The organism is Aestuarium zhoushanense, assembly GCF_056431045.1.
In genome coordinates this window covers 115,344-170,780 of the sequence record NZ_JBWKMA010000015.1, presented here as the reverse complement: position 1 = coordinate 170,780, position 55,437 = coordinate 115,344, and the positions used below count along the sequence as shown (strand labels likewise).

Annotated in this window: 60 protein-coding genes, 1 tRNA gene and 1 pseudogene (2 of these 62 running past the window's edge); 28 read left to right on the top strand and 34 right to left on the bottom strand. The window is 55.6% G+C overall.

Annotated features, from left to right (window positions below):
• The 3 genes in view from AC07ED_RS06665 to dusB are tightly spaced (each overlapping or abutting the next) and all read right to left on the bottom strand, a layout consistent with a single transcriptional unit that may run on beyond the window.
• Positions 1–602: the 5' portion of a response regulator gene (locus tag AC07ED_RS06665; protein WP_105235079.1), read on the bottom strand. 763 nt of this gene lie to the left of the window's left edge; 602 of the gene's 1,365 nt are visible here — the first part of the coding sequence; the start codon lies at positions 600–602; its stop codon lies off the left edge, out of view.
• Positions 602–1,684, bottom strand: a complete 1,083-nt coding sequence (locus AC07ED_RS06660) for a two-component system sensor histidine kinase NtrB (protein ID WP_105235078.1) — start codon at positions 1,682–1,684, stop codon at positions 602–604. The genes AC07ED_RS06665 and AC07ED_RS06660 overlap by 1 nt, the downstream gene beginning before the upstream one ends.
• Positions 1,681–2,643 (bottom strand): tRNA dihydrouridine synthase DusB, encoded by a 963-nt coding sequence (dusB, locus tag AC07ED_RS06655; RefSeq protein WP_478241985.1) that lies wholly within the window; start codon positions 2,641–2,643, stop codon positions 1,681–1,683. The genes AC07ED_RS06660 and dusB overlap by 4 nt, the downstream gene beginning before the upstream one ends.
• Before the next feature lie 225 nt (positions 2,644–2,868).
• Here dusB and AC07ED_RS06650 point away from each other — a divergent pair, with 225 nt between their 5' ends.
• From AC07ED_RS06650 to AC07ED_RS06635, 4 genes are all read left to right on the top strand, one after another.
• Positions 2,869–3,990: a bifunctional 2-C-methyl-D-erythritol 4-phosphate cytidylyltransferase/2-C-methyl-D-erythritol 2,4-cyclodiphosphate synthase gene (locus AC07ED_RS06650; protein WP_105235077.1), complete on the top strand. Its 1,122-nt coding sequence runs from the start codon at positions 2,869–2,871 to the stop codon at positions 3,988–3,990.
• On the top strand, positions 3,987–4,484 hold the full coding sequence (locus AC07ED_RS06645; RefSeq protein WP_105235076.1) for a phosphatidylglycerophosphatase A family protein: 498 nt from the start codon (positions 3,987–3,989) through the stop codon (positions 4,482–4,484). The genes AC07ED_RS06650 and AC07ED_RS06645 overlap by 4 nt, the downstream gene beginning before the upstream one ends.
• A complete protein-coding gene (locus AC07ED_RS06640; protein ID WP_105235075.1) occupies positions 4,481–4,960 on the top strand; it encodes a CinA family protein in 480 nt (159 codons plus the stop codon). Before AC07ED_RS06645 ends, AC07ED_RS06640 begins: the two co-directional genes overlap by 4 nt.
• Before the next feature lie 154 nt (positions 4,961–5,114).
• Positions 5,115–6,275 (top strand): ammonium transporter, encoded by a 1,161-nt coding sequence (locus AC07ED_RS06635; RefSeq protein WP_105235074.1) that lies wholly within the window; start codon positions 5,115–5,117, stop codon positions 6,273–6,275.
• A 33-nt stretch (positions 6,276–6,308) separates the two neighbouring features.
• Here the strand turns inward: AC07ED_RS06635 and hpt are convergent, their stop codons facing one another.
• The gene (hpt, locus tag AC07ED_RS06630; protein ID WP_105235073.1) at positions 6,309–6,851 is read right to left on the bottom strand and encodes a hypoxanthine phosphoribosyltransferase; all 543 of its coding nucleotides are present in this window, start codon (positions 6,849–6,851) and stop codon (positions 6,309–6,311) included.
• Between the two features lie 142 nt (positions 6,852–6,993).
• Here hpt and AC07ED_RS06625 point away from each other — a divergent pair, with 142 nt between their 5' ends.
• The gene (locus tag AC07ED_RS06625) at positions 6,994–7,437 is read left to right on the top strand and encodes a type II toxin-antitoxin system RatA family toxin (protein WP_105235072.1); all 444 of its coding nucleotides are present in this window, start codon (positions 6,994–6,996) and stop codon (positions 7,435–7,437) included.
• Between the two features lie 36 nt (positions 7,438–7,473).
• Here the strand turns inward: AC07ED_RS06625 and lipA are convergent, their stop codons facing one another.
• Positions 7,474–8,424, bottom strand: coding sequence for a lipoyl synthase (gene lipA, locus AC07ED_RS06620; RefSeq protein WP_105235071.1), 951 nt, complete (start codon positions 8,422–8,424; stop codon positions 7,474–7,476).
• Between the two features lie 172 nt (positions 8,425–8,596).
• On the opposite strand from lipA, the gene AC07ED_RS06615 reads away from it, so the two are divergent.
• Positions 8,597–9,145, top strand: a complete 549-nt coding sequence (locus AC07ED_RS06615; protein ID WP_067545071.1) for a peroxiredoxin — start codon at positions 8,597–8,599, stop codon at positions 9,143–9,145.
• Here the strand turns inward: AC07ED_RS06615 and AC07ED_RS06610 are convergent.
• Positions 9,142–10,074 carry a hydrogen peroxide-inducible genes activator gene (locus AC07ED_RS06610; RefSeq protein ID WP_105235070.1) on the bottom strand — a complete coding sequence of 311 codons (933 nt, stop codon included), beginning with the start codon at positions 10,072–10,074 and terminating at the stop codon, positions 9,142–9,144. The two genes, AC07ED_RS06615 and AC07ED_RS06610, sit on opposite strands and share 4 nt — an antisense overlap.
• 41 nt (positions 10,075–10,115) lie before the next feature.
• Positions 10,116–11,198 (bottom strand): DUF6456 domain-containing protein, encoded by a 1,083-nt coding sequence (locus AC07ED_RS06605; protein WP_105236348.1) that lies wholly within the window; start codon positions 11,196–11,198, stop codon positions 10,116–10,118.
• Between the two features lie 224 nt (positions 11,199–11,422).
• On the opposite strand from AC07ED_RS06605, the gene AC07ED_RS06600 reads away from it, so the two are divergent.
• Positions 11,423–11,722 (top strand): DUF6477 family protein, encoded by a 300-nt coding sequence (locus AC07ED_RS06600; RefSeq protein WP_105235069.1) that lies wholly within the window; start codon positions 11,423–11,425, stop codon positions 11,720–11,722.
• A 21-nt stretch (positions 11,723–11,743) separates the two neighbouring features.
• On the opposite strand, the gene AC07ED_RS06595 is transcribed toward AC07ED_RS06600, so the two are convergent.
• Positions 11,744–13,294, bottom strand: a complete 1,551-nt coding sequence (locus AC07ED_RS06595) for a trimethylamine methyltransferase family protein (protein ID WP_105235068.1) — start codon at positions 13,292–13,294, stop codon at positions 11,744–11,746.
• Between the two features lie 146 nt (positions 13,295–13,440).
• Here AC07ED_RS06595 and guaA point away from each other — a divergent pair, with 146 nt between their 5' ends.
• The 8 genes from guaA (at position 13,441) to AC07ED_RS06555 (ending at position 21,127) form a co-directional block, all read left to right on the top strand.
• Positions 13,441–15,000: a glutamine-hydrolyzing GMP synthase gene (gene guaA / locus AC07ED_RS06590; RefSeq protein WP_105235067.1), complete on the top strand. Its 1,560-nt coding sequence runs from the start codon at positions 13,441–13,443 to the stop codon at positions 14,998–15,000.
• Complete coding sequence (locus AC07ED_RS06585) at positions 14,997–15,284, top strand: putative quinol monooxygenase (protein WP_105235066.1); 288 nt, start codon at positions 14,997–14,999, stop codon at positions 15,282–15,284. The genes guaA and AC07ED_RS06585 overlap by 4 nt, the downstream gene beginning before the upstream one ends.
• 235 nt (positions 15,285–15,519) lie before the next feature.
• Entirely contained in the window at positions 15,520–16,707 is a 1,188-nt protein-coding gene (locus AC07ED_RS06580) for an OmpP1/FadL family transporter (protein WP_105235065.1), read from the top strand.
• Between the two features lie 98 nt (positions 16,708–16,805).
• Positions 16,806–17,705 carry a DMT family transporter gene (locus AC07ED_RS06575; RefSeq protein ID WP_245918151.1) on the top strand — a complete coding sequence of 300 codons (900 nt, stop codon included), beginning with the start codon at positions 16,806–16,808 and terminating at the stop codon, positions 17,703–17,705.
• 23 nt (positions 17,706–17,728) lie between these two features.
• Entirely contained in the window at positions 17,729–18,592 is an 864-nt protein-coding gene (locus AC07ED_RS06570; protein ID WP_105235063.1) for an ATPase, read from the top strand.
• Positions 18,593–18,634: 42 nt separating this feature from the next.
• A complete protein-coding gene (locus AC07ED_RS06565; RefSeq protein WP_105235062.1) occupies positions 18,635–19,558 on the top strand; it encodes a homoserine O-succinyltransferase in 924 nt (307 codons plus the stop codon).
• A gap of 89 nt (positions 19,559–19,647) precedes the next feature.
• Positions 19,648–20,517, top strand: a complete 870-nt coding sequence (gene ppk2 / locus AC07ED_RS06560) for a polyphosphate kinase 2 (protein WP_105235061.1) — start codon at positions 19,648–19,650, stop codon at positions 20,515–20,517.
• Complete coding sequence (locus AC07ED_RS06555) at positions 20,510–21,127, top strand: TetR/AcrR family transcriptional regulator (RefSeq protein ID WP_105235060.1); 618 nt, start codon at positions 20,510–20,512, stop codon at positions 21,125–21,127. The genes ppk2 and AC07ED_RS06555 overlap by 8 nt, the downstream gene beginning before the upstream one ends.
• 56 nt (positions 21,128–21,183) lie before the next feature.
• On the opposite strand, the gene rpsI is transcribed toward AC07ED_RS06555, so the two are convergent.
• The 3 genes from rpsI to AC07ED_RS06540 all read right to left on the bottom strand — a co-directional run bounded on the left by rpsI (position 21,184) and on the right by AC07ED_RS06540 (position 23,652).
• Positions 21,184–21,663, bottom strand: a complete 480-nt coding sequence (rpsI, locus tag AC07ED_RS06550) for a 30S ribosomal protein S9 (protein WP_067545105.1) — start codon at positions 21,661–21,663, stop codon at positions 21,184–21,186.
• Positions 21,664–21,666: 3 nt separating this feature from the next.
• Positions 21,667–22,125: a 50S ribosomal protein L13 gene (gene rplM, locus AC07ED_RS06545; RefSeq protein ID WP_067545108.1), complete on the bottom strand. Its 459-nt coding sequence runs from the start codon at positions 22,123–22,125 to the stop codon at positions 21,667–21,669.
• A gap of 150 nt (positions 22,126–22,275) precedes the next feature.
• Positions 22,276–23,652 carry an aminotransferase-like domain-containing protein gene (locus tag AC07ED_RS06540; RefSeq protein ID WP_245918150.1) on the bottom strand — a complete coding sequence of 459 codons (1,377 nt, stop codon included), beginning with the start codon at positions 23,650–23,652 and terminating at the stop codon, positions 22,276–22,278.
• Positions 23,653–23,742: 90 nt separating this feature from the next.
• On the opposite strand from AC07ED_RS06540, the gene AC07ED_RS06535 reads away from it, so the two are divergent.
• Entirely contained in the window at positions 23,743–23,970 is a 228-nt protein-coding gene (locus AC07ED_RS06535; protein ID WP_478241979.1) for a DUF1127 domain-containing protein, read from the top strand.
• Between the two features lie 45 nt (positions 23,971–24,015).
• On the opposite strand, the gene AC07ED_RS06530 is transcribed toward AC07ED_RS06535, so the two are convergent.
• Positions 24,016–24,435 (bottom strand): PaaI family thioesterase, encoded by a 420-nt coding sequence (locus AC07ED_RS06530; protein ID WP_105235058.1) that lies wholly within the window; start codon positions 24,433–24,435, stop codon positions 24,016–24,018.
• 57 nt (positions 24,436–24,492) lie between these two features.
• Between AC07ED_RS06530 and AC07ED_RS06525 the strand changes: the two genes are divergently transcribed.
• Positions 24,493–25,281 (top strand): enoyl-CoA hydratase, encoded by a 789-nt coding sequence (locus AC07ED_RS06525; protein WP_105235057.1) that lies wholly within the window; start codon positions 24,493–24,495, stop codon positions 25,279–25,281.
• On the opposite strand, the gene AC07ED_RS06520 is transcribed toward AC07ED_RS06525, so the two are convergent.
• From AC07ED_RS06520 to AC07ED_RS06510, 3 genes are read right to left on the bottom strand one after another with little or no spacing between them, the layout of a single operon-like run.
• The gene (locus tag AC07ED_RS06520) at positions 25,272–26,741 is read right to left on the bottom strand and encodes a carboxypeptidase M32 (RefSeq protein ID WP_105235056.1); all 1,470 of its coding nucleotides are present in this window, start codon (positions 26,739–26,741) and stop codon (positions 25,272–25,274) included. The genes AC07ED_RS06525 and AC07ED_RS06520 overlap by 10 nt on opposite strands.
• A gap of 1 nt (position 26,742) precedes the next feature.
• Complete coding sequence (gene ctaA / locus AC07ED_RS06515; protein WP_105235055.1) at positions 26,743–27,897, bottom strand: heme A synthase; 1,155 nt, start codon at positions 27,895–27,897, stop codon at positions 26,743–26,745.
• Positions 27,898–27,954: 57 nt separating this feature from the next.
• Positions 27,955–28,695 carry an RNA methyltransferase gene (locus tag AC07ED_RS06510; protein ID WP_105235054.1) on the bottom strand — a complete coding sequence of 247 codons (741 nt, stop codon included), beginning with the start codon at positions 28,693–28,695 and terminating at the stop codon, positions 27,955–27,957.
• 140 nt (positions 28,696–28,835) lie between these two features.
• On the opposite strand from AC07ED_RS06510, the gene AC07ED_RS06505 reads away from it, so the two are divergent.
• A complete protein-coding gene (locus AC07ED_RS06505) occupies positions 28,836–29,459 on the top strand; it encodes a thiamine phosphate synthase (RefSeq protein WP_105236346.1) in 624 nt (207 codons plus the stop codon).
• 1 nt (position 29,460) lies between these two features.
• Here AC07ED_RS06505 and olsA read toward each other — a convergent pair whose 3' ends face one another.
• From olsA to AC07ED_RS06490, 3 genes are all read right to left on the bottom strand, one after another.
• A complete protein-coding gene (gene olsA, locus AC07ED_RS06500) occupies positions 29,461–30,297 on the bottom strand; it encodes a lyso-ornithine lipid O-acyltransferase (protein WP_105235053.1) in 837 nt (278 codons plus the stop codon).
• On the bottom strand, positions 30,294–31,061 hold the full coding sequence (olsB, locus tag AC07ED_RS06495; RefSeq protein WP_105235052.1) for an L-ornithine N(alpha)-acyltransferase: 768 nt from the start codon (positions 31,059–31,061) through the stop codon (positions 30,294–30,296). Before olsB ends, olsA begins: the two co-directional genes overlap by 4 nt.
• 111 nt (positions 31,062–31,172) lie before the next feature.
• Positions 31,173–31,358, bottom strand: coding sequence for a DUF3553 domain-containing protein (locus AC07ED_RS06490; RefSeq protein ID WP_105235051.1), 186 nt, complete (start codon positions 31,356–31,358; stop codon positions 31,173–31,175).
• A 20-nt stretch (positions 31,359–31,378) separates the two neighbouring features.
• Here AC07ED_RS06490 and AC07ED_RS06485 point away from each other — a divergent pair, with 20 nt between their 5' ends.
• Positions 31,379–31,960: a histidine phosphotransferase family protein gene (locus AC07ED_RS06485; RefSeq protein ID WP_105235050.1), complete on the top strand. Its 582-nt coding sequence runs from the start codon at positions 31,379–31,381 to the stop codon at positions 31,958–31,960.
• Here AC07ED_RS06485 and AC07ED_RS06480 read toward each other — a convergent pair.
• The 7 genes from AC07ED_RS06480 to AC07ED_RS06450 form a co-directional block, all read right to left on the bottom strand.
• On the bottom strand, positions 31,957–33,213 hold the full coding sequence (locus AC07ED_RS06480; RefSeq protein WP_105235049.1) for a glutamate-5-semialdehyde dehydrogenase: 1,257 nt from the start codon (positions 33,211–33,213) through the stop codon (positions 31,957–31,959). The two genes, AC07ED_RS06485 and AC07ED_RS06480, sit on opposite strands and share 4 nt — an antisense overlap.
• Before the next feature lie 14 nt (positions 33,214–33,227).
• Positions 33,228–34,337 (bottom strand): glutamate 5-kinase, encoded by a 1,110-nt coding sequence (gene proB / locus AC07ED_RS06475; RefSeq protein ID WP_105235048.1) that lies wholly within the window; start codon positions 34,335–34,337, stop codon positions 33,228–33,230.
• Positions 34,325–35,362, bottom strand: a complete 1,038-nt coding sequence (obgE, locus tag AC07ED_RS06470; protein ID WP_105235047.1) for a GTPase ObgE — start codon at positions 35,360–35,362, stop codon at positions 34,325–34,327. Before obgE ends, proB begins: the two co-directional genes overlap by 13 nt.
• Positions 35,363–35,444: 82 nt before the next feature.
• Positions 35,445–35,984 (bottom strand): GNAT family N-acetyltransferase, encoded by a 540-nt coding sequence (locus AC07ED_RS06465; RefSeq protein WP_105235046.1) that lies wholly within the window; start codon positions 35,982–35,984, stop codon positions 35,445–35,447.
• Between the two features lie 139 nt (positions 35,985–36,123).
• Entirely contained in the window at positions 36,124–36,393 is a 270-nt protein-coding gene (gene rpmA / locus AC07ED_RS06460) for a 50S ribosomal protein L27 (RefSeq protein ID WP_067545143.1), read from the bottom strand.
• A gap of 20 nt (positions 36,394–36,413) precedes the next feature.
• Positions 36,414–37,001 carry a 50S ribosomal protein L21 gene (locus tag AC07ED_RS06455; protein ID WP_105235045.1) on the bottom strand — a complete coding sequence of 196 codons (588 nt, stop codon included), beginning with the start codon at positions 36,999–37,001 and terminating at the stop codon, positions 36,414–36,416.
• A 160-nt stretch (positions 37,002–37,161) separates the two neighbouring features.
• Complete coding sequence (locus AC07ED_RS06450) at positions 37,162–37,986, bottom strand: DUF2059 domain-containing protein (protein ID WP_105235044.1); 825 nt, start codon at positions 37,984–37,986, stop codon at positions 37,162–37,164.
• Positions 37,987–38,133: 147 nt separating this feature from the next.
• Here AC07ED_RS06450 and AC07ED_RS06445 point away from each other — a divergent pair.
• A tRNA-Ser gene (locus tag AC07ED_RS06445) sits at positions 38,134–38,223 on the top strand.
• A gap of 69 nt (positions 38,224–38,292) precedes the next feature.
• On the opposite strand, the gene AC07ED_RS06440 is transcribed toward AC07ED_RS06445, so the two are convergent.
• Positions 38,293–39,000, bottom strand: a complete 708-nt coding sequence (locus AC07ED_RS06440) for an SH3 domain-containing protein (protein WP_105235043.1) — start codon at positions 38,998–39,000, stop codon at positions 38,293–38,295.
• 144 nt (positions 39,001–39,144) lie between these two features.
• On the opposite strand from AC07ED_RS06440, the gene msrB reads away from it, so the two are divergent.
• Both msrB and msrA read left to right on the top strand, forming a co-directional pair.
• Positions 39,145–39,591, top strand: a complete 447-nt coding sequence (msrB, locus tag AC07ED_RS06435; RefSeq protein WP_105235042.1) for a peptide-methionine (R)-S-oxide reductase MsrB — start codon at positions 39,145–39,147, stop codon at positions 39,589–39,591.
• On the top strand, positions 39,591–40,088 hold the full coding sequence (gene msrA / locus AC07ED_RS06430; RefSeq protein WP_105235041.1) for a peptide-methionine (S)-S-oxide reductase MsrA: 498 nt from the start codon (positions 39,591–39,593) through the stop codon (positions 40,086–40,088). The genes msrB and msrA overlap by 1 nt, the downstream gene beginning before the upstream one ends.
• A gap of 25 nt (positions 40,089–40,113) precedes the next feature.
• On the opposite strand, the gene AC07ED_RS06425 is transcribed toward msrA, so the two are convergent.
• Positions 40,114–40,872 carry an RlmE family RNA methyltransferase gene (locus AC07ED_RS06425; RefSeq protein ID WP_105235040.1) on the bottom strand — a complete coding sequence of 253 codons (759 nt, stop codon included), beginning with the start codon at positions 40,870–40,872 and terminating at the stop codon, positions 40,114–40,116.
• A 37-nt stretch (positions 40,873–40,909) separates the two neighbouring features.
• Positions 40,910–42,022, bottom strand: coding sequence for a Ppx/GppA phosphatase family protein (locus tag AC07ED_RS06420; protein ID WP_105235039.1), 1,113 nt, complete (start codon positions 42,020–42,022; stop codon positions 40,910–40,912).
• A 170-nt stretch (positions 42,023–42,192) separates the two neighbouring features.
• Between AC07ED_RS06420 and AC07ED_RS06415 the strand changes: the two genes are divergently transcribed.
• The 3 genes from AC07ED_RS06415 to AC07ED_RS06405 are packed head-to-tail and all read left to right on the top strand — an operon-like array spanning position 42,193 to position 44,506.
• Positions 42,193–42,489 carry a virulence factor gene (locus AC07ED_RS06415; protein WP_105236345.1) on the top strand — a complete coding sequence of 99 codons (297 nt, stop codon included), beginning with the start codon at positions 42,193–42,195 and terminating at the stop codon, positions 42,487–42,489.
• A gap of 26 nt (positions 42,490–42,515) precedes the next feature.
• Entirely contained in the window at positions 42,516–43,442 is a 927-nt protein-coding gene (locus AC07ED_RS06410) for a methylenetetrahydrofolate reductase (protein WP_105235038.1), read from the top strand.
• Between the two features lie 11 nt (positions 43,443–43,453).
• Positions 43,454–44,506: a methyltetrahydrofolate cobalamin methyltransferase gene (locus tag AC07ED_RS06405; RefSeq protein WP_105235037.1), complete on the top strand. Its 1,053-nt coding sequence runs from the start codon at positions 43,454–43,456 to the stop codon at positions 44,504–44,506.
• Positions 44,507–44,558: 52 nt separating this feature from the next.
• Here the strand turns inward: AC07ED_RS06405 and AC07ED_RS06400 are convergent, their stop codons facing one another.
• The 5 genes from AC07ED_RS06400 to AC07ED_RS06380 form a co-directional block, all read right to left on the bottom strand.
• Positions 44,559–45,650 carry an ABC transporter ATP-binding protein gene (locus tag AC07ED_RS06400; protein ID WP_105235036.1) on the bottom strand — a complete coding sequence of 364 codons (1,092 nt, stop codon included), beginning with the start codon at positions 45,648–45,650 and terminating at the stop codon, positions 44,559–44,561.
• A 15-nt stretch (positions 45,651–45,665) separates the two neighbouring features.
• Entirely contained in the window at positions 45,666–47,309 is a 1,644-nt protein-coding gene (locus AC07ED_RS06395; RefSeq protein WP_105235035.1) for an alpha-glucosidase, read from the bottom strand.
• An 11-nt stretch (positions 47,310–47,320) separates the two neighbouring features.
• Positions 47,321–48,649: a carbohydrate ABC transporter permease gene (locus tag AC07ED_RS06390; RefSeq protein ID WP_245918148.1), complete on the bottom strand. Its 1,329-nt coding sequence runs from the start codon at positions 48,647–48,649 to the stop codon at positions 47,321–47,323.
• On the bottom strand, positions 48,649–49,893 hold the full coding sequence (locus AC07ED_RS06385; protein ID WP_105235034.1) for a carbohydrate ABC transporter permease: 1,245 nt from the start codon (positions 49,891–49,893) through the stop codon (positions 48,649–48,651). The genes AC07ED_RS06390 and AC07ED_RS06385 overlap by 1 nt, the downstream gene beginning before the upstream one ends.
• A 76-nt stretch (positions 49,894–49,969) precedes the next feature.
• A complete protein-coding gene (locus tag AC07ED_RS06380; RefSeq protein WP_105235033.1) occupies positions 49,970–51,322 on the bottom strand; it encodes an ABC transporter substrate-binding protein in 1,353 nt (450 codons plus the stop codon).
• Between the two features lie 254 nt (positions 51,323–51,576).
• Between AC07ED_RS06380 and AC07ED_RS06375 the strand changes: the two genes are divergently transcribed.
• Both AC07ED_RS06375 and AC07ED_RS06370 read left to right on the top strand, forming a co-directional pair.
• Complete coding sequence (locus AC07ED_RS06375; protein WP_105235032.1) at positions 51,577–52,608, top strand: LacI family DNA-binding transcriptional regulator; 1,032 nt, start codon at positions 51,577–51,579, stop codon at positions 52,606–52,608.
• A gap of 89 nt (positions 52,609–52,697) precedes the next feature.
• Positions 52,698–53,669, top strand: a complete 972-nt coding sequence (locus AC07ED_RS06370; protein WP_105235031.1) for a glucokinase — start codon at positions 52,698–52,700, stop codon at positions 53,667–53,669.
• Here AC07ED_RS06370 and AC07ED_RS06365 read toward each other — a convergent pair.
• Positions 53,666–55,141, bottom strand: a pseudogene (locus tag AC07ED_RS06365) (ATP-binding protein); the annotation flags it as partial. The gene AC07ED_RS06370 and the pseudogene AC07ED_RS06365 overlap by 4 nt on opposite strands.
• A gap of 190 nt (positions 55,142–55,331) precedes the next feature.
• Here AC07ED_RS06365 and AC07ED_RS06360 point away from each other — a divergent pair.
• A protein-coding gene (locus AC07ED_RS06360) for a hypothetical protein (protein WP_245918147.1) crosses the window boundary here: on the top strand, positions 55,332–55,437 show its start. The gene runs 308 nt beyond the window's last position; the window shows 106 of its 414 coding nt (coding positions 1–106); it begins with the start codon at positions 55,332–55,334; its stop codon lies beyond the right edge, outside the window.

Genomic DNA, 55,437 nt, shown 5'->3' with positions numbered 1-55,437 from the left:
TCTAGGTCAGAGGGTGCCACAACAACGAACGGCAGGCTCCGACGGTCGGATAGGTCATGGATTGCGCGGGCAATCAATGATTTACCCGTACCACTTTCGCCCGTGATCAACACAGGAAGCGGAGTGTTCATCACGCGTGCGACAAGCCGATAAAGCGCTTGCATCGCTGCTGTCCGCCCCACGAGAGGCAAATCCCCAGTCCGTTCATCGCTGTCACTACGCGGCGCAGGCGCACGGCGTTTGACTTCCAGCGCACGCGCCGAACGTTTCATCAGGTCAGGTAGGTCAAACGGTTTGGGCAAGTAGTCATAGGCATCTGCTTCGGCCGCTTGGATCGCCGTCATGATGGTGTTCTGTGCCGAAATTACTATGACAGGCAGCCCAGGTCGAAGCTCTGCGATCTTGGGCAGCTGTTCCAGACCATTGCCGTCGGGCATAATCACGTCGGAAATAACCAGATCGCCCTTCCCTTCCTCGACCCAGCGCATGAGCGTCACGATCGACGACGTGGCGTGGACCTTACAGCCAGCCCGCGTCAATGCTTGGGTCAAAACGGTGCGAATTGTGCGGTCGTCATCGGCGACGAGGACTGTGCCGTCCATTAGGTCTCTCCGTCAGTCAATTGTAGGTCTTTGGGCGCAAGAGGTAGTGAAATGCGGAACAAGGTGCGTCCAGGAACGGAGTCCACCGAAATCCACCCACCAACGTCGGCGATCAATTTCGACACCAGCGCAAGGCCAAGGCCCGTTCCGTTCTCTCGTCCAGAAACAAAGGGTTCAAATACATCTGCCGCGATTTCGGGTGGCAATCCGGGGCCATCGTCGATCACCTCGATCTGAAGCGGCAACCGTGCATGGGTTCCGTCAGGACGACGCACGCGCAACGACGGATCGTAGAAGGTCCGCAGGCGGATAGTGCCGCCCGTGCTGCCTGCCTCGGAGGCGTTTTTCAGCAGGTTCAGGAACACCTGCAGTAACTGGTCCGCGTCCGCCATTGTTTGAGGCAGCGACGGGTCATAGTCCTCGACGAACATCATATGCGCGCCAAACCCGATTGAAGCTGATTGCCGTGCGCGATCCAAGATGTCGTGAATGTTCACGGGCTTTGCGACAGGTGGGCGAAGGTTTCCGAATTGCTCGACCTGCTCCAAGAGCTTCACGATGCGGCGGCATTCATCGACGATCAGGTCGGTCATTTCCTGATCCTCAGAATTGAGGTTCATCGACAACAATTGCGCCGCTCCCGTGATCCCCGCCAGCGGGTTCTTGATCTCGTGTGCCAGCATCTCAGCCATACCAATGGCGGACTTTGCGGCCTTTCCCGACGACGTGTTGATCGTCATGCGGCTCGCGATTTCGCGCGGTGAGATCATCATCACCATCTGGTCTTCGGTGCCTTGGAGCGGAGAAAATTGGATGTTGCATTGCATCGGCGGGCGTTCACCCGATCCCACATCGATGTCGTTTACAAAGAGTGACGTTTTGTACTTCCGCGCCCGTTCAAAGGCCTCTTCCATCGGCGCGTCAATCATCACCTTTTCCCAAACATTCGCGCCCGTCAGGGCTTTGGATGAGAGATTGAGGAAACTTTCAGCAGCGGGGTTGCTGTCGAGGATCGTATCATCCCCACCCAGCAACAAGGCCGGAACAGGCAGCGAATTCCATAGGTTTTGATCATTGATCATGCTGCACGTCTTTCCATGTCACATAGCGCGTCGGGCAAAAGACGCAGAACCTGTTCTGGTGTTTTTTCTGTTAGAACCGCGCGGCGGAGCTCTGCGCTTGGTGCGGCTTGATCCATGTACCAACCCAAATGTTTCCGCGCGACACGCCCGCCAAGGTCGATCCCGTAGAATGAAAGGATCGCCTCGTAATGTTTTGAAACTAGGTCGATAAATTCCGCAACGGTTGGCGTTTCTGGAGCTTTAGCGCCAGAAAGATCGGCCGCGATTTGCGCGAGAACCCAAGGCCGCCCTTGGGCGCCTCGCCCGATCATCACGCCATCTGCCCCCGATCGATCGAGTGCCTCTCTAGCCGATTTGGTGTCTACAATGTCGCCGTTCGCAATCACGGGGATCGTCACCGCATCTTTGACCGCACGGATCGCATCCCAATCTGCTTTGCCTTTGTAGAATTGGCATCGCGTGCGGCCATGGATGGTGATCATCTTGATCCCTGCATCTTCAGCGCGTTTGGCGAGCGTTGGAGCGTTCAGTAGCGCATCGTCCCAGCCCAAACGTGTCTTGAGAGTGACAGGCACGGAAACCGCGTCCACGACCGCCTCAATTAACGTGAGTGCGTGGTCCAAATCCTTGAGCAAGGCCGAACCCGAGTAGCCGTTCGTCACCTTTTTCGCGGGGCAGCCCATGTTGATATCGATCATCCGCGCGCCGTTGGCCTCGATCAGCCGAGCAGCCTCTGCCATCCAATAGGCCTCGCGCCCTGCGATCTGAACGGCGGTATTGGCCTGATCGTATCCCAGTTCAGCCTTTTCGCGGACACCGGGTTTGGCTTGGATCATTTCCTGACTGGCAACCATTTCGGACACGACCCAACCTGCACCGAATTCACCCACCAGTTGGCGAAACGGCAGATCAGTGATCCCCGCAAGCGGAGCCAGCGCCACTGTCGGCGTTAGGGCCACATCACCAATCAATAAGGAATCGTTCCGAACCACCAATTTTGCCTATTTGTTGAGCGTTCGGTTCTGATCTAGCCATTTCGCACTCAACCCACAATAAAATCAGCGATAATATTTAGGCATTTGCGTGTTGTTGCTTAATTTTTAATCAAAACGCCCGCAAAGCTATCATGGTTTGCGTGACCCGCCTGAGGCGCTTAAGACTGAGCAAAACGAACCGAGGTTTTAATGACGACAGCAGCATTGATTGTGGCGGCGGGACGCGGTGTCAGAGCGGGTGGCGACATCCCCAAGCAATGGCGCAGCATCGCGGGCGAGATGATCCTCACGCGGTCTATTGCTCGTTTTTCTAGCTGTGATCTGGTTGTCGTTGTTCTTCATCCCGACGACATGGATCGTGCTACCGAATTGACGGGCTGCCGCTGTGTTGCCGGTGGCGTGACCCGCGCTGCCTCTGTTCGGGCGGGGCTTGAGGCGATGGTTGAAACCGCACCTGATTTCGTATTGATCCACGATGCAGCGCGTCCATTGGTGCCCCAAGCGGTTATCGATCGTGTCACTACCGCATTGGAAACCTACCCCGCCGCTGCGCCAGCCCTCGCGGTGACCGATGCCCTCTGGCGAGGGGAAGCCGGAACCGTCATTGGCACGCAGGATCGCAATGGCCTATACCGAGCACAAACGCCGCAAGGGTTTCACTATAATGCGATCCTTTCCGCCCATCGCACCCTAGTTGGCGACGCTGCTGACGATGTGGAGGTCGCTCGACGGGCTGGGCTTGACGTTGCGATCGTTGCGGGCGACGAGACGAACATTAAAATTACGGCTCCCGAAGATTTTGCGCGAGCCGAAGCAATATTGAGGGCCGACATGGATATTCGCACTGGCAACGGGTTTGACGTTCACGCTTTTGAGGACGGTGATCATGTCTGGCTCTGCGGCGTAAAAATCCCTCATGACAAGGCGCTCAAGGGTCATTCGGACGCGGACGTTGGGATGCATGCGGTGACGGATGCAATCTACGGTGCGCTTGGGATGGGCGACATCGGCCAACATTTCCCGCCCTCCGATCCGCAATGGAAGGGTGCCGCCAGCTATATTTTCCTCGAACACGCATGTGCCTTGGCGCGTGAAAACGGCTTTACCATCACTCATGTTGATTGCACGCTGATCTGCGAACGACCAAAGGTCGGCCCGCACGCGGCCGCCATGAAAGCCGAAATGGCGCGGATCATGGGGCTTGATAAGACGCGCGTGAGCGTCAAGGCAACCACATCAGAACGGCTCGGCTTTACAGGTCGCGAAGAAGGTATCGCATCTATTGCAACAGCAACATTGGTGAAACTATGAAAGAACTCGCTCGTCTCGCTGTAACCGTCTTTTACGTCGGCCTCTTGCGCCCTGCCCCCGGCACGTGGGGATCGTTGGCCGCCCTGCCCTTTGCCTGGGCGATTTATCAAATCGGTGGCGTTTGGTTCTTTGCTTTTGCGATTGTCGCTGGGTTCCTCAAGGGGCTGTATTTCACCAACATCTACATCGACGGCAAAGACGATCACGACCCGTCCGAGGTCGTTATCGACGAAGTTGTCGGCCAATGGATCGCCCTTGCGCCCGTGATCTACGGTGCATCGATGATGAACATCGACGTAACCCGCCTCTGGCCGGGTTGGGTCTGTGCATTCATCTTTTTCCGCCTGTTTGACATTACAAAGCCCGGTCCTGTCGGTTGGGCGGATCGCAAAGGTGGCGCTATGGGCGTTATGCTTGACGATGTGATTGCGGGTGTCTTTGCCGCGATTGTGACCATCGGCTTTGCTGCGCTGTTTCATCTGGTGCTGATGTGAGCCGCGCTGCCCGCCTTCTCGAAATTGCACGCGCCAAAGGCATCGTCATCGCCACAGCAGAAAGCTGCACAGGTGGGATGGTGTCTGCTGCAATCACCGATATCGCGGGAAGTTCGGCAATTTTTGATCGGGGTTTTGTCACCTACACCAATGACGCTAAAATCGCGATGTTGGGTGTGTCAGCCAAAACCTTAGATGCTTTTGGTGCAGTGAGTGAACAGGTCGCTGATGAGATGTGCCGCGGTGCGCTGGCACATTCCAACGCAACGCTTGCAGTGTCGATCACAGGGATAGCTGGCCCCGGTGGGTCCGACTTCAAACCCGAAGGTCGTGTCTGCTTTGGGATCACCAACGGCACAGCAACGCAGACCGAAACAGTCGAGTTCGGCGCCTTAGGCCGCGAAAACGTGCGGCTAGCAGCGCGGGATCATGCGCTTGATCTCTTACTTAGGGCCATAGATTCAGTGTTGCCCTGATTTTAATCTTAGGACCCTGTGACCGCCTAATATTTAATCACTTACAAAACTGCTGAATATTTTATCACGATATTCCGCGATTGCGCCTTTCCTAAGCACTTCGAATCCTGCCTTTGCCCACCATTAACGGGAAAACCCAATTCTGGAGGGGACAATGAACGGAGCGGATACCGCCTGGATTCTTGTGGCCACTGCGCTTGTGCTATTCATGACACTGCCGGGCCTTGCATTGTTTTATGGGGGCCTTGTCCGCGCCCGTAACGTATTGAGTGTGTTCATGCACTGTTTCACAGTTGCCTGTCTGATGAGCGTTCTGTGGCTTGTCGCTGGCTACTCTATTGCATTTGGCGGCGAAGGCGCATTTTGGGGCGGCCTGTCCAAGATGTTCCTCGCTGGCGTTGATGCAGATACCGTTTCGGGCACCATCCCCGAAGTGCTGTTTTTTGCCTTCCAGATGACATTCGCAATCATCACCCCTGCCCTGATCATCGGCGCATATGTCGAACGTATCGGCTTTGGGTTCGTACTGGCGTTCTCGGCTGCTTGGATGTTGCTGATCTACGCACCCGTCACCCATTGGATTTGGGGCGGTGGTTTCCTTGCACAGATGGGCACTGTCGATTTTGCGGGTGGTATCGTGGTTCACGAAACCGCTGGCCTCGCGGCGCTTTTTCTCGCGCTGGTCCTTGGTCCGCGCAAAACCAAGCACACCCCGCCGCATAATCCAGGCCTCGTGTTTATCGGCGCTGGCATGCTCTGGGTTGGCTGGTTTGGCTTTAACGGTGGCTCGGCACTGGCAGCAAACGGTTCGGCTGCAATGGCGATCACCGTGACCCACCTCTCGGCTGCGACCGCTTCGCTGTCTTGGGCGCTCTGGGAACGTATCAAATTCGGTCGCGCCTCGCTCGTGTCTATCGTGACAGGTTCGATTGCGGGTCTTGCATCGATCACCCCAGCTGCTGGCTCTGTCGGCCCTGTTGAGGCCCTGATCATCGGCGCAATCGCTGGCGTCCTCTGCCAAGAAGCCGTCGTCCTGATCCGTGACAAACTAAAGATCGACGACTCGCTCGACGTGTTTGCGGTTCACGGGATTGGCGGTATCTTCGGCACGATCATGCTCGCTGTCTTTGGCGCAGCTACATGGACGGCTCAGCTTGGCGCTCTTGCAATCGTCGGTATCTTCACCGTTGTTGGCACGCTGATCATCATCTACGTGGTCAAACTGATCTTTCCGATCCGCGTTGATCTAGAGACCGAAACAAACGGCCTCGACCTATCGGTTCACGGCGAACGCGCCTACGAACTGAACTCCTAAAACGATCAGGGGGCCGATTGGCCCCCTTTTCAATTAATCCTGTACGAATTTCACCGAGCCAATAAACGGCAAATTTCGGTTCCGCTGGGCAAAGTCGATACCGTAGCCCACGACGAATTCATCAGGGATTTCAAAGCCAGTCCAATCCGCCTTAAACGGCACCTCGCGACGCGCCGGTTTATCCAACAGCGCAATCGTGCGTAACCGCGCGGGTTTGCGGGTTTTGAGATACTCAGTCACCTTAGATAGCGTGTGACCTGTGTCGATAATATCCTCGACTACCAGAACATCGCGACCTTCGATCTGACCGCGTAGGTCTTTGAGGATACGAACCTCGCGGCTGCTCTCCATTCCATCGCCGTAGGACGAAGCTTCAAGAAAATCGACCTCAATCGGCAATCCGATCTCGCGCACCAAATCCGCGATAAACACGAACGACCCACGCAAGAGCCCAACGACAACTAGTTTGTCGGTGTCTGCAAACTCTGCCTCAATAACCTTGGCGAGGGCTTCAATACGGGCCGCAATGGCCTTTGCGGAAATCATCTCGTCAATGACATAAGGACGGTTGGGCATCTGACTCTCCGTTAGTTTCGCCTCTTTGTCTGAAAACAGTCCGCCTATGTCAAAGTCGATTTTGGCTATGTGGCGAAATGGCCCTCTTGCATCGCGGGCTGTGGTCCGTAAGTAAAGACGCGATAAAACCGATGAGGCCAAAATGCCAAGCCACGCCGAGACAAAGGTTCTGCCCTACACCGCACAACAGATGTTCGATCTGGTCGGCGATGTGGCGAGCTACCCAAAGTTCCTTCCGTGGACGGCAGGTGCGCGCATTCGGTCGGTGACTGATCACGGCGATCATGCGGTCATGCTGGCGGACCTTGTCGTGTCGTTTAAAGTCTTCCGCGAAAGCTTTGGGTCGCGTGTCACGCTCTGGCCCGAGAAGATGCAGATCGACACAGCCTACATTGACGGCCCGTTCAAACATCTCAATTCCGTCTGGAACTTTCGCGATGTTGAGGGTGGCTGCGAAGTCGCGTTTTCAGTGGATTTTGAGTTTAAGAACAAACTGCTCCAAGGGGCTGCTGGCATGTTCTTTAACGAGGCGATGTCGCGGATCGTGAAGGCGTTCGAGGATCGCGCGGGCGTACTTTACGCCTAAACGAAAACGGCCCGCCGTAGCGGACCGTATGAAGGATTAGGCGAGGCCCAATTTCTTATTTCGCGCGTCCCGCAAACGGGCAAAATCGTCGCCTGCGTGATACGACGAACGCGTCAGCGGTGTCGCTGAAACCATTAGGAACCCTTTGCCATAGGCAGACTTTTCATAAGAGCCGAATTCCTCTGGCGTGATAAACGCATCAACGCGGTGGTGTTTTGGCGTCGGCTGAAGATATTGGCCAATCGTCAGGAAATCCACATCGGCCGATCGCATGTCGTCCATCACTTGCAACACTTGCTGCCGCTCTTCACCCAAGCCAACCATGATCCCCGATTTGGTGAACATCGACGGGTCGAGCTCTTTCACGCGCTGCAAAAGGCGCAGCGAATGGAAATAGCGCGCCCCCGGACGAACCTCGTGATAAAGTCCCGGCACGGTTTCGAGGTTGTGGTTGAACACATCGGGCTTTGCCTCAACAACGATTTCCAACGCTTCAGGGCCACATTTTAAAAAGTCGGGCGTCAGAACCTCGATCGTTGTTTCAGGCGACCGATGGCGCACGGCACGGATCGTTTGCGCGAAATGTTCCGCACCCCCGTCATCCAGATCATCACGGTCGACAGAGGTAATCACAACGTGGTTCAGGCCCAGCTTTTGCACTGCATCCGCAACACGACCCGGTTCAAACACGTCGAGAGCGTTCGGTTTGCCCGTCGCCACGTTACAGAATGTGCAGCCACGGGTGCAAATCTCGCCCATGATCATCATGGTGGCGTGACCTTGGCTCCAGCATTCGCCAGCGTTCGGGCATGCGGCTTCTTCACAGACGGTCGCGAGCTTGTGGTCGCGCATAATAGCGGCGGTTTTCTTATACCCGTCAGAAGTCGGTGCCTTAACACGGATCCACGACGGCTTCTTCGGCTGAGCGTTGTCTGGGCGGTGCGCCTTTTCAGGGTGCCGCTGATCCGGAATTTTAAGATCGCGCATGGGACCTCCTCCTGAGCGATGATGGAACCGAAATAGTCTCTTTATGAATTGAAAGCAATGAATGGCAGCTATGCGCCATTTGAGGGTTCGGTCTGAATTGTGGCTTGGGTAGAATCATTCTAAACAGCGGACAGAATTGCTGCACTGCAGAGCAACCTTTTAGGAGAGACAGATGAAAGTTGGTTACACGCTTCCCGACGTAACATTTAAGACCCGTGTTCGTGATGAATCCGTTGGCGGCCCGAACCCGTTTCGCTGGCAGGACATGACCACTGCGGATTATTTTGCGGGCAAGCGCGTTGTTCTTTTCTCGCTGCCGGGCGCATTCACCCCAACCTGCTCGACCTACCAACTTCCGGGTTTTGAAAACGGTTTTGCAGATTTCGCGGCAGAAGGCATCGATGAAATCTACTGCATGTCCGTAAACGACTCGTTCGTGATGAACAAATGGGCGCAGGATCAAGGTCTGAAAAACGTCAAAGTCATTCCTGACGGTTCGGGTGAGTTTTCTCGCCGCATGGGTATGCTGGTGCGTAAAGATAACCTCGGCTTTGGTCTGCGCTCGTGGCGCTATGCCTGCGTCGTCAATGATGGCGTGATCGAAGCATGGTTCGAAGAGCCGGGTCTGAGCGACAACCACGGCGAAGACCCCTATGGCGTATCTTCGCCTGAAACCGTGATGGCGTGGCTCAAAGAAGCCAACGCAACCGCAGCCGCCTAAGGTTGAGAGACGTGTCGGGCATGGGTCAAAAGCCCCTGCCCGGCATTCGTTAGAATACCCGCCAATTCGGTAAACCACCCATCGTCGGTCGTGGTTTCCCGCCGGACCAAGGCAAGCGTACGCTTTGGCTCTGCCCCTTTGAACCGCATCAACGACAGCCCCGATTGCGCGGCTTGTTCGGTTCGAACGGCAATTTCTGGCAGCAGTGTCAAACCGAACCCCTCGGCCACGAGGCCACATAGGGTCGACAGCGACGACGCACCGAGATCGACGCGACCGCGACCACGTAACCCGCAAACCTCTAGCGCTTGATCGGCAAGGCAGTGGCCTTCATCGAGGAGCAGTAGTTGATCAGGCACAATCTCGGTCGGGCGCAGCGCCTCTCCTCGGTCGGCTATGGCCGCCAGCCGCCCCTTTGATCCGGCCAGCAGAAACCGATCGTCAAACAGTGGATGCGCGACGAGACCCTTTTCCCCAATCGGTAGCGCCATCACCGCGGCATCGAGGCGCCCACGTTTAAGTTCCTCGATCAAACGGTCTGTTTGCGCCTCTCTTATCCGAAGCTCTAGCATCAAATCCCGTGCCCGAATTTCGGTAACGGCAAGCGGCAAAAGATAGGGCGCGACAGTCGGGATAACCCCCAACTTGAGGCTCCCTGACAGGCCCTTCTGGTCACGAACCGCTTTTTCGAGGTCTGCTACCTCTGCCATGATTTGACGCGCCCGATCCACCGCAACCTGTCCTGCTCGCGTCAATCGAACTTCACGCGGTAAACGTTCGAATAGATCAACGCCAAGGTTGCTCTCTATCTCTTTGATTTGAAGCGACAATGCGGGCTGCGAGACGTGAACGCGTTCGGCCGCGCCAACAAAGCTGCCTTCTTCGGCCAGAGCGATCATGTAGCGGAGTTGTTTGAATGTGGTTCGCATCAGGTGAACTTATTTGAAACTCAACTTAGGGCAAGTTTTCTTTATCCGATTTTCGGCGCGTATTGGCCTTGCTCATCGTAATGGCGCTTTAACCTCTGCAGTGCGATGCGGAGCACGATTTTACCCGAGCGCGCGGCCCAGCCCATTTTGCGCTCTGCTGCCTCTAACCCCTCAAGGTAGCAACAACAGCGCAATGCGACGTCACCCAGCCCCGGGCCGAGGTCATGGAGGGCCGACAGAACACGCTGCCCCGCGCCATCTAAACGAACCTCAGTCTCCGCGGGTGACATGATCAAGGCTGCCCAGTCCAATTTGGAGTTCGCCTCAATATTTGCTAACTCGAAATCTTCGCGGAGCCGTTCCCCTGCGGTCACCAAATCCCGCGTCAGAAAAGGTTGCCCATCTTTCCCGCGTCGACGCGAAAGCCCAACTAGCGGACTTTCCGCAATTGTCACCCGCCCCGCCGTCCGAACGTCGTCAAAGAACCGCTCATCCATGGACGAAATGAACGGACTTTGCTGCTCAGCAAACCCACTGGTTTCGATCATTTGGCGAATTGCGGCGCGGCCGGTATTGGTGATCCGATAGCGGACAATGCGGGCTTCGGGATCGTCGCAACATATCCAATCGCGCAGCGCAAAGGCCTGCGCGACCGCGCGTTCCGTCACCGCCGTGCGCATTGTGCCACCGCTAGGATCATCCCGCACGACGACCGCCATTTCCATGTCGCGAGCAACCGCCAGAACGGCACCCGTTTCACATAGACGCCGCAGGATACGGTTTGCTTCACGGGTGATTTGGTCTTCGGTCAGACCATCAGGTTGCGGGTTTGGATCATTGCGCAGTTCGACATTCATAAAGGCTGTTTCCCCATCTGACGCTTGAGACCGCGCAGGCATATGCCCCGCTAGCCGTCTGAGTGCATCGTCGACCAATGGATCGTCACGTCGGTTTTCGAACCGTCGCACTTGGCGCAAAATCGTTGAGGCATGGCAGTCGCTCGCCCGTGCCAATGCCCGTATGGAAAGCCCCGTTTCGGTATGCGCCAGATAGTTCCGTGCGGCATCGGGCACCCACGCAGGCAGATGCGTGACGATGGCCACCCTTTCAGCAGTTACAGTCATAGTGTTCCCCAGATCGTCCATCCCACGTCAGGGCGCAGCGCCCTTAACACTTTTTCAACCTATAATTGCGTTGGTTACCTAAATGTTAAGGAAACCGCGCCATATCATAATGGTTTCAAAAAGATAAATTCTGGTAGCAGGACCGAACGCTGAAATTCGAACACACGCAACACGGGAAAACCTGTGTCAGGATATTCCAAATTCTGATGCGAAAGGACTGACCGATGTTGGATATCTTTGGAATGGTTGCGGCGCTTAATCGTCCGTCGCTTTTGGTGCGGACGGCGCGATTTGGAGTGGATGATTACAAACGATCAATCCACCTGCCCCGCATTTTGCGCAGCCCATCATTGCCTAAATGCGCAGAGGCTTTGGTCAAACTTTTGGAGCTAGAGCGGAGGATGAATGATCATCGGCTTGCCGCACGGGCCGAGTATTCGATTGCAAAGCACGTCGAGGTTCTGATTGCGATCATGGCCGAAGCACGCGACCTGCGTGCCAATGCAAAACCCCGCAGCGTTTGAAGCGCTGCGGGGCTGATGGTCTTAGGTAAAGCTGTCAGGCATCGACGCTTTCTTGTTCGCGACATACTCGCGAAGCGCGCTTTCGATAGCTGGATCGAGAACCGGTTGACGGTAGTTTTCGATCATCTTTTCGACGCGATTGGCAGCGAGTGCACGGGTGTCACGTGCGCCTTCTTCGTCCCAAGTCTCAAACGGCTTGTAGTCAAAGAGGTCAGAGCGCCAGAACGCAGTCTGGAAGTTCGCCTGAGTGTGGGCGCAGCCAAGGTAATGACCGCCAGGGCCGACTTCGCGGATCGCATCCATCGCTTGGCCGTTTTCGGACATATCGATGCCGCGAGCCAGACCATGCAGAGCGCCGAGCTGATCAGCGTCCATCACGAACTTTTCGAAGTCTGCAACAAGACCGCCTTCGAGCCAACCACAAGCGTGAAGCATGAAGTTCACGCCAGCCATGAGGCCCATGTTCAGCGAGTTCGCAGTTTCATAAGCTGCCTGAGCGTCAGGCAGTTTCGAACCACAGAACGAACCAGCAGAACGATACGGCAGGTTCAGACGACGTGCGAGCTGACCAGCACCGTAGGTGATCAGAGCGGCCTCAGGTGTACCAAAGGTCGGAGCGCCCGACCCCATGTCGATCGAGGTCACGAACGCACCAAAGATCACTGGCGCGCCTTTGCGGACCAGCTGGCTATAAGCCACGCCTGCCAGAACTTCGGCCAGAACCTGGGTCAGCGTGCCAGCAACCGAAACCGGAGCCATTGCGCCGCCAACGATGAACGGCGAGATGATGCAGGCTTGGTTGTTGCGAGCGTAAACTTCGAGTGCACCCATCATGATGCTGTCGAAAGTCATCGGCGAGTTGATGTTGATGAGCGAGGTCATCACGGTGTTTTCCTGGACGAACTCTTTGCCGAACAGGATTTCACACATCTCAACCGAATCTTGCGCACGGCTCGGTTCGGTCACAGAACCCATGAACGGTTTGTCCGACAGGGTCATGTGCGCCAAAAGCATGTCGAGGTGACGCTTGTTCACCGGAATATCGGTCGGTTCGCAAACGGTGCCGCCTGAGTGGTGAAGCCATTTGGACATATAGCCCAGTTTCACGAACTTCTCAAAGTCAGCCATGGTCGCGTAACGACGACCACCGTTGCTGTCGCGTACGAATGGCGGGCCATAAACCGGAGCCAGAACGAGGTTCTTGCCACCAACTTCAACGTTGCGCTCGGGGTTACGAGCGTGCTGAATGAATTTCGACGGAGCGGTTTTGCACAATTCACGAGCAAGGCCGCGGGGAATACGAACGCGTTCGCCCTGAACATCTGCGCCTGCTGCTTTCCACAGTTCGAGAGCTTCAGGGTTATCGACAAAGTTTACGCCAACTTCAGCGAGAATCGTTTCGGCGTTCTTCTCGATGATTTCCAGTGCCTCGTCGTTCAGAACTTCGAGGTTAGGAATGTTGCGTTCGATGTATTTTGCCGTTTCGACGCTGACGGCAGACCGTTCCGCACGACGGGCAGCACCGCCACCCCCACGTCCACGACGACCACGAGCCTCTGCAACATCCGACATATTTATCCCTCCGGTAGGTGTTTGACGTTCAATACCGCGCCAAAAACACACGAGGTGCGGATTTTGCGTCCTATCGGGGGCAAAAGCGACATTTCCCTATCGACAATACGCTTGCGGTTTAGCGGCCGCGGCCCTATTCCGCAGGCATGACCCAGCATCAACGCCTCCTTATCATCGACTTCGGTTCTCAGGTGACGCAGCTGATCGCGCGCCGCCTGCGTGAGCTGAAGGTTTACTGCGAAATCCACCCCTATCAGTCGGTCACCGCTGAAACCATTCGTGAGCTCGCTCCGAAGGCTGTGATCCTCTCTGGTGGTCCTGACAGCGTGACGCGCGATGGCTCTCCCCGCGCGCCGCAAGAACTCTTTGACATGGGCCTGCCGATCTTTGGTATCTGCTACGGCCAACAAGTTATGATGGAACAGCTCGGCGGTAAGGTCGAAGCTGGACACCACGCTGAATATGGGCGTGCTTTTGTAACACCTGCTGAGGGTCACAAAGGCGACGGGATCTTTGCTGGTCTCTTTGGCGAAGGCAAAGAACAGGTTTGGATGTCGCACGGCGACCGCGTCACAAAGCTCGCCCCTGGGTTTGAGGTCATCGGTGTTTCGCCGAACGCCCCTCTTGCTATGGTCGCGGATGAAGCGCGCAAGTTCTACGCTGTGCAGTTCCACCCCGAGGTGCACCACACCCCGAACGGCGCCAAGATGCTGGAAAACTTTGTCAAAATGGCTGGGTTCACTGGCGATTGGACAATGGCGTCGTACCGTCAGGAAATGATCGAAAAAATCCGCGCCCAAGTCGGTGACAAACAAGTCATCTGTGCTCTGTCGGGCGGCGTCGATTCTTCGGTCACGGGTATTCTCTTGCACGAAGCGATTGGCGACCAGCTGACCTGTGTGTTCGTGGACCACGGTTTGCTGCGCCTGAACGAGGCTGAACAGGTCGTCGCGATGTTCCGTGACAACTACAACCTGAACCTCATTCATGCGGACGAAAGCGAGCTGTTCCTTGGCGAACTCGAAGGCATTTCCGATCCTGAGGTGAAGCGCAAAACCATCGGTAAGCTCTTTATCGACGTGTTCCAGAAATACGCGGACCAGATCGAAGGCGCAGAGTTCCTTGCCCAAGGCACGCTTTATCCGGACGTGATCGAATCCGTGTCCTTCTCGGGCGGCCCTTCGGTCACCATCAAATCGCACCACAACGTGGGCGGCCTACCTGAAAAGATGGGCCTGAAACTGGTCGAACCGCTGCGTGAGTTGTTCAAAGACGAGGTTCGCGCACTTGGACGCGAACTCGGACTGCCAGACAGCTTTATCGGTCGTCACCCCTTCCCTGGTCCGGGGCTCGCGATCCGCTGCCCAGGCGAGATCACCCGCGAAAAGCTGGAGATCCTACGCAAAGCGGATGCCGTCTACATCGACCAGATCCGCAAGCACGGTCTGTATGATGAAATCTGGCAAGCCTTTGCTGCGATCCTTCCGATGCGCACCGTGGGCGTTATGGGCGATGGACGCACCTACGACTACGCGGTTGCAATCCGCGCTGTGACGTCAGTCGACGGTATGACGGCGGACACCTATCCGTTCACGCAGGAATTCCTCGGCGAAACAATGACCCGCATCATCAACGAGGTGAAAGGCGTGAACCGCGTGTTCTACGACCTCACGTCCAAGCCTCCGGGAACGATCGAGCTAGAATGATCGAACTCACGGGATACATAGATGTCCCCGAAGGGCGGCGCGAGGCAATCGCGGCCGCCCTTCCGCTTCATATCGAACTTAGCCGCGCTGAAACGGGCTGTGTGGGGTTCGATGTAACTCCTGATCCCGAGGTTGCAGGCCGTTACAACGTGTCCGAACTCTTTACCGATCGTCAAAGTTTTGATGCGCATCAGGCGCGGGTAAAAGCCTCAGCGTGGGGTGAAATCTCGGCTGGCATTCCGCGTGAATATGCAATCCACGAACGGCCTGATCTCAAAAAATAAAGTAAACTGAACGGTTTATTTGATGCGGTGCCGCAACAGATTTGACCAACTGTCAAATTATCCGCGCGCCTATCCGTCTGTTAATCTTCCGTTTACCACGTCCCCTGTTACCTTAAGTCATGAAAAACATCTTACGCGGCGTCAGAATTGACCGATCAACTTTCGGTTAGCTAACGTTCACGTCATGGGAGAAGGAGACCGTCAGCTTACGTGACGGTAATCAGGGATCAAAAACATGAAAAAGTTTACAGGCGCAGGCATCGCCCTGCTACTCGGCACCACCGCAGCCTACGCAGGCGGCATGGACCGTTCCGGCCAGAGCATCACCGCTCTGTTCGAAGAAGGCACCTACGCAGAGATTTCGTTCGGGTCGGTGAGCCCGGATGTGTCGGGAGTTTATACCTTGGCTCCTTTGCCTTCGGGCAATATCGCACCCGATTATACAACGTTTGGTCTGGCGTTTAAAACAGACGTGAATGACAAAGTATCTTTGGCTTTCATCATGGATCAGCCGTTCGGAGCTAATGTTGACTATTCAACCGCTGGTTACCCACTTGCGGGAACGTCAGCAGAAGTGACCTCATCGTCAATTACACTGCTCGGTCAGTACCAAATCAATGACAACGCTAGCGTTTATGCTGGCCCACGCATTGTGAGTGTAGAGGGTCAATATCGAGCAGCAAAATTAGGTGTCGAAGCTTATTCAGCAGGTTATGAAAAATCGTCCGAGATGGGATATGTCGTCGGTGCGGCATACGAAATCCCAGAGATTGCGCTTCGTGCAGCTGTAACCTATTCTTCAGAAATGAGTTTTGCTCTAAATGGCAGTGGATACGGCGCAGCAGAGGTCCCAAACCCTACGTTTGATAGTAACCTACCTGAATCGCCTACGAACCCAAGAACTGTTGCCGTGCCTTTCGGAACTGCTGTTGGTAATCTTACAGCAACCACACCACAAACTGTTAACCTAGACTTCCAAACTGGGGTTGCTGCGAATACACTTGCGATCGCTTCTATTCGTTGGGCTGATTGGTCCGAAGCTACTATTGATGACAGTGTCGCTGGTAACCTTACCGATTTTGGGAATAAGGATACCTACACTTATACAATTGGCCTTGGGCGGAAATTCTCTGATAATTTCTCTGGTTTGATTTCCGTTGGCTATGAAAAAGCCGCAGGAGATTACACAGGGAACCTTTCGCCGACCGATGGGTACACAAGCCTCTCTCTTGGTGGCGCGTACACATTTGATAACGGTATGGAGTTGTCGGGAGGCATCCGTCGGGTCTGGGTTGGTGATGCGACATCCTATTCACCTGTCTCCACCACCACACCAGCTCCTGGTAACTTGACTACGCCATTTGGCAACTTCTCCGACAACTCGGTTACCGCCATCGGTCTGAAGCTGGCATACAACTACTAATCCCAGCCGATAAATTCCCAAAGCCCCGCCATTGTGCGGGGCTTTTTTGTGTGGTTTTGTCTTTTTGATCAAATATTGAGGCGCCGATGACTCCGCAGATGCGACTATCACCTAAGGCATGGGGTATGATCCTTATTTTGGCGCTGATTTGGGCGGGATCGTTCCTTGCCAATCGCGCGGCGCTTGAGAGCATCGGCGTTTACACGACGGTCGCGTTTCGGGTCACGGGCGGGGCGATGGTGCTCTGGGTATGGATTTATCTAGGTGGCGCTAAGGTGCCCAAACAGGCCCGATATATCCCGATATTCCTGATGCATGGGCTCCTGAATAACGCCCTGCCCTTTACCCTCATTGTTTGGGGGCAACAGTTTATTGACAGTGGCTTGGCGAGTATTCTTAATGCAACTACTGCGCTTTTTACGGTGCTGTTGGTGCCCATTTTCTTTGCGGATGAGCGCCTCACTCTGAACCGTTTGATCGGTGTGCTGATCGGCTTTGGCGGTGTCGTCGTTGTGATCGGGTTCGACGCGTTTCGGAACCTGAACCTCAGCGCGTTGGGGCAATGGGCGATCCTTGGTGCGTCACTGTCTTATGCACTGTCGGCTATCATCTCTCGCCGCACATTGCGCGGGCTCCAGCCTGAGGTTGCGAGTGCAGGCATGCTGACGGGTGCTGGCCTCATAATGATCCCCCTCGCCTTGTGGACGGACGGCGTGCCTGACTTTGCCTACAGTGGTCGCAGTATCGTAGCGGTTCTCTATCTCGCGATCATGGCGAGCGCGGTGGCCTATCGGCTTTACTATATAGTCCTCACGACCGCGGGCGCTGGCAACCTGAGCCTCGTGACGCTTCTAATCATCCCCTTTGCGATCTGCCTAGGTGCCTTGGTTTACGGAGAAACACTGGACTGGCACGCCTATGTGGGCTTTATGGTGCTGACGCTGGGGTTGGTCGTTCTTGACGGGCGGCTGCCGATCGGCAAAACCCCAAAGCAATAAGCCCGATCAACGAACCAGACACCATGATTTACGAAACCGCAGACGATTGGCGCAACGCGCCCAACAAACACATCCTCCTGTTTGGCATGTCCGGACTGGGCAAGACATATGTGTCTAACCTTCTGCGGGATCAGGGGGAGTGGTTCCATTACAGCGTCGATTACCGCATCGGCACGCGTTACATGGGCGAATACATCGCCGACAACGCAAAGGCCGAGGCAATGAAGGTACCGTTCTTACGGGACCTCCTGATGTCGGATTCGATTTACATCGGATCAAACATCACGTTCGAGAACCTGTCGCCTGTGGCCTCTTACCTCGGCAAACCTGGTGATCCGAACAAAGGTGGTGTACCGATTGACGAATACCGCCGCCGTCAGGATCAATTCCGCCGCGCCGAAATCGACGCCCTGATGGACACGAGCTATTTCATCCGCCGTGCGCAGTCTCTTTATGGCTATCCGAATTTCATTTGCGATACGGGTGGATCGATCTGCGAATGGGTTGATCCGGATGACGCGAATGATCCGATCATGACCGCGCTGGCCAAAGAATGCCTCTGTGTATGGATCGAGGGCTCTGACGCGCATATCGATGAACTTTGCCGTCGGTTCGACAAAGCGCCAAAACCGATGTCCTATCAGCCAGAGTTTCTGACCAAGGCTTGGGCCGACTATCTGGCTGAAAAATCAGTGTCGCCTGACGACGTGAACCCCGATGATTTCATCCGCTGGACCTACCGCAAGGCTCTCGACCATCGTCAGCCGCGGTATCGCGCCATGGCTAATCGCTGGGGCATTACGGTGAAGGCTGAAGATATCTACGCCGTCCGCTCTGCCGGAGATTTCCAAGAGCTGATCGCCCGCACCCTTGAGGCTCGCGCTTAACGGGACTACATACCGCCTCTCAACACTATCAGGACCAGACCAATGCCTATTAAACTCCCCGCCAACCTTCCTGCCTTCGACGTTCTGACGAACGAAGGTGTGATGGTCATGTCGGATGAGCGGGCAGCAAAACAGGACATCCGTCCTCTACGGTTTGGGCTGTTGAACCTGATGCCCAAGAAAATCCAGACTGAGAACCAGTTTGCGCGTCTGTTGGGGGCAACCCCGATTCAGATCGAACTCTCGCTGATCCGGATGTCAGAGCACGAGACGCGCAATACCGCCGCCGAACACATGGCCGAGTTTTACCGCCCCTTCCAAGAAGTGAAGGCCAGCGGCGAGAAATTCGACGGCTTGATCATCACAGGCGCACCCATCGAACACCTTCCGTTCGAAGAGGTAACTTATTGGGATGAGTTGAAAGAGGTCTTTGAGTGGACCCAAACCAGCGTCCAATCCACCTTTGGCGTATGCTGGGGTGGTATGGCGATGATCAACTATTTCCACGGTGTGCAGAAACACATCCTGTCGGATAAGGCTTTCGGCTGCGTACGTCATACCAATTGTCAGCCCGCCTCGCCGTACCTGCGTGGGTTCTCGGACGATCTGGTGATGCCGGTAAGCCGCTGGACCGAAATGCGCCGTGATGAAATTGAACCGATCGATGGGCTCAATATACTTCTCGATAGCGCAGAAACGGGACCTGCATTGGTCGAAGATCCTGCGCATCGCGCGCTCTATATCTTTAACCACTTCGAATACGACAGTGGGACGCTCAAAGAAGAATATGACCGCGATGTTGCAGCTGGCAAGCCTATCAACGTGCCTGCGAACTACTATCCCGACAATGATCCGTCGCGGGCGCCGCAGAACCGTTGGCGGAGCCATGCTCACCTGCTGTATGGCAACTGGATCAATGAGGTCTATCAGTCGACGCCATATGATCTGAACGACATTGGCAATTAATCCAAAGGCGGTCCCTGTGGCCGCCTTTTTTGTGTCGATTGAACTACGCCGCCTTGCTCGCCATAGTGGTTCAAAAGACGGAGCAAGACATGGAACTACCCTTCGACGGAGCCATCAGCGCATTTTTCAAAAACGACGCCCCCAAAGAGGTGCGCAAAGCCATTGAAACCGCTGAGAAAAACGCAATTCTAGACGCCTCTTTTCCTTACGATGAGGAAATGAAGAAAAAGGACTACGAGGACGAGATGGAAGCCCTCCAGATCGAACTCGTCCGTTTGCAGAACGCGATTAAGGAAAACGGTGATCGGATCGCCATCGTGTTCGAAGGGCGCGATGCCGCGGGCAAAGGTGGCACCATCAAACGGTTCCGCGAAAATCTGAATCCCCGTGGCGCGCGTGTGGTTGCGCTCTCTAAACCGACCGAGGTTGAGTCCGGTCAATGGTATTTCCAGCGCTACGTTGAACAACTGCCGACCGCTGGCGAAATCGTGTTCTTTGATCGCAGTTGGTATAATCGTGGCGTCGTCGAAAAGGTCTTTGGGTTCTGCACCGATGAGCAGCGGGACAAATGGTTCGAACAGGTTGTTCCGTTTGAACAGATGCTCGTCGACGAAGGGATCAAGCTCTTTAAAATTTGGCTGAATGTTGGTCGTGCCGCGCAGCTTCAGCGGTTCCTCGAACGTGAGAAAGACCCGCTAAAGCAATGGAAACTCTCATGGATTGACGTTGAGGGTCTAAAGAAATGGGATGAATATTCCGAGGCGATCGGTGAAACCCTGACCCGAACCCACACCGAACAGACTCCGTGGACTGTTGTTCGCTCTGACGACAAAAAACGCGCCCGATTGAATGCGATCCGTGCAGTCTTGACCCAGATCGACTATCACCGCAAAGACACGAACAACATCGGGCAGATTGACCCGAAAATCGCAGGCGGTCCTGACATCTGGAATGGTTAAACGCGGCTATCATCACGGAAACCTGCGCAGTGCGTTGGTCGACGCCTGTCTCAAGCTGATTGAGGAACGGGGGCCGACAGGCTTTACCCTGTCCGAGGCCGCCCGTGAGGCAGGTGTAACCCCTGCTGCCGTTTACCGTCACTTTGACGGTCGCGAAGCGCTGATCGCGGAAGCAGCCCGTCAAGGGTATGAGATTTTCGGCGACCTGATGGAGCACGCCTATAATAAAGGTCAGCCTACCGCGCTGGCTGCGTTTGAAACGACGGGTCGTGCCTACCTCGCTTTTGCGCGGAAATTCCCCGGCCACTACATCGCGATGTTCGAAAGCGGCGTATCGATCCAGCGTGATCCTGCGCTTGCTGCGGCTTCAAAGCGAGCGTTGGGTGTGATGGAGAAGGCCGCCGAAGACCTGAGCCAACACATCCCCGCTGACCGCCGTCCGCCGCCTCAGATGTTCAGCGCACATATCTGGGCCATGAGCCACGGCGTTGTTGAGCTATTCGCGAGGGGGTCCCCTGGGACCAAATCACCCTTCCCGCCTGAGGACCTGCTCGAAACTGGCATTGGGGTCTATTTGCGCGGTCTGGGACTTCTACCGCCTGACAGCTGACACAAATGAAAAAGGGCACCCGAGGGTGCCCTTTTCCGTAAGTCGCAAGAAACGAATTAACGCTTCGAGAACTGGAACGAACGACGAGCTTTACGCTTACCGTATTTCTTACGTTCAACAACGCGGCTGTCGCGGGTCAGGAAGCCAGCAGCTTTCAGAGCACCACGGAGCGACGGATCGTACAGCTGGAGAGCCTTGGAGATACCGTGCTTAACAGCGCCAGCCTGACCAGTCAGGCCGCCACCTTTAACGGTCGCCATTACGTCGAACTGGCCTTCAACGCCAGCGATCTGGAACGGCTGACGCAGGATCAGCTGAAGAACCGGACGAGCGAAGTAAACAGCCATTTCTTTGCCGTTTACGATCACTTTGCCGGAACCCGGTTTAACCCATACGCGAGCGACAGCGTCTTTACGCTTGCCGGTTGCGTAGGAACGGCCCAGTTCGTCGCGAACAGGTTCACGCGGTGCGTCTACTTCTACAGCGGTGCCAGCGGCTGCTGCGAGATCTTCGAGCGAGTTGATTTGATCGGCCATCGATTAGACCCTCGTGTTTTTCTTGTTCATCGACTTAACGTCGAGAACTTCAGGCTTCTGAGCTTCCATGCCGTGTTCGGCACCAGCGAAGACGCGCAGGTGGGTCATTTGCTTGCGCGACAGACGGTTGCCCGGCAGCATGCGCTTAACAGCTTGCATGACGACGCGCTCGGGGTGTGCACCCTCGAGGATCTGACCGGTGGTGCGGGACTTGATGCCGCCCGGGTGGCCAGTGTGCCAGTAGTTCGGCTTTTCGCGTTTGTTACCAGTCAGCTGAACTTTGTCAGCGTTGATAACGATCACGTTGTCACCCATGTCCATGTGGGGGGTGAAGGACGGCTTGTGCTTACCGCGCAAGCGCATGGCGATGATCGAAGCAAGACGGCCCAGAACAACGCCTTCAGCGTCGATCAGGATCCATTTTTTATCGATATCTGCCGGAGTAGCAGAGAAGGTTTTCATATTACACCATTGCTGGTTGGGGGCATTACGGCCCCGTTCATTCGGATGGGCGGGTTATATAGGCCGCGAAAATCCAGTCAACAGCAATTTACACGAAATAAATACGTAAAATCAGTTACTTAAAATTAAGGTATTATTTTACCCCACGATTTAGACCGTAATTCTCTCGGGTGGATGGTCCAAAAGTTCTCTGAGCCCCCTTAGGGCCGTCTCAAACCGTTCGATAGCGATTCCACCGTTCAGGGCAATCCGCACCGTTTGAACCCGCCGCCCGTCGCGCGGCCCGAACTCTTCGGCGGATTTGAGGAAGATACCCTGTGCCTCAGAGCTTCGGCAAAATTCACCGCTGCGCCACCCATCAGGGAGTTCGAGCCAGATGAATGGCACGTTCTCTTGCCACCGCACTTTATATCCACCGAGAACGTTTAGCGCCATGCGCATACGGTCCGCCATGTGCGCACGTGTCGATTTCAAAATCGCAGGCATTTCGGGGTGGTTCTGGACATAGGCATAAACCGAGGTAATCGCAGTTGGTACGCCGAAGGAGTTAAACGTCACCGAGCGGATAAACGCGTTAAGGTGTCCTTCGGGCGGTACAACGAACCCGATCCGAAGGGCCGCAGAGATCGATTTAGACGGAGATGTCGTATACCACGCCAGTTCGGGCACATATTGGCGATAGCTCGGCCCGATGAACGGACCATTGCGATAGCTGTCGTCGTCGATGATGTGGACACCATAGCGGCGGCAAAGCTCTGCAATTTCTTGGCGCCGTTTAAGCGAGGTCGTCATCGCGGTTGGGTTCATCACATCGGAACAGGTCGCGTAAACCTGAACGCCGTGGTCGATCACCAGCCGTTCAAATTTATCGAGCCGAGGCCCCTCCTCATCCCATTCGACCGAAACGGTCGGCGCACGGCAGAGTTCCGCTGCACGACGGAAACCTGCATAGGTGAGCTCATCGACCATCACGACGGGCGACGATCCTTTGAGAACCGTCTGTAAGATCATGACGATCGAATGCTGACCGCCGTGAGTGATAACCACGTTGTCAGGAGAGAACTTGCCAATCGGAAAATCTTTGCTCGCGTTATAAAAGGCCACATGCGCATCCCGATGGTTCTGACGCACGGGATAGCGAAGCAGTAATTCAGAGGCAGCTGTATCGGCGTATCTGTGAAACCCGTCCCGAATAAGGTCTGTCTGACCAAGGTCAGGAAGTCGCGGACTAAGCAGCGTCGCCCCCATATCGGTGACTTCTTCGAATTGTACCACTTTCTGCTCTGGTACAAATGTCCCACGCCCTACCGCAGCATCAAGGAAACCCGCATCAACAAGGTTCTTATATGCCCGCGCTACAGTCCCAGGGGTGACCTTGGCCTGCCACGCTAAGTCACGGACAGGTGGCAATTTATCACCGCTTTTTAGCGTGCCACCCCGCACCGCCTGACGAATGGCGACCTCAATCGCGCGATATTTCGGTCCGTCGGCTTGTGTTAGATCGGGTAGCCAAATTGTATCGGTCACAATGTATTCCTCGACACGCATAGCGTGGTTTTGTATCGATTATATACGGCACATTGCCACATTGTATCAATACAAGTAAAGAGAAAGATGATGACACTGGTATCCCACCTCCTCCCGCTGAACACGATGATTATTCCTGCGCCCACGACCCTCGCGGCACGTGCGCTGGTGACCATCGCGCTCAAGGTAGAGACGTGGTCGATGCGACGCCAAACCCGTCAACATCTGCGCGACCTGCCTGAACATGTTCTGTTCGATATCGGCCTCACACGCGAGCAGGCAAAGCTTGAGGCTGCGAAATACTTTTGGAGGGCCTAATCCCCGGCTCTTCCTGTACCTGGGCGGGGACTTCCCCGCCCCTTTTTATTTCGGCGGAATAGAATAGGTCAGCGATGCACGCGCAACCGCCTGATCGCTGCCGTCAGAAAATAGCAAACAATCACCCACAGCCAAAACACGGCCCATTTTCAAAAGCCGAACATGGCACAGCAAATCACGACTTGCTTCGGGTTTGCGCATGAAATCAATGCTGCAATTCGTGGTGACGGACAGCGCCTTTGGTCCGATCATGGCGAGGATCGCCAAATAGACCGACACATCGGCCAATGCGAACATCGACGGGCCAGAGACTGTGCCACCGGGGCGCAAATGTTCTTCGCCAACGTTGAGGCGAATGACGGCTTCCATTTCATCAACGGATTCAATGGTAAACATCCCGTCCACTTGGGAAAAATCCGACGCTAAGAACTGCGTCAATGCGTCTTTGTCCATGGCCAACGGCATAGTTTCCTCCCTCGCTCGTCTGCCCTAAGGTGACCGCAGGGAAGAGGAGGAAACAAGATGGCCTTGCTAGAACGTAGCGTCACAGGTGCAGTTCTGCATCTCACGATGAATGCACCAGAAAAGCTCAACGCGCTCTCGGACGAGATGTTGGCGGAACTGCAATCGACGCTGGATGAGGTCGCGATGGACCGTTCCATTCGCGTCATCACACTGGCCGGTGCGGGTAAAGCGTTCTGCGCGGGTCATGATCTGAAACAGATGCAAGCGGGCCGCGCTGCTGCGGACGGTGGTGCGGCGTATTTCAAGGACCTATTTGATCGCTGTACGAAACTAATGCTGACCATCCAGCAAATTCCACAGCCTGTCATCGCCAAACCGCACGGCATCGCGACTGCTGCGGGCTGTCAATTGGTTGCGACCTGCGACCTCGCTATTGCTGCCGAAGGAACGCGTTTTGGCGTGAATGGCGTGAACATCGGTTTGTTCTGTTCCACCCCAATGGTCGCCCTCACCCGCAATGTTCATCGCAAACAAGCGTTCGAGATGCTCACCACCGGTAAGTTCATCAACTGTGACGAAGCCGTAGAGTATGGTCTGATCAACCGCGCTGTTCCGCATGACGACCTTGATGCGGCGGTTGATGAATTGGCCAATACCATCGCGTCAAAATTGGCGAGCGCGGTTCAGATCGGCAAACGCGCGTTCTATGATCAAGCCCAGATGACGACCCAAGACGCCTATGCCTTTGCGGGCGACGTTATGGTGCGCAATATGCTAGACCGTGACACCAACGAGGGCATCACGGCCTTTATCGAGAAACGCAAACCAGACTGGGATCAGAGCTGATACAGGTCAGAGAATTTAGCTTCGAGATAATCAAGGAGCGGAGCCTCTGTTGGCTCTGCTCCAATCGCACGACGAATCGTGTCGCGCGGTTCATAGAGGCCACCGTGCTGTTGCAGGTTGTCACGGAGCCACCCCGTCGCCGCCGCCAAATCACCCCGTGACAGATCATCATCGAGGTTAGGAACAGCCTTGCGCAATGCCGCATGTAGGTTGCCCGCATAGACGTTGCCCAGCGAATAGGTCGGGAAATATCCGAACAGGCCAACAGGCCAATGCACGTCCTGAAGAACGCCATTCGATGCCTTATCGACCGCGTAGCCAAAGTCAGCCTTGAAACGGTCGTTCCATGCAGCCTCTAGGTCGTCAATCTCTAGGTCACCGCTGATCAATGCGCGTTCGAGATCGAACCGCAGAAGAACATGCAGGTTATATTGCAACTCGTCGGCTTCAGTGCGGATGTAGCCACGGTTCACACGGTTCACGGCGGCATAAAATCCGCCCTCGTCCGCGATCCCGAAATCACCGAACGCATCGCGCATTTTACCAAAGAGCCAGCCCGTGAACGCACGGCTGCGCCCGAGTTGGTTTTCGTAAATACGGCTCTGACTTTCGTGGACGCCCATCGACACACCACCACCCAGTGGGGACAAAAGGTAGGCCTGATCAATGTTCTGTTCGTAACAGGCGTGCCCGACTTCGTGGATCGTTGAATAGAAGCAGTTAAACGGATCGTCAGCAGCCGTGCGGGTCGTGATACGAACGTCATTGCCAGACCCAGAGCTGAACGGGTGCACAGCCTTATCGATGCGGCCACGGGACATGTCGTAGCCAAAGGTTTCCGCGAGAAGTGTCGACAGTTTTAACTGTGCGACCTCATCAAATGTGCCCGTGACGCCAGCTGGCTGTGGCTGTGCCAGAACGGCCTCGCGCAGCGCAACTAGGCGTGGACGCATCGCATCAAACATCGCAACCAGATCCGCAGCTTTCGCACCGGGTTCGTAATCATCGAGCATCGCGTCATAGATATCGCCGCCATTGGCGAGCGCGGCACCCTCTTCGCGTTTCAGGCGCAGCACCTCTTTAAAGGTCGGCGCGAAGGCGGCGAAGTCATTGTTCGACCGTGCCTCCGCCCAGATGCCTTGGGATTTCGACGTGACCTTTGCGATTTCAGCGGCAAGTTTCGCAGGCACTTTCATCGCGCGATCATAGCTGCGACGGATGTGGCGCAACATGGCGGTCGCGACCTCATCCTTTGCCTTTGCGGTTGCCAGCCATTCACCGACCCGAGGGTCCGTGCGGCGCGCGTGCAGGACACCTTCAATCGCAGCGAATTCTTCACCACGTTGATCAGCCGATCCGCGTGGCATCATCGTCTCCTGATCCCAGCCCAGACGTCCCGCGATTTGAGCAAGAGCTTGGGTTTCGCGATCAAAGGCGATCAGTTCATCATAAGCAGTCATCTCACGCCTCACGAATGGATTGGGCCAACGGGTAACGCGCCAGATAACGACCACGCAGGATCAAGACCCAAAGGACGATCGCACCGATCTGGTGGGTGATCGCGACGTGGAGTTGGGCTTGATACAGCACGGTCATGATGCCGAGAACCATCTGCACCACCATCATCGCCATCACGGCGTTATAGGCAAAGCGGGTTTTACCGTTCGGCGATTTGCGCGCACGAAGCCAAACGACGATGCCATAAATGAACAACAGGTATCCCGACATCCGGTGGATGAACTGCACGAGGCCTGCGTCCTCAAAGAAGTTCCGCCACATCGGGGTCAGCTGGAAAGGATCAGGCGGTAGGAACCCATCGCCCATTAGCGGCCATGTTGGGAAGGCGCGACCTGCATCGATACCTGCAACCAACGCACCAAGGATAATTTGCAGAAATGCGAAATGCATCAGCCCTGTGCCCATGCCGAACAGTTTCGCATTTGCGGACCGACGCGCCTGCATCAAATCAGCCTCAGTGCGGCCCATCTGGAACGTAAACCACGCAGTGAACCCGAGGATCACAAAGGCAAGGCCGAGGTGCGTTGCAAGACGATAGGACGCCACATCGGTGCGGCCAATTTCTTGAGCTGTTTGGTCAAGGCCTGAATGAACCATCCACCAGCCAATAGCGCCTTGAATACCGCCAAGCACGCCCAAGAAGAACAGACGCCCTGTCCAACCTGTCGGAATGTTTTTTGTCAGCATGAAGCCAAAGAAGCCGAGCGCCCAAACAAGGCCGATAAAGCGGCCCAACTGACGATGGCCCCATTCCCACCAATAGATGAACTGGAACTCGCTTAGGCTCATGCCTTTGTTCTGCAACAGGTATTCGGGGCTCGTTTGGTATTTTTCAAACTCGACCGCCCAATCGGCTTCGTTCAGCGGCGGGATAGCCCCCATGACAGGGTTCCATTCCGTGATCGACAAACCGCTATCGGTCAAACGTGTGAGGCCACCGACGACGATCATCGACGCGACGAGCGCGAAAATCACCATGAGCCAAACGCGGATAGCACCACGTGCGCCGCGCCGTTTGGCATCAATCTGTCCCGGTGCTGCGGTTTGTTTCGGGGCTTCGCCCACGTCCTCGAACAATTTGCGCGGTGTTTGCGCCATGCCGGCCTCCTTCGATGTTGCGGGGAACCTAAGTCGCAGGAGGCATCACGGCAAGGGCTAGCCGCGGTCCTTCCAGCGGACCATCTGACGCATGATGCCATGTAGGATCTGCACATCAGGACGGGTGAGCGGCATACGGCTCCACAGGTTACGTAGATTGGTCTTCATATGAGGCGCTTTGTCCTCGGGGAAAAAGAACCCTGCCTGTTCGAGGTGCGTCTCATAATTCTCGGCCAGTTTTTCAACTTCGAGCTGGGTCGCCCATTCGTTCGGGTTATCCAGCCGTTCGTGAACAATTTCAGTCGAGGCGCGACGCCATTCATATCCCACGAGCAGCACACATTGCGCGAGGTTCAGCGACGAAAACTCTGGGTTCACAGGGACGTTAATGATCGCGTTGGCAAGAGCGATATCTTCGTTTTCCATCCCTGCCCGTTCAGGACCAAACATCACAGCGACCTTTTGGCCGTCGTTGATCCGTTTTGCGGCGTCCTGCATCGCAGCCTCTGGCGACATGACGGGTTTCGTCAAACCACGCGGTCGGGCGGTCGTGGCATAAACGTATGTGCAATCCTCAACGGCCTGAGCGGTGGTTTCATAGACCTGCGCCTCATCCAGCAAACGCCCTGCCCCAGATGCCATTGCGACCGCATTCGGGTTCGGCCACCCATCGCGCGGTGTTGTCAGGCGCATCAGATCGAGCCCAAAGTTCCACATCCCCCGCGCCGCAGCACCGATATTTTCACCCATCTGTGGGCGGATCAGAACAAAGGCGGGCTGAGGCTGGCCAGAGGGCATCGGGATCATCCTTTCAGGTTTCCTGTGCCTGATACGCAAGGCGGTTCCCCGAGACAAGCCAAAGCACCCTCTTCCTAAGGCGCAAAAGCATCGTTATATGACCACAAACCGATGTTAACGGGCCAGAATTGGGGACCATGATGACCGACGCAGCCGACCTTCCGCAGCTTTACCTCATCACACCGACCGATTTTGAACTGTCGACTTATCCAGACATCCTTGGTTCTGTCCTCGACGCCCAAGAAATCGCCTGCGTGCGTCTGACCCTCGCGACCCGCGACGAAGATCGCATTGCCCGTGCTGCGGACGCCCTGCGTTCTGTCACGATGGAACGTGACGTCGCACTCGTTATCGACACGCATATGATGCTCGTTGAACGGCTCGGCCTTGATGGTGTGCACCTGACTGACGCTGCGCGGTCGGTCAAAAAGATGCGCAAAGAACTGGGCGAAGATGCAATTATCGGCGCGTTCTGCGGCAACAGCAGCCACGACGGTATGACGGCGGGTGAATTGGGCGCCGATTACGTCAGTTTTGGCCCCGTCGGAAATAGCCCGCTGTTTTCTGGTGAAACTGCCCCGCTCGACCTGTTCCAGTGGTGGTCGCAAATGATCGAAGTACCTGTGGTCGCCGAAGGCTCTCTCGACATTGATCTGATCCGCCAACTGACGCCCTACACCGATTTCTTTGGTATTGGTGATGAGATTTGGACCAGCGACGATCCCGTTGCAGCGCTGCGCACTCTCGTCGCGGCGATGTCCTAACTCAGGCGTCGAGGATACCTGCCTCGGCCAAGGGTTTACGAACGATAACCTCTAGATCGCGAGCGAGAGCTTTGCGATCTGAGTAATCCGCGACCTTTACAGGATCATGATAAACAACGGTGACCGACCCTTGTTTTGGGGCGGTCAGAACAGCCAAAAAATGATGGCCGAAATCCATATTGCCCCACCAGCCGTATTGACGAATGTCAGCCCCTTCGGCGGAGCGGTAAACCATCGTCACAGGCTGGATGGAGAGCGTCTCTCGCATTTCATCGGCAAGGAAAGCAGCAAAGAGCGTAGGCTTGAACGGCAATAGAACGCGCCCATCCGTTGATGTCCCTTCGGGGAAGAACAGCAGTTTGTGCCCGTGCGATATGCGTTCTTGGAACTGCGTGATCTGTGCTTTGGCATCCTTGCGATCGCGACGGATAAATACCGTGCCCGTTGCCCGAGCCAGCCACCCAATGCCGGGCCAATTCGCAACCTCGGCTTTGGAGACGAAGTAGATGCGCTTGCGGGCATTCAGGATGAAAATATCCATCCAACTCACGTGGTTCGCGACCACAGCGCCCGGCCCTTTCATCGGTTCACCAATAACGCGGTAATCAATACCGATCAGGCGCAGCGTGTTCCGACAAACAAACAGCGTGATAAAGGGCGTGACAGGGCGATCCATTCCACACAGCGGGCGTTCAACCAACCGCACCAGCAAAAGAACAAATAGCCCGCCAAAGACCAATATTCCGATCAAAGGGGCCTTTATGGCAAATCGCAGCCAACCGAGCGGTGTGATTTTGATGTCAGGTGTCGGTAGCTCTGGCGACCAATTGGTGATCATCGGCGCGCACCCCGATCATAGAGCGCTTTTTGCGATGCATTGAGCCGTTCCGTGTCGAGGATCAGGCAAACATCCGTCGTGTTGAATTCATGATCAACAAAGGCCCCGTCCCCGACAAAACCGCCGATCTTCAGGTAGGCTTTGATCAGCGGAGGCACGTCACGCATGGCGGCCACGCGGTCAATCTGCGTCGGATCTATAAGGGTCATAGGCTGATAGACCTGCGACCTCACGCAAAGACCTTCGGGCGCCATATGGCGATCGGCAAGCAGCGATAAAGCGGGCGCAAGGCGTTCAATGTCCGTGCCATGGAATGATGCAACGCCAAATAGAACCTCAATCCCATGTTCGACCACGTAGTCGGACAGCGCGTTCCACATCAGCATCATACCCTGTCCACCGCGATAGTCTGCTGCGAGGCACGACCGACCGAGCTCTAGCAGTTTTCGCCCCGATGCGATCAGCCGCGTGAGGTCATATTCACTCCGCGAATAGAACCCGCCCGCAGCTTCTGCCATGTCTGACCGGAGCAACCGATAAACACCAACGACGCGTTCATGGCCCGTCTTGTTTTCGTCAATGAGCAACAGGTGATCGACAAAAGGATCGTAGTGATCCGCTTCAATCTTTGCCTCATGATCCACCATCGGACCTGTGGCACCGAGCTCTTCAACAAAGACGCGATACCGTAAATGTTGCGCCGCGCGAACGTCGTCTTCGGTCTGGGCCAGCCGAACGGTCAAACAATCAATGGTTGCGGTCATGGCTGCGTTTACGGTTAGGTCAGGGTGCACGACTTTTAGGCGGTTTGTTGCCGCAAAATCAAGGGTGGCGGCATGGTTACCTTCTGTTAACCTTTGCCGCCTATCCCCGAATTAACTTGGATCAACGGAGACCAACATCAACATGACGCGGTTGCCATCGATCACCACTTTGCCTTGGTCAGGGAAATTCACGGTCACACGGCCAGCGATATTGGACTGCACCTGCCCAACGCCCCAATCCGGCTGCCCGGGATGACGCACGAGCATTCCTGGTTCTAATACTGAATTCAAATCCATCTTTTACCTTTCGGACCGCAATGACCAACGACACAGACATCGCCGCATTGATCGGATCGCGCATTTGCCATGATCTTGTGAACCCCCTTAGCGCAATCAGCAACGGGGTGGAACTCCTCGAACTGTCGGGTGCGGCGCAAACACCAGAAATGGCGTTGATTGCTGACAGTGTCGCGGCGGCGATGGCGCGGGTAAAGCTGTTCCGCCTCGCGTTTGGTCCGTCGGATTGCGCGCAAACGATATCACGATCAGAGGTCATCACCCTGCTGAGCGATGTCTCGAAATCAGGTCGATTGAGCTTTGACTGGCAGATTGACCGAGACGTGAACCGTTCTGAGGTGCGTTTGTTGATCCTCGCCGCGCTCTGCATCGAAACTGCGACGCCACTGGGCGCTGAAGTTAAATTCAGGCAAACGTCCACAGGGTTCGACATTCACGGCAAGGGGCGAAAAATCGCAATCGACCCTGCCCTCTGGTCGTTTGAAGGCAAAGGCCTTTCAGCGGCTCAGGTGCAGTTCGCGCTCTTACCTCGTGTCGCGCAAAATTTGAACCGCACTGTCACCTATACGGCGACAGACACTGAACTAACGGTCGCGGTTTAACCGCGTACCGCGCCATCCGACGTCACAAGGTATTTAAAGCTGGTTAGCTGCTCGGCCCCAACAGGTCCACGCGCGTGCATTTTGCCTGTTGCGATACCGATCTCTGCTCCCATCCCGAATTCACCGCCGTCGGCAAATTGCGTCGACGAGTTGTGCATCAAGATCGCGCTATCGAGCCGCTCAAAGAACCGCGCCACGGCCGCCGAATCCTCGGTGATGATGCAATCGGTGTGGTTCGACCCGTATTGGCGGATATGCGCAATCGCTCCGTCAACGTCATCGACGATCTTAGCCGCGATATCCATGTCGAGGTATTCGCGGCCCCAATCGTCGTCGGTCGCGAGGTCAGTACCGTTCAGCCCCTCGCCTGCATGAACGCGAACGCCTTTGTCCATCAACGCTTGGATCAGATCAGCGCCCAGTGATTGCGCTACGTCTTTGTGGATCAGCAGACATTCCGCAGCACCACAAATCCCAGTGCGGCGGGTTTTAGCATTGAGCACGACGCGAAGCGCTTTTACGGGATCGGCATCTTTGTCGATGTAGATGTGAACGATGCCTTCGAGGTGGGCAAAGACAGGCACGCGAGCCTCGCGCTGGACGAGACCGACAAGGCCCTTGCCACCACGCGGGACGATCACGTCGATATAGTCGACAGCACGCAACATTGCGGCCACGGCCTCACGGTCACGGGTCGGGATCAGTTGGATCGCGTCTTCGGGCAGTTTCGCGGCTTTCAGGCCCGCAACCAAACATTCGTGAATAGCGCGCGATGAATGGAAACTCTCGGACCCGCCGCGCAAAATCACCGCGTTGCCCGATTTCAAACAAAGCGCGCCCGCATCAGCAGTCACGTTCGGGCGGCTTTCGTAGATGACGCCAATCACGCCCAACGGAGTACGCACACGTTTGATATGAAGGCCATTGGGCTGGTCCCATTCGGCAAGAACGGCCCCCACGGGATCCGCCTGCTCCGCAACCGACCTAAGCCCGTCAACGATACCGCGAATGCGATCTTCGTTCAGCATAAGGCGGTCCATCATCGCAGGGCTCAGACCCTTCTCGCGACCGTAGTCTAGGTCCTTAGCGTTCGCCTCAATGATCTTTGCGCGGTTGTCCCAAACAGCATAGGCCGCACCGATCAAGGCAGCGTGTTTACGTTCCGCTGACGCGTGACCGAGTTCTGCACTGGCAGCGCGGGCACGCTTACCGATATCGGCAATCATTTCTGCAATGTTTACGATATCTGTCATAGCCTTACGTCCCTTTATTGAACCACCATATCGTCCCGATGAACGAGAGCTGCGCGGCCCTTATATCCTAAAATTTCTTCAATATCGGCGCTACGCCGACCAATGATCTGGAGCGCTTCTGCGCTTGTGTATCGCGTGAGGCCAATGCCGATCGATTTACCCGCATCCGTCACAATCGCGACGGGTTCACCGCGGCCAAAGGCGCCGCGCACGATCCGAACGCCAGCGGGCAAGAGGCTTTTGCCAGCGGACAACGCCGTTTCTGCCCCTGCATCAACAACGAGTTCGCCTTTGGGCTTCATCGCGGCAATCCAGCGTTTGCGGGCCGCCTGCGGGTCGTCATGCGCGGTAAACCATGTCACCGTCGCGCCATCCTCGAGCGCACGCAATGGGTTCATCCGCGACCCCAGCGTAATCGCCATCGCACAGCCCGCTTCGGTCGCCATGCGTGCAGCGAGGAGTTTGGTAATCATGCCGCCTTTGGACAAGCCAGACACGCCGTCGCCCGCCATCGCCTCAATCTCGGGCGTGATACGGTCGATGACATCGTAACGCGTGGCCGCTGGATCGAGGTTCGGGTTGCCGTTGTAGAACCCGTCTACATCCGACAGCAGGATGAGCTGATCCGCACCGCAGGTCACGGCAACTTGGGCCGCCAAACGGTCGTTATCGCCATAGCGGATTTCATCGGTCGCAATCGTATCGTTTTCGTTCACGATCGGCGTCACGCCCAATGAAATCAGGGTTTCCATCGTGGCACGCGTGTTCAGGTAACGGCGACGATCCGCGCTATCCTCGAGCGTAACCAGCACCTGCCCCGTGTGAATGCCGTGAGGTGCCAACACCTCTTCGTAGGCACGGGCAAGTTTGATTTGCCCAACGGCTGCTGCAGCTTGGCTCTGTTCCAAGGGCAGCGGTCCACGCGGCAGACCGAGAACCTCGCGGCCAAGCGCGATAGAGCCAGAGGACACTAGCACAACATCAATGCCAGAATGACGGAGCCACGCGACATCAGTTGCCAAGGACCGTAGCCAATCAGATTTCAGCGAACCGCTATCCCGATCAACGAGAAGCGCCGAACCAATTTTGACAACAACGCGTTTTGCGCTGCTTAGGGTCGCCACGGTTCATCCTCCTGACTGGCCTCAAACTCTTCGGCATTGCGGTCATCAATCTCGCGACGCAGGGCACGCAGAACGTCTTGAACGCCTTCGTTCGAGACACCCGACATCAGCATGACAGGTTCGCCCGTCACTTTTTCGAGTTCTTCTTTGATGAACTGGCGTTCTTCTTCGTCGAGCGTATCGATTTTGTTCAAAACGGTAACGCGCGGCTTATCGGCGAGATCGCCGCCATATGCTTCGAGTTCTTCAAGAATGATCTCGTAATCTTTGATCGGATCACCTGACGAGCCGTCAACGAGGTGCAAAAGCACCGCGCAACGTTCTACGTGACCTAGGAACATATCGCCTAGACCACGTCCCTCGGACGCGCCCTCGATCAGACCTGGAATGTCTGCGACAACGAATTCGCGACCGTCAACGCCAACAACCCCAAGGTTCGGAACTAGCGTGGTGAATGGATAGTCCGCGATTTTGGGACGCGCGTTCGAGGTTGCCGCAAGGAAGGTCGATTTACCTGCGTTCGGCAGACCAACAAGACCCGCGTCCGCGATGAGCTTCAACCGCAGCCAAATCGTGCGTTCGATGCCAGCAAGACCGGGGTTCGCAGAGCGCGGCGCTTGGTTAGTAGCAGATTTAAAGTGAAGGTTGCCGAAACCGCCATTGCCGCCTTTGGCAAGGATCACACGCTGACCGACCTCGGTCATGTCCGCGATCAGGGTTTCTTCGTCTTCGTCAATAATCTCGGTTCCGACGGGAACGCGCAGAATGATATCGTCACCCGACGGACCCGTGCGTGCACGGCCCATACCGGGCGTTCCGTTTTGCGCAAAGAAGTGCTGCTGATAGCGGAAATCGATCAGGGTGTTCAGACCTTCGACCGCTTCTGCGATCACGTCACCACCGCGGCCACCGTCACCACCGTCAGGTCCACCGTATTCGATGAACTTTTCACGGCGGAACGACACGGCGCCATTCCCCCCACTACCGGAGCGAATATAAACTTTGGCAAGGTCGAGGAATTTCATCGGAACGGCTTTCAGGTTTTACAGCGCCTCGCTTATGCGATCACGCCTCATTGCTCAAGAGGGAGCCCGAAAGCCGCCCCCTTTAGCTGTTGATTTTAAGCGTATAGGTCCAAGTGGGCACAGTGGACTTACGAGCGACAGAATAGGCTTCGGCGTCACCAAGGTAGGTGAAACCGCAATTCGTCAGAACACGCGCAGAGCCAAGGTTATCTTGGAACACTTCCGCGAAGAGTGTTTTGGCACCATGTGGGTTTGCGTCAATCAGGGCTTTGACAGCGCCAGACGCGATGCCCGTGCCCCAAAACGCAGGCGCGACCCAAAAGAAGATCTCGCTCTGCCCACGGTCCATACGTTCGAGGCTCACAATACCGAGCATTTCGCCCAGGTCGGTCGCCTTACCATCAATGACCCACACGTCTTCGGTGCGATCAGCTTTGGTCGAACGGCCAATAAACGCCTCAGTCGTGCCGGGTGGCAGCGGATGTGGGATCGACCGCGTTCCACGCGCGACACGATCATCAGCGGCATACATGCTGATCAAACCAGCATCCGATTTGCGCAGCGGGCGCAAAACGAAACGGTCAGCCTGAATGGTGGGCTGTGGTGTCACTTGATCTAACATCGTTGGCTTCCTCCTAGAAACCGAGTCGGGTTTTGGCTCCTCTTCCTCACCCCAACAATGACTTAATAACAATCACTAAATAATAAAGGGGGACCGGAAAACCCGATCCCCCTAAATATCAAACCTTTAAGGTATCGGTTTACTCAGCGGCCTCCGCCACTGGGAGAACCTTTACAAAGGTGCGGCCCTTAAGACCGGTGTAGAACTTCACGTTGCCGTTTGCGGTTGCAAAGAGGGTGTGGTCTTTACCCATACCAACGCCTTCGCCAGCCCACATTTTAGTGCCGCGCTGACGAACGATGATGTTGCCTGCTACGACAACTTCACCACCGAATTTTTTTACACCAAGGCGACGACCCGCGGAGTCGCGACCGTTACGGGAGGAACCGCCTGCTTTTTTGTGTGCCATGTGTCTCTCCTATGCCTAAATTACTTAGCCAGTTCTTTGGCTTGCTCAACCCACTCGGGTTTCACTTTAACAGCCTCGAACGATGCAGCGTCAACAGCAGCCAGCTGAGCGTAGGTGGTGATACCAGCTTCGTTCAGTTTCTTAGCAGCAGCCGGACCAACGCCGGTGATTGCGGTCAGGTCGTCTGCGCCAGCAGCAGCGGCAGCCGGAGCGGCCTTTGCAGCTTTCGGAGCAGCAGCAGGTGCCGAAGCTTTCGGAGCAGAACCAGCACCGATTGCAGCTTTGACGCCCGATTTGTCTGCACCCGACTCAAGGATGTCGGTGATGCGAACGAGGGTCAGTTGCTGACGGTGACCAACGGTACGCTTCGACGAGTGCTTACGACGACGCTTAACAAAGTTGATAACCTTGTCGCCTTTGATCTGGTCGATGACTTCTGCCTGAACAGCAGCGCCTGCCACGAAGGGCGCGCCAACAGTCGAACCAACCATCAGAATTTCGTTGAACTGGATTTTTTCGCCTGCATCGGCTGCCAGTTTTTCGACACGCAGAACGTCGCCCGAAGCAACTTTGTACTGCTTGCCGCCGGTTTTGAGAACCGCAAACATAGTATCTTCCTTCATCTACCGCGTCGCTGGGGCCACTTTCGTGTTGCTGGCTATGCCGCCCGTGAACTGCGCGCCCTGTTTTGGGCTGTATTGAATCAAAAACCAGGGCAGAATCCGCCCCGGATGCGGGCTTATCGTCAGAACACTATGGAAAGTCAAGCTACAGTTCAGAAACCATCATCATTTGTGCGACCTGAAGGCCGAGGGTTCTGCTGATCTCTTCATATAAGGCCGAATAGGCATCGAAAAGGGCTCTATTCACGCCCTGCCCTGCCTCGGTCTGGGAAAACGCGATCAACGTGTCCAAATCCGCATCAGACAGCGGTTGGTAGGCCATGTTCATAAACCCATAGACCCATTCAGAGGTGCTGGACCGCAATTCGGCTTCTTGGGCCCAGACATCTGATATCAAACTCTCAGGCGACGTTTGCCCGTCCATTGCCCCGCCATCGTATAGCCCTAGCATGAACGCGTAGTTGTCGTTCAACGCGGCGCTGATGTTCTTCTCAATCAGGTCATTGACTTCGATATATGCCGTGATTTGGTCGAAACGAGGGGTGCCATGGGCATCAATCGCTGCCGCCGTCGCCGCGTCCAAAATATCGGGATCAGACACCGCTCGGCGCGCATCAACCTCTAGAAGCACCGATTGGCGACCCGGATCAGTTGCATAAAACGTCAACATCGCATCCACGTCTTGCCCTGCAAGCGACCGTTCAAAGGCGGCAAACGCGGCTTCTTCCATCTGTTGCGTGTCATAGAGTTGTGAAATCACGGTCGACCAATGATCACTCACATGCCCCATCAGCATTTCGTCCGCGATTTGACCTGCGTAATCGATACCCTCTGCCGACATAATCGCAATCACGTCAGGCTGCATCAAAGCCTCAAACAAGGCGCGTTCGGCACTTTGTGACTGCTCTGCCATGGCAGGACCAGTGATCGCCGTAAGGCAGGACACGAAAACAAACGACTTAGCGCGCATGAGACACCCTTCTGTTGTGCCTTTACATATAGGCCCTCCATGCATGTTCCAATTGCCATCGCAGTCAGTTGATCGATCTTTGCAAAAGATTTTTGTGAAATTGCTATTGCACGCCATTCGAAGTCACATTAAACGCCCCTTCATCGCGGAGAGGTGCCGGAGTGGTCGAACGGGGCGGTCTCGAAAACCGTTGAGCCTTCACGGGTTCCCAGGGTTCGAATCCCTGTCTCTCCGCCATAAAAATCCAAACACGACCACTCACGAAAACGCGCCCCACTCGGGCGCGTTTCGCGTTTCATTGGCGCTTTAACATGCGGGTTCTGCAGCCTCGGCTAGAAAACGTCCTGCAACCCATCCGGTCAAGGTTGGCTCTGTGACGGTTTGGACCTGACACCAGCGTTGCGCTTCTGCCATGCGGCACCCCAAGTTTCGAACGACATCGTCAGTGTGCAAGGCCGCAACTTTGTTTGCACTTTGGCTAGGCCCCGTGCGCAGGTTCAAACCGCCACTAGCGACAACAGCCCAAAAATCAGGCCCGCCCATCAACCCATCAACATAGTCATTTTGGACAATACCCTGTGGATTACCAGTGATCGATATGTCCAACGTATACTCTGCAACCTCGTCGCGTCGCGCGGCTGCGCGATACAGATAGACCATAACCGTATAGTCACCCGAAACTGGTAAGGTGGCGCTAAACTGGTTGAGGTCTGGTACGCTGTCGCTGGTCAAACTACTGACGGCAAGCGCCGCATCACCTGGACCTGCCCCCGGTGCATAAACGTTGAAATAGGTGGCCGCGTTCGACGATTGAAGCGAGAGATCCATCACTTGCCCAGCTTCGGCGCCAAGATGGTACAAAACCGCTTCTCGCCCAACAATCCGATCCGAAATTACGGTCCCTGTCGTTCCCGCTGCAAATTCAACGTCAACGGAACGATCACTTCCCTGACCATGACCTGCGGTCGAAAAAGCCCCAACCACCATCAAAGACGCCGCTACAACCTTCAGCATAATTCACCCCCAAATCTTACCGTTTTAGATTATCACCGATCGGCAGTTCCGTCAGCCCACTTCGGGACCGATCACATCATCGACAACCTTCCTTTGATTTCGACGCAAGACACGCCATATCGTAGCTTCAAATTAGGAGGTGACATGACACAGTATGAACGCCGACCCGAGGTGATCGAAGCGCTCGATCCCGAACAATATTATGTGACCCAAGAATCCGGCACTGAACGTCCGGGCACGGGGAAATACCTCTCCAACAAGGAGCCAGGTCTGTACGTCGACGTGGTTTCGGGCGAACCTCTCTTTGCCTCATCCGCGAAATATGAATCGGGCTGCGGCTGGCCATCATTTGTGAAACCGATTGTCAGCGACCATCTGGTCGAACTTACGGACGTGTCGCATGGGATGGTCCGCACCGAGGTTCGGTCGAAATATGGCGACAGCCACTTGGGGCACGTATTCCCAGACGGACCGCGCGATCGCGGTGGCCTACGCTATTGCATCAATTCCGCTGCGTTACGCTTTATCCATCGTGACGATATGGAAGCCGAAGGTTATGGCGCGTTCATTGATCAAGTGGAGGAAATTTGATGGCTGAGCAACGTGCGGTCCTTGCAGGTGGATGTTTCTGGGGGATGCAAGATTTGATCCGCCGACAAACGGGCGTATTGCGGACACGTGTCGGTTATACGGGCGGTGACGTGCCGAACGCGACCTATCGCAACCACGGCACCCATGCCGAGGGGATCGAGATCATCTTTGATGATACCCAGACGAGCTATCGCGCCCTGCTGGAGTTCTTTTTCCAAATTCATGACCCGACGACAAAGAACCGTCAGGGCAATGACATTGGGTTGTCGTATCGTTCGGCGATTTACTATGTCGATGAAGATCAAAAGGCCGAAGCACTGCGCACGATTGCAGATGTGGATGCATCAGGCATTTGGCCCGCAAAGGTCGTGACCGAGGTTGAACCTGTTGGTGACTTCTGGGAAGCCGAACCTGAACATCAGGATTATCTAGAGCGGCACCCGAATGGCTACACCTGCCATTTCCCGCGTCCGAATTGGACCCTGCCGCGCACATGAAAAAGGGGCCATCTGGCCCCTTCTCTTATTCTTCTTCGTCGTTCAGATCGGCGTCAAAGTCGCCATTTCGTCCCTTATAACCGCGTGCGACCACGAATTTTTCAGAACTATCCGCGCGTGACGATGGCGGTTTGATGTTCGCGACCGATTTGAAGTTCTTTTTCAGCGTTTTCATCAACTCGCCTTCCGCCCCACCAGCAAGGACTTTGGCAACAAAGGTGCCGCCGGGTGCGAGAACGTCGAACGCGAAATAAGCGGCTGCTTCACACAGCGCGATAATGCGAAGGTGGTCGGTTTGTTTGTGACCAGAGGACGCAGCAGCCATGTCCGACATCACAACATCCGCTTCACCGCCCAGCCACTCTTTAACCAAAAGGTCTGCATCGTCGGACAGGAAATCGAGCTGGTGAATTTCAGCACCCGCCAGCGGTTCAACCTCTTGAAGGTCGACGCCCAAAACGGTCCCTATCCGCTTGCCCTGCTTTTCTCCCAGCGCATTCACACGCTTCACCGCAACTTGCATCCAGCCACCCGGTGCACAGCCAAGGTCAACGATCCGAGCCCCCGGAACGAGGAACCGATATTTGTCGTCGAGTTCGAGGATTTTGAACGCCGCGCGACCGCGATAGCCTTCGGCCTGCGCACGTTTCACGTAAGGATCGTTCAACTGCCGCTGCAACCAACGGGTCGACGAGGTCTTGCGACCACGGGCGGTTTTCACCTTAACGAAAAGGTCACGCTGTCCGCGTCCACTGGTATTTTTGGTCCCGGGTTTCTTAGCCATTCTTCCAGTCCGATCTTAGCAGAGCGTTCCTCTACCCCTAAAACGGAGTATCCTCAAGCACGCCATCCGCGCTCATTTGTGCATAAAGCAGACCCTCGCGCAGACCACGGTCCGCGACCGACAGACGATCCGTCGGCCAAATCCGCATAAGGGCCTGAAGGATAGCCGACCCCGACATAATCAAGGCCTGACGATCGCGACCGATCCTCGGGTCATTGCGGCGCCCATCAGGGCCAAGCGATAGGTAGTCCCGAATGACAGCATCAATCTGATCGCTGGTCATCCGAAGCCCATCGACCTTGGTCCGATCATAGCGTTTCAGCCCCAAATGGCTGGCCGCCACGGTCGTGACAGTGCCGCTGGTGCCAACGATCTGGAACCCTTCGCGGGTTTGTTCGGCGGTATAGGGGCTGAATTTCGACAGTTGTTCTTCAAAGAACCAACTCATCAGCGCGAACCGCGCCGCGTCGTCCTCTACGTCCTCGAACTGATCGCGCAGGGTCGCGACGCCTAATGGCACCGAAATCCAATCGACGACTTTCGCCGCCGCAAACGGACCAGGGTCCTGCACAAAGCCACGATGAAGCCGCATGATCGCACCAGGGCGTTCGCGATGCGGCACGTTCGTGAGGTCGATCCAAACAAGCTCGGTCGAGCCGCCGCCGATATCAACAACCAACAACTGTTCGGTTTTGGTGCTGACGAGCGGCGCACAGGAGATAACCGCTAAACGCGCTTCTTCCTCTGGGCTGATAATCTCCAGCCGCAGACCCGTTTCGCGTCTGATCTGATTGATAAACTGCTTACCGTTTTTCGCGCGCCGACACGCCTCTGTCGCGACCAGCCGCATATGGCCGACCTTATGGCGCTGTAGCTTTTGTTTGCAGATCCGCAATGCCGCAATCGTGCGGTTCATCGACCCACGACCTAGCCGGCCTGAACTTTCAAGCCCGTAGCCCAGCTGGACCGACTTCGAAAAGCTGTCAATCACATGAAACTGGCTGCCCTTAGGTTGGGCAATCAGCATGCGACAGCTATTTGTACCCAAATCCAGCGCAGCATAAAGCGAGGCCGGATCAGGCATTACAGGCGCGGGGGTCTCTACCGCCTTCGGGAACGCGCCCGCACCACGGGGACGCTTGGGCGCCATAGGATACGCCCTCCATTTCAAGTTACCTCCAACCTATGCCCCCGCGCGGCGCCGCGCAAGCCTCTCTGGACGAAACCTAGTCGCAGGAAAGTGGCAGCATGTCGAAAACCGACCTCGTGTCGGAAAATGCCGAGCGTATGAAGGAAGCTAAGAAGAACAGGGAATCACAAATGGCAGATGTCACTATCGTTTACTGGCGGGATATCCCAGCACAGGTCATCGTCGGCAAAGGCCGTCGCGGACACAAAGTGCAATTGCCCGAACGGTTTGAACAAGCGATCGACCGCGCCGCTATGAAAGCGGATATGGCGGGAACTGATGATTACCTCTCCGAATGGCGCAAGGCAGAGTCCTACTCTGTCGAAGGTGACGATGCAGAGGTCGCAAATGCTGAAGCTGCCCGTCTCGATGCCGAATACACACCAGAGCGTCTAAAGGCGCTGATCGAAAACAAAGGTCACGCGTGACCAACCGCTCTTTTAAGGAGGCCATGATGGCACTGCTTCCGTTTATGCGTAAAAAAGAAAATGTGACCACGGCCAATGCTGATCTGGAAGCATTCCTCCAAGGTTACTCGATCGAAGTGATGCCGCGCACCGCAGAAAAGGTTGATAACTTCCGCGACCTGCTGCCCGCTGGCACCCGCGTTTACATCGCACATATCGATGGCACACCGATCGAAGACATGGTGGCGACCGCTGCCCGCCTGCGCGACGAGGGCTTTGACCCGATGCCACACTTCCCTGCCCGCATCATCAAAGACGCAGCAACGCTCGAAGATTGGGTGAACCGCTATTCCTCTGAAGCTGGCGTGAACCAAGGTCTCATCCTTGCTGGTGGCGTTGATCAGCCTGTTGGCGAATTCCACTCGTCGATGCAGCTTCTTGAGACTGGGATTTTTGACCGCGCAGGGTTCAAACGTCTGCACGTCGCAGGTCACCCCGAAGGCAACCGCGACATTGACCCCGATGGGTCGGACAAAAACGTCATGGACGCCCTGCGCTGGAAACAGAAATTCTCGGAAACCACCGACGCGAAAATCGCGATGGCAACCCAGTTCTGCTTTGAGGCACAACCCGTGATCGAATGGGCAAACGCGCTTAAGGCTGCTGGCGTAGATATTCCGATCCACATCGGCATCGCAGGTCCGGCAAAGCTCCAGACCCTGATCAAATTCGCTATCGCATGTGGCGTTGGCCCGTCGCTGCGTGTTCTTCAGAAGCGCGCGATGGATGTGACCAAACTGGTCCTGCCCTATGAGCCTAATGAAATCCTCGAAGAACTCGCTGCCCACAAAGCTGCGAACCCTGATTTCAACATTGAACAGGTTCACTTCTTCCCGCTCGGTGGCATTAAAACCAACGCCGAATGGGCAATCAAAAATGGTGGCGACGCTGCCACCCCCGTAAATCAAGCCTAAGGACAGTCAGTATGACCCGCACTATCGTCGAATCCGCATCGAAAACCGCCATTATCGGCTTTGACCAGCCGTTCTGCGTGATTGGTGAACGGATTAACCCTACGGGCCGCAAGAAACTGGCTGCTGAACTGGAAGCAGGCGATTTCTCGACCGTTGAAAAGGACGCTCTGGCACAGGTTGCTGCTGGTGCGAACATCCTCGATATCAACGCTGGCGTTGTCTACAACTCCAACCCGAACCCGAACGAGACAGAGCCGCCGCTCATGGTCAAAATGATCGAACTGGTTCAGGGCTTGACCGATTGCCCGATCTGCATCGACTCCTCGGTTCCTGCTGCTCTCGAAGCGGGTCTGCAGGCTGCAAAAGGCCGTCCGCTTTTGAACTCGGTTACGGGCGAAGAAGAGCGTCTGGAATTCGTTCTGCCGCTGGTTAAGAAATACAACGTTCCTGTTGTTGCGATCTCGAACGATGACACTGGTATCTCCGAAGACCCAGACGTTCGTTTCGAAGTGGCAAAGAAAATCGTTCAGCGCGCTGCTGATTTCGGCATCCCTGCTTACGACATCGTTGTTGACCCGCTCGTTATGCCGATCGGTGCTATGGCGACCGCTGGTAACCAAGTATTCGCCCTCGTCCGTCGTCTGCGTGAAGAACTGGGCGTGAACACCACATGTGGCGCATCGAACATCTCGTTCGGTCTGCCGAACCGTCACGGCATCAACAACGCGTTCCTGCCGATGGCTATGGGTGCAGGCATGACCTCTGCGATCATGAACCCATGCGCCCTGCCTGTCGCGGCATCGAAGATCGAAGAAAAGAAACTGGAACTGGCTGCCGCTGGCATCATCGTTCCTGATGACATCGATCTGGAAACCTTCTGCCAGTTGACTGGTCTGGGCTCGACCCAATCGCGTCCTGGTAAAGAGATGGAAGCAATCCGCGCAGCGAACCTGCTGACCAACAACGATCCGCACGGTGGTGACTGGATCCGCTTTAACAAGCCTCCGTCGGCTGCTGGCGCTGAAGGCGACGGCCGTCGTCGCGGTGGTCGCCGTCGCGGCTAATCCTCTGGGAACACACCCAAAAGAAACGGGCCCTCGCGGGCCCGTTTTTCGTTTAGCGGTAGTAGAGCGATTTTCCGTTGTGGAAGATCTGCACCTTTTCAGGCACCGCCCGTAGGCTAACCGTTTGTCCACGCATATCCGCATGAATACCGGGAAGTTTGCCGATAACAGTATCAGCGGCACCATTCTTTTCGAAATAGAGCAAGGTAACCTCGCCCAGAGCTTCGAGAATATCGACCTTGCCCGTGTAGATAGCATCGCAGTCTTCGCAGGGAACCATGTCCTCTGGACGGACACCGATATTCACCTTGAGCCCCATATCCGCTGTGCTGGTTGGAACCGAAGAGACAGCCGTTCCGCCCGTTGCCAGTTTCACTGTTGTCTGCGCACCCGTTCCAACAATTTCGCCAGCCAACAGGTTCATGGCAGGAGAGCCGATGAACTGCGCCACAAATTCGTTTTCTGGCCGCTCATAGAGTTCGAGCGGCGTACCAACTTGCGCAATCCCTTTGTTCGCGAGAACAACGATACGCGACGCGAGGGTCATCGCTTCGACCTGATCGTGGGTCACGTAGATCATGGTCGACTCAGGCATCGCCTCTTTCAACTGAGCGATCTCAATCCGTGTTGCCACGCGCAGCGCCGCATCGAGGTTCGAGAGCGGTTCGTCAAAGAGATACACCTGCGGGTCGCGAACAATCGCGCGACCGATGGCGACACGCTGACGCTGACCGCCCGAGAGCGCCTTGGGCAGGCGATCAAGATACGGCTCCAACTGAAGGATTTTCGCAGCCTTATTCACAGCCGCATCAATCTCTTCCGCAGATTTCTTTGCGATTTTCAGCGCAAAGGACATGTTATCGCGCACCGTCATATGCGGATAGAGCGCGTAAGATTGGAACACCATGGCGATCCCGCGCTGTGCGGGCGGAATGTCGTTCACGACCTGACCACCGATTTCCAACGTGCCCCCGCTGATCTTTTCCAGACCTGCGATCATACGAAGAAGCGTGGATTTCCCGCAGCCAGAAGGGCCTACGAAAACGATTAGCTCGCCTTCTTTGATGTCGAGGTTGATGTTCTTTAGAACCTCAACGCCGCCACCATAGACCTTGGCAACATCCGTAAGTTTGAGATCGGCCATGTGTTTCCCCTCCCCTTAGGTCCGCTTGAGCGCGATATAGGGCTGCCAAGGCCCCAAGTGCAGCGCGCCATCGGGTGCAACATGAGCACCACCCAGTTCGCCACCAATTGGCAACCATTCCCCAGACGGGGCTGCCAAATCAGACGGCGTGTCGCTCATATTGAACGCGCAATAGATCGTCGTGTCACCCGCAGATCGTGTAAAGCTGACGATATCGCCGTTCACTTCGAGTGGTGTCGACGCGCCAGATTTCAACGCTTCATGAGCGTGACGGAATGCGATCGCTTTGCGGTAGTGATGGATCAAGCCTGCCGGATCTTTTTCCTGCGGCTCAACCGACAGGCCGAGGTGTTCGCTGGACACCGGAAGCCACGGTTTACCATTGGTGAAACCACCGCTGGCATTATCCTGCTCCCATACCATCGGCGTCCGGCAACCGTCACGGCCTTTGAACTCGGGCCAGAATTCGATGCCATAGGGATCTTGCAGATCTTCAAATGCAACATCAGCCTCTGGCAGACCCAGCTCTTCGCCCTGATAGATACAAACCGAACCGCGCAGACACATCATCATCGTTGTGAACAGACGGGATGCAGCAGGTGTCAGGCCCCAACGGGTGACGTGGCGTACAACGTCGTGGTTCGAATAGGCCCAGCAGGCCCAGCCGTCAGCGGCAACTTCGTCGACTTTCGCCAAAACGTCAGCCACAGACTGCGCCGTCGGACGTGCGCCAGACAGCAGTTCAAACGCGTAGCACATCTGCATGGCATCATCGCCACGGGTGTATTGCCCCATGATCTCTAGACCACGCTGTGCATCACCGACTTCGCCAACCGCAGCGGCGCCAAACGGCTCCATCACGGCGCGAAGTTTACGAAGGAAATCAAGGTTCTTCGGGTGGTTCTTATCGTAAAGGTGCTCTTGGTGGTTATACGGATTCACCGACGGCGCGATGGTCGCATTCCGCATCTCTTTGGGCAGCGGCGGGTTATCGCGAAGCTGCTCATCGTGCATGTAGAAGTTAATGGTGTCGAGGCGGAAACCATCGACGCCACGGTTCAGCCAGAACCGACCCACGTCCAAAAGCGCCTCTTGAACCTTTGGATTGTGGAAGTTCAGGTCGGGCTGCGACACAAGGAAGTTGTGCAGATAATATTGCTCGCGACGCGCATCCCACTGCCACGCGGACCCACCGAAGATCGACAACCAGTTGTTCGGCGCGGTGCCATCTGGTTTCGGGTCAGACCAGACATACCAATCGGCCTTATCATTATCGCGGCTCTGGCGGCTCTCGACGAACCACGGGTGGACATCCGAAGTATGCGACAGAACAAGGTCGATCATCACGCGAATGCCGAGGCTATGCGCGGTCTCAATCACCGCATCAAAATCAGCGAGCGATCCGAACATCGGATCAACGTCGCAATAGTCTGACACGTCATAACCGAAGTCTTTCATCGGGGACGTAAAGAACGGCGAAATCCAGATCGCATCAACGCCGAGCGACGCGATGTAGGGCAAACGCTGGACGATGCCCAAGAGATCGCCAATGCCATCGCCGTTGCTGTCTTGATAGCTGCGGGGATAAATCTGGTAAATAACGGCCCCACGCCACCAGTCTTTGTCCTGCGTGTTCGACACAATAGGTGCCTTGCTCATTTCAGTAGTCCTTATTTCACGGACCCGGCGAGGAGGCCTCGCACGAGGTATTTTTGCATAGCAAAGAAGACGATCAGCGGCACAGAGATCGACACAAAGGCCGCCGTCGCAAGAATTTCCCAGTTGCCGCCGCGTGTGCCCAAGAGCTCTACGATTTGGCGCGTCATAACAGTGGTGTTGCCTGAGCTATCGATCAGGAACACGAGAGCCACGAGCAGGTCGTTCCATGTCCACAAGAACTGGAAGATCGCGAAGGATGCGAGCGCAGGGAACGAAAGTGGTAGGATGATACGGGTAAAGATCTGGAAATCGGTCGCACCGTCTACACGAGCGTTTTCAATGATATCCCGCGGAAGGCCAGCCATGTAGTTCCGCAGCAGATAGATCGCGAGAGGCATACCAAAGCCCGTGTGGGCCAACCAAACGCCCAGATACCCTTTGCCGATCCCAATCTCGAGGTGCAGACGCAAGAGCGGGATAAGCGCAAGCTGTAGCGGCACGACCAGTAGACCCACGATTGCTGCGATCAAGAGGGCTCGCCCAGGGAAATCCATCCAAGCTAGCGCATAGGCCGCGAATGCCGCGATGGTGATCGGGATGATCGTTGCGGGGATGGTCACGGTAAGCGTGTTAAAGAACGCCTTTGCCATGTCATCACTGGCTTGTCCGCCACCCTGCCCCGTGCCGAGACCAAAAATGACCGACAACAGGATCAGAGTACAAAACCCGAACACGATAACCGCCGACCGCGTGTGATCGGGACGTAGCGAACGGGCGGAAAATCCAGCTACTGTCCCCACGACGACTGCAGCTACGATATAGACCAGCAGCGATTGAACTACGCCTTGACCCAGAACGGTGTCATAGTTTTCCAATGTGAATTCAGGGGGCGTCACAGCCGTCACAAAGACGCGCTGACCACGGCCCGAAGGTTGATCCACAGAGGACCAAACGTAGTCCCCGTTCGCCTCGACCGCAAAGCTCTCGCCATCACCTAAATCAGCAGTTTCACCCACCGCATAAGCGGAAATTTCGCGGGACGACGATCCCCAACGGGAAATCTCTGCCTCAGTTCCACCCTCAAAAAGGTTCCCCGATACGACCCAAGTTCCGTCCGCCTGCTGAACGGCGAAATCATCTGGGTCTGCCGCACGGAGCGTCAAGCTCTGTTCGCTAGGGAATAGAGCTTTCCACCAACCAGAGGTCGAAATCTGATCTGCCGTACGGAAGGACGAAACAAACAGACCAACAGTCGGGAAAATCCACAGAACAACGAGTAGAACGACTGAAATATGGACCGCCCAGTTGAGCGAGGATTTGGTGCCTGCGATGTTGTCCATCAGCGCATCTCCTTGCGAGCATTATAGACGTTCCAAACGAGGATCGGTGTGACCAGCAGCATAATGATCATCGCAGAGGCCGACCCGACACCCCAGTCATTCGAGCGGAAGAGTTTGTCATACATGTAGTTGGCGAGGACCTGCGTCTCCCACTGACCGTTCGTCATGGCGAAGACGATATCGAACACCTTCAGCACAACGATGGTGATGGTCGTCCAAACCACGACAATCGTGTTCATGATTTGTGGAACTTTGATCTTAAAGAAGATCTGGAACGGGTTTGCGCCGTCGATGATCGCGGCCTCAATCGTATCTTCGGGAATACCACGAAGCGCCGCCGAGAGGATCACCATGGCAAAGCCCGTCTGGATCCAGATCAGCACAACCATCAAGAAGAAGTTGTTCCAGAACGGAATGGTCAGCCACGTTTGCTGTTCACCATAAGGCATCGCGAGGGTCGCACTATCAACCACGTTGAGCGCCGATAGAACAGCAACCCAAGCCAGCAGAACGGCACCGACGACACGCAGGAGTTTGAGGGCAATCCCTTCCACAACATGCGCAGCAGGTTTCACAATCGGACGACCGACAAGGTAGGCTGCATAGCCAACAACAGCGGCGAAACCAGCGAACATCAGGGCGGGAAGAACTCGAAGGATGAGCACAGACCCGAAACCGCCATCGAACTGCAGCCAAAGCGCGTTCAAGATACCGATTTGGTTCTGATCCGCAGGACGTGCGTCATAGATCAATTTAAAGATCACAGCCGCACCAACGAAGGAAATCGCCATCGGCATAAAGATCAGGGATTTTGCAAAGCTGCCCCATTTGATGCGGTCGGTCAGTTGCGCAACCAACAGCCCCAGCGCGGTCGCCGCGGCAGGCACGATGAGGAGCCAAAGAAGGTTGTTGCTCATCGCTTCCCAGAATTTATCTTCAGCGAACATGCGACGATAGTTGTCAAAACCAACGTATTGGGAGGCCCCGCCCGGTAGGCGTTCGCTCAGCGACAAACGGAAGGTTTCGACCACGGGATAAGCAAGGTAGAGCCCCAGCGCCAAGAGCGCGGGCATCAGAAACAGCCATGGACGCACCATATTCGCGCGGTTGATATTGCGCCCTGCGTGAATGCCTTTGGCTGGAAAAAGAACCTTATCGAGAAAGATGTTCGAGCCGTAGAAATAGGCCAAACAGCCGCCAACGCCGATAAAAATGGTGATTAAACCCTGTAACGCCGGACTCATGGCAGCCCCTCCCCTGAGCGGTAGAAAATAGGGGCAACCTTACGCAAAGGTTGCCCCATAGATCATCTAGTGATGATTACTTAATTGCGTCCCAAGACGTCTGGATCGCGTTCGCTACGTCTTCTGCGGAAGCGCCGCCAACGTAGTCAACCATGCCAGTCCAGAACGAACCTGCGCCAACAGCGCCCGGCATCAGGTCGGAACCGTCAAAGCGGAAGGTGGTTGCGCCCTGAAGGATCTCGCCCTGCGATTTCAGCGCTGCCGATGCATATGCATCGTTGTTCACGCCGAGGTGCGGTGTGAGGAAGCCACCCTGAGCCATCATGACTTCTTGTGCAAACGGGGTCTGAAGGAATTCCATGAAGCCAGCGGTCGCATCAGATGCGTTGGTTACAGCCATCAGAGTACCGCCGCCCAGAACTGGGTTGCCGAGGTCTTTGTCTGCGTAGGACGGGAAGTAGAAGAAGTCAGCATCGGTGCCCACTTCGGTGCCTTCTGGGAAGAACGCCGGAATGAACGAAGCCTGACGGTGCATGTAGCAAGCCGGCGGAGCGTCGAACAGGCCTTTCGGGCTATCACGGAAGTCGGTGGTTGCTACAGCGCCAGCGCCGCCAGCAACATATGCGTCGTTCTTCGCGAATGCGCCGAACTCTTCAATTGCACCGATAACTTCAGGCGAGTTGAATGGCAGTTCGTTGGTGGTCCATGCGTCATAAACGGATGCAGGCTGCGTGCGGAGCATCAGGTCTTCGACCCAGTCAGTTGCCGGCCAGCCAGTCGCTGCGCCCGAACCCAGACCGATACACCACGGGGTGCCACCGTCAGCAACGATCTGATCGGTCAGTGCTTTGAGTTCTTCCATCGAGGTTGGCACTTCGTAGCCAGCATCTTCGAAGTTCTCAGGGACGTACCAAACGAGCGACTTCAGGTTCACGTTGAAGAAGAAGCCAAAGAAGTCGTCGCCAGCACCAGCATTGTCATAGGTGCCGAGGTCAACCCACGACTGACCAGCAGCGTAGTTGTCCAGAACCCACTGACGTGCATCAGCACCGAGCGGGGACAGTTTGCCTTGGCTTGCGAGCGAAGCGGCAAGACCCGGCTGCGGGAATACTGCGAGGTTCGGTGCAGCGCCTGCTTCAACGTCGATTACGATCTGCTGTTCAAAGCTGTCAGAGCCAACGTAAGATACGTCTGCGCCGGTCGCTGCTTCAAAGTATGCAACCATGTTGTTGAAGTAGTCAGCTTCTGGCGACATCCACGGACCAGAGATGGTCACGGTCTGACCTGCGTAGTCGTGGCCAGCAGCGAAGTCTGCGTAGCTATCCCAGCTGAACGCGCCCTCGCCCTCAGCGAAAATCAAGTGTGCATCTGCGTGCGCCATCGTGGCGGTCAGCGCGATAACTGCAGCACCGGTGTAAAATTTCTTCATGGTTTCTCCTCCCAAGTCCGCCTCTCGACGATTTGAATGTGATCAAGTCCGCCTATCAAATTTATCCAAAGCGGTTTGATTGGTGTAACGATTGCCTCATTCAAAAGGCACTGTCAATGATTCACCAATATAGCGCTAACACACCCAAAATCACCTTCGCACCTGCAGAAAATTAATAAATACACATTAAATTGACGTTAATAAGCGGCGCAGATAGTCTGAGCTTTGAAATTTAAAACCGCTTTGGAAACCGAATGAACCTCAAAGAGCTGTCCACGAAACTCGGATTGAGCCAAACCACGGTGAGTCGCGCATTGAACGGCTACCCCGAGGTTTCCGAAGAAACGCGCGAAAAGGTTCGCCGCGCTGCAGAAGAACATAACTACCGCCCCAACACACGTGCCCGCAGCCTAGCGACGGGTCGCACAATGGCGATTGGTCACGTGATCCCTGTGTCGACAAAGCATGAGATGGTGAACCCAGTCTTCGGCGATTTTATCGCAGGCGCTGGTGAGGTTTATTCTCGTGAAGGCTACGACATGGTTCTGACCCTCGTTGAGGATAACAACGAGGAAGCCGCCTACCGTCAGATCAAATCTCGCGGCTCCGTCGATGGCGTTGTGGTCCACGGCCCCCTGATGGATGAACCCCGTATTCCTCTGCTGAAAAAGATCGGCCTCCCATTCGTCGTGCACGGTCGCGCCACTAATGCGGTCGATCCTTACTCTTGGGTCGACATGAATAACCGCCGTGCGTTTGAGCGTGCCACCGAACTTTTGCTAGATCTCGGCCATCGTCGAATTGCTTTGATAAATGGCCTTGAGAGGATGGATTTCGCCTTCCGTCGTCGCGAGGGGTATGAGGCCGCGCATTACAATCGCGGACTGACCCCCGACCCGATTTTGATGTGTAGCCACGAAATGACCGAACTTTTCGCGCATGACACGACGGCGACCCTGCTCGGCCAGCCCAACCCACCGACGGCTTTCCTCGTGTCCTCAATGATCTGCGCTTTGGGTGTCCGTCGCGCAATTGAAGAACGCGGATTGATCATGGGCAAGGACGTGTCTGTCGTCACACACGACGACGTGTTGTCCTACCTACGGAACGGCGGTGATGTGCCAATCTTTACAGCCACGCGATCCTCTGTTCGTGAGGCTGGCCGAAAGTCTGCCGAAATCCTGCTGCAAATGATCAATGATCCGACCCGCGATCCTGAAACTGTCCTCTTTGAAGCCGAATTGGTTTTGGGTCAGTCCACAGGTCCCGCACTGGTTCGGGCTTAATTCAAACTTGCAGCCTAATCGCTTTGAACACTAAAAGCAGCGCACGCGGGAACGCAGTCGCTCATATCTCGTCTTAGAAAAGGTGCCCTATGGCTCATCCGGTTGATACGCTTTCACTCGTCGCTGACATTGGCGGCACCAATACCCGCGTGGCATTGGCTGATGGTCGAACAATCCTGCCCGAAACGATCCGCCGTTATTCGAATGCCGAATTTCCAGGACTAGAAACGGTGATCCGCCAATACGTCAAAGACGAAAATGGCGTCGATCCCAAGGCCGCTTGTGTCGCTGTCGCTGGTCCCGTTCGCGATGGAAAAGCGACGATGACCAACCTCGATTGGACGATCGATAAGCCGACTCTTACGCGCGCCACTCAGGCCGAAAATGTAGCCATTCTGAATGACTTGCAGGCCCAAGGTCATGCAATTGGATATATCGACGACGCCAATGTTCCAATTGTTTTGGATGGTGCCAAAGGCAATGAACACGCTGCAAAACTCGTGATCGGCGTAGGCACTGGGTTTAACTGTGCGCCAGTATTTGAAACCGAGGCAGGTCGACTAGTCACCCCGTCAGAGGCTGGTCACGCGAACCTACCCATTCGCACCGACGCCGAATTGCGGCTTTGCAACTTCGTCTCCAACGCACACGGCTTCCCCGCGGTCGAGGACGTGCTCTCTGGTCGTGGTCTAGAGCGCGTTTACATGTGGCTGGGTCAAGAAGACGGCACCCCTGTCGAAAAGAGCGCCGCTGAAATCATGACGGCCTGTGCCGATGGCAGTGATCCTCGCGCCATTGCGGCAGCCCAGCAGTTTACCCGCATTTTGGGCACCGTGGCTGGTAACTTGTCGCTGATCCACCTTCCCTTTGGCGGTGTTTATCTGTCCGGTGGTGTGGCGCGGGCGTTCAAACCCTACCTTGATCAGTTCGGGTTCGACACGGCGTTCCGCGACAAAGGTCGCTTTGCGGGCTTTATGAGCAACTTCACTGTCCACGTGATCGAAGACGACTATGCTGCGCTCACAGGCTGTGCTGCACACCTCGTTTCACACTTCGGTTAACGCGCGGCGAGCTCTGCCTCGACGGTGCGCGTGAGATCAGCCAGAGAAAACGGTTTCGTCAGAAATACCGATGGCCCAACGTCAGCGAGATGGTCAGTAAAGGCATCTTCGGCGTAGCCAGAGACGAACACAACGCGGGTCTTAGGGCGCATTTTACGCGCCTCTTTGACCCACGTTGGTCCATCTTTTCCGGGCATCACAACGTCTGAGACAAAGACATCAACGACCAATTCTGGGTCTTCGAGTAGCGTCAGGGCTTCCTCACCACTTTCGGCCTCCATCACGGTCAGCCCTTTCATCTGCAAGGCACGCGTCGCAAAGGCGCGCACCGGTGCTTCGTCTTCGACCAACAAAACGACGCCCTTTCGAGGGGTAATCGTTGGCTTTTCAGTGACTTGGGGGTTGTGCGTGTCAGTCACCGCCCCATCGAAATGGGGAAAATAGAGCGAGAAAATAGATCCTACGTCAGGTTCGCTTTCAACGAAAATGAACCCACCAGATTGCTTCACAATCCCATATGCCGTCGAAAGCCCTAGCCCCGTGCCTTCGCCAGGTTTCTTGGTCGAATAGAAAGGCTCAAATATCTTTCCGATCTTTTCTGACGGAATACCATGACCTTCATCGATCACCTTGATCAGCACGTAGTTACCAGCCGGCAGACGCGCGTGATCTCGCTCAAGGCGCTCTGCCAGCGTCACGTTCTGGCTTTCAACCCGAATATCCCCGCCACCCGGCATCGCATCCCGAGCGTTCACAACAAGGTTCATGATAACCTGTTCAAGCTGACGTTTATCGGCTCGAATGGGGTAGAGATTGTCCTCTTGGGACAAGACCAACCTGATCCGTTCACCGACCAGACGATCCAGCAATTGCGTCATATTCGAGAGGACACCTGACAGATCAAAGACCTCGGGGAGCAGCGTCTGTTTGCGCGAAAACGCGAGGAGTTGCGACACCAGTCGCGCCGCGCGGGTGGTGTTTTCCTTGATCTGATTTAGATCGCAGAAATCCGTATCGCCCTCACGATGTCGCATGAGGAGTAACTCGCAGTGTCCTGAAATTGCAGTTAAAAGGTTATTAAAGTCATGCGCAACACCGCCCGCCAACTGACCGATGGCTTGCATCTTTTGGCTCTGAACAAACTGCGCTTCGAGCGATTTGAATTCTGTCATGTCGTTCAGAACTGCAATCAACGGACTATCAGGCTCTCGCCCCGTTGGGTGCAGGGCAACTTGCACAAAGAAATCCTGCCTATCGCCCTTGCCGCGCAGGAATTCACGGGTGTTGAGGCTGCGCGATGCCGCCACATCACCCAGCCAATCCGTAATCGGGCGCCCTAACCCTTCAAGCCGATCGGACAGCCGCGTACCATTGGTGATCTGCCCACCTAGCAACGTGCGGGCTTCTTGGTTGGCGAACAGGATTTCTCCGGTTTGAGCGACCTTGAGGATCGGTACAGGCAGCGCGTCGAGTTCACCAATATCGGCTAGACTGTCGTGGTCATCTTCGGTCCGATTTGGTTGATCAGGCTTTTGAACGCCGCAATCTGTCGAAAGGGCCCACAGGAAAACGTTCTCGTGCAGCGACGTCACTGAAAGCTGCGCACCTTCGCCTTTGAGTTGAAAGTTGTGGTGAGCGCGCCCAAACTGCCGAGCCTCAGCATTGAAACGCAAAATCGTCGCTTTAGGGCTCGCAAATATCTGGGGAAAGTCGATTGATCGCGCGGCGCCGTTCGACAACAAAATCGAACCGTCCATCCCAATCACCC

Bases quoted from the DNA above. Each gene is read 5' to 3' on its own strand.
- AC07ED_RS06660 (WP_105235078.1), bottom strand. From the start codon at position 1,684: ATGATCAATGATCAAAACCTATGGAATTCGCTGCCTGTTCCGGCCTTG.
- AC07ED_RS06650 (WP_105235077.1), top strand. From the start codon at position 2,869: ATGACGACAGCAGCATTGATTGTGGCGGCGGGACGCGGTGTCAGAGCG.
- AC07ED_RS06645 (WP_105235076.1), top strand. From the start codon at position 3,987: ATGAAAGAACTCGCTCGTCTCGCTGTAACCGTCTTTTACGTCGGCCTC.
- AC07ED_RS06635 (WP_105235074.1), top strand. From the start codon at position 5,115: ATGAACGGAGCGGATACCGCCTGGATTCTTGTGGCCACTGCGCTTGTG.
- hpt (WP_105235073.1), bottom strand. From the start codon at position 6,851: ATGCCCAACCGTCCTTATGTCATTGACGAGATGATTTCCGCAAAGGCC.
- AC07ED_RS06625 (WP_105235072.1), top strand. From the start codon at position 6,994: ATGCCAAGCCACGCCGAGACAAAGGTTCTGCCCTACACCGCACAACAG.
- lipA (WP_105235071.1), bottom strand. From the start codon at position 8,424: ATGCGCGATCTTAAAATTCCGGATCAGCGGCACCCTGAAAAGGCGCAC.
- AC07ED_RS06615 (WP_067545071.1), top strand. From the start codon at position 8,597: ATGAAAGTTGGTTACACGCTTCCCGACGTAACATTTAAGACCCGTGTT.
- AC07ED_RS06610 (WP_105235070.1), bottom strand. From the start codon at position 10,074: ATGCGAACCACATTCAAACAACTCCGCTACATGATCGCTCTGGCCGAA.
- AC07ED_RS06605 (WP_105236348.1), bottom strand. From the start codon at position 11,198: ATGACTGTAACTGCTGAAAGGGTGGCCATCGTCACGCATCTGCCTGCG.
- AC07ED_RS06600 (WP_105235069.1), top strand. From the start codon at position 11,423: ATGTTGGATATCTTTGGAATGGTTGCGGCGCTTAATCGTCCGTCGCTT.
- AC07ED_RS06595 (WP_105235068.1), bottom strand. From the start codon at position 13,294: ATGTCGGATGTTGCAGAGGCTCGTGGTCGTCGTGGACGTGGGGGTGGC.
- guaA (WP_105235067.1), top strand. From the start codon at position 13,441: ATGACCCAGCATCAACGCCTCCTTATCATCGACTTCGGTTCTCAGGTG.
- AC07ED_RS06585 (WP_105235066.1), top strand. From the start codon at position 14,997: ATGATCGAACTCACGGGATACATAGATGTCCCCGAAGGGCGGCGCGAG.
- AC07ED_RS06580 (WP_105235065.1), top strand. From the start codon at position 15,520: ATGAAAAAGTTTACAGGCGCAGGCATCGCCCTGCTACTCGGCACCACC.
- AC07ED_RS06575 (WP_245918151.1), top strand. From the start codon at position 16,806: ATGCGACTATCACCTAAGGCATGGGGTATGATCCTTATTTTGGCGCTG.
- AC07ED_RS06570 (WP_105235063.1), top strand. From the start codon at position 17,729: ATGATTTACGAAACCGCAGACGATTGGCGCAACGCGCCCAACAAACAC.
- AC07ED_RS06565 (WP_105235062.1), top strand. From the start codon at position 18,635: ATGCCTATTAAACTCCCCGCCAACCTTCCTGCCTTCGACGTTCTGACG.
- ppk2 (WP_105235061.1), top strand. From the start codon at position 19,648: ATGGAACTACCCTTCGACGGAGCCATCAGCGCATTTTTCAAAAACGAC.
- AC07ED_RS06555 (WP_105235060.1), top strand. From the start codon at position 20,510: ATGGTTAAACGCGGCTATCATCACGGAAACCTGCGCAGTGCGTTGGTC.
- rpsI (WP_067545105.1), bottom strand. From the start codon at position 21,663: ATGGCCGATCAAATCAACTCGCTCGAAGATCTCGCAGCAGCCGCTGGC.
- rplM (WP_067545108.1), bottom strand. From the start codon at position 22,125: ATGAAAACCTTCTCTGCTACTCCGGCAGATATCGATAAAAAATGGATC.
- AC07ED_RS06535 (WP_478241979.1), top strand. From the start codon at position 23,743: ATGACACTGGTATCCCACCTCCTCCCGCTGAACACGATGATTATTCCT.
- AC07ED_RS06530 (WP_105235058.1), bottom strand. From the start codon at position 24,435: ATGCCGTTGGCCATGGACAAAGACGCATTGACGCAGTTCTTAGCGTCG.
- AC07ED_RS06525 (WP_105235057.1), top strand. From the start codon at position 24,493: ATGGCCTTGCTAGAACGTAGCGTCACAGGTGCAGTTCTGCATCTCACG.
- AC07ED_RS06520 (WP_105235056.1), bottom strand. From the start codon at position 26,741: ATGACTGCTTATGATGAACTGATCGCCTTTGATCGCGAAACCCAAGCT.
- ctaA (WP_105235055.1), bottom strand. From the start codon at position 27,897: ATGGCGCAAACACCGCGCAAATTGTTCGAGGACGTGGGCGAAGCCCCG.
- AC07ED_RS06510 (WP_105235054.1), bottom strand. From the start codon at position 28,695: ATGCCCTCTGGCCAGCCTCAGCCCGCCTTTGTTCTGATCCGCCCACAG.
- AC07ED_RS06505 (WP_105236346.1), top strand. From the start codon at position 28,836: ATGACCGACGCAGCCGACCTTCCGCAGCTTTACCTCATCACACCGACC.
- olsA (WP_105235053.1), bottom strand. From the start codon at position 30,297: ATGATCACCAATTGGTCGCCAGAGCTACCGACACCTGACATCAAAATC.
- olsB (WP_105235052.1), bottom strand. From the start codon at position 31,061: ATGACCGCAACCATTGATTGTTTGACCGTTCGGCTGGCCCAGACCGAA.
- AC07ED_RS06490 (WP_105235051.1), bottom strand. From the start codon at position 31,358: ATGGATTTGAATTCAGTATTAGAACCAGGAATGCTCGTGCGTCATCCC.
- AC07ED_RS06485 (WP_105235050.1), top strand. From the start codon at position 31,379: ATGACCAACGACACAGACATCGCCGCATTGATCGGATCGCGCATTTGC.
- AC07ED_RS06480 (WP_105235049.1), bottom strand. From the start codon at position 33,213: ATGACAGATATCGTAAACATTGCAGAAATGATTGCCGATATCGGTAAG.
- obgE (WP_105235047.1), bottom strand. From the start codon at position 35,362: ATGAAATTCCTCGACCTTGCCAAAGTTTATATTCGCTCCGGTAGTGGG.
- AC07ED_RS06465 (WP_105235046.1), bottom strand. From the start codon at position 35,984: ATGTTAGATCAAGTGACACCACAGCCCACCATTCAGGCTGACCGTTTC.
- rpmA (WP_067545143.1), bottom strand. From the start codon at position 36,393: ATGGCACACAAAAAAGCAGGCGGTTCCTCCCGTAACGGTCGCGACTCC.
- AC07ED_RS06455 (WP_105235045.1), bottom strand. From the start codon at position 37,001: ATGTTTGCGGTTCTCAAAACCGGCGGCAAGCAGTACAAAGTTGCTTCG.
- AC07ED_RS06450 (WP_105235044.1), bottom strand. From the start codon at position 37,986: ATGCGCGCTAAGTCGTTTGTTTTCGTGTCCTGCCTTACGGCGATCACT.
- AC07ED_RS06440 (WP_105235043.1), bottom strand. From the start codon at position 39,000: ATGCTGAAGGTTGTAGCGGCGTCTTTGATGGTGGTTGGGGCTTTTTCG.
- msrB (WP_105235042.1), top strand. From the start codon at position 39,145: ATGACACAGTATGAACGCCGACCCGAGGTGATCGAAGCGCTCGATCCC.
- msrA (WP_105235041.1), top strand. From the start codon at position 39,591: ATGGCTGAGCAACGTGCGGTCCTTGCAGGTGGATGTTTCTGGGGGATG.
- AC07ED_RS06425 (WP_105235040.1), bottom strand. From the start codon at position 40,872: ATGGCTAAGAAACCCGGGACCAAAAATACCAGTGGACGCGGACAGCGT.
- AC07ED_RS06420 (WP_105235039.1), bottom strand. From the start codon at position 42,022: ATGGCGCCCAAGCGTCCCCGTGGTGCGGGCGCGTTCCCGAAGGCGGTA.
- AC07ED_RS06415 (WP_105236345.1), top strand. From the start codon at position 42,193: ATGGCAGATGTCACTATCGTTTACTGGCGGGATATCCCAGCACAGGTC.
- AC07ED_RS06410 (WP_105235038.1), top strand. From the start codon at position 42,516: ATGGCACTGCTTCCGTTTATGCGTAAAAAAGAAAATGTGACCACGGCC.
- AC07ED_RS06405 (WP_105235037.1), top strand. From the start codon at position 43,454: ATGACCCGCACTATCGTCGAATCCGCATCGAAAACCGCCATTATCGGC.
- AC07ED_RS06400 (WP_105235036.1), bottom strand. From the start codon at position 45,650: ATGGCCGATCTCAAACTTACGGATGTTGCCAAGGTCTATGGTGGCGGC.
- AC07ED_RS06395 (WP_105235035.1), bottom strand. From the start codon at position 47,309: ATGAGCAAGGCACCTATTGTGTCGAACACGCAGGACAAAGACTGGTGG.
- AC07ED_RS06390 (WP_245918148.1), bottom strand. From the start codon at position 48,649: ATGGACAACATCGCAGGCACCAAATCCTCGCTCAACTGGGCGGTCCAT.
- AC07ED_RS06385 (WP_105235034.1), bottom strand. From the start codon at position 49,893: ATGAGTCCGGCGTTACAGGGTTTAATCACCATTTTTATCGGCGTTGGC.
- AC07ED_RS06380 (WP_105235033.1), bottom strand. From the start codon at position 51,322: ATGAAGAAATTTTACACCGGTGCTGCAGTTATCGCGCTGACCGCCACG.
- AC07ED_RS06375 (WP_105235032.1), top strand. From the start codon at position 51,577: ATGAACCTCAAAGAGCTGTCCACGAAACTCGGATTGAGCCAAACCACG.
- AC07ED_RS06370 (WP_105235031.1), top strand. From the start codon at position 52,698: ATGGCTCATCCGGTTGATACGCTTTCACTCGTCGCTGACATTGGCGGC.